Here is a 56,918-nt window from a genome sequence, read left to right as displayed (position 1 = left end):
GTGCCTGGTGGCGCCTTCTCACCGTGGCTCGTGCATGAGGTCCGCCCAGGGGACCAGATCGAGGTGCTGCCGCCGACCGGCGACTTCACCCCCGACCTGACGCCCGCCCGGCACGTACTGCTGGCGGCCGGCTCCGGGATCACACCGGTGATGTCGATCGTGTCATCGGTGCTTCAGGACCCGGCGGCGTCGGCGGTGGTCCTCTACGGCAACCGCCGCACCAATACAGTCATGTTCGCCGACGAGCTCGCCGACCTGAAGGATCGCTTCACAGCGCGGATGGAACTGGTGCATGTGCTGTCCCGCGAGCCGCGGGAAGCCGAGCTGTTTACCGGCCGGCTCGACGGCGACAAGCTGCGCACCCTGCTGCCGTTGCTGCTGACGGTCTCCGAAGTGGACCACTGGTGGCTGTGCGGTCCGTTCGGGATGGTCACCGACGCGCGCCAGGTGCTCAAGGACCTGGGCGTACCGCGGGAACGGGTGCACTTCGAGCTGTTCTATGTGGAGGACACGCCCCCAGAGCAGGTTCACCACAAGGACCCGGTGACCGCCGGGCCGAGCGCTGAAGTGACGGTGCGGCTCGACGGGAGGACCACCACGGCGGTCGTGCCCCGGGACACCACTCTCCTGGAAGGCGCTCAGCGCGTGCGCCCGGACCTGCCGTTTGCTTGCAAGGGCGGGGTGTGCGGCACCTGCCGCGCGAAGGTCATCAGCGGGAAGGTGCACATGCGACGCAACTTCGCGCTGGAGGATGCCGAGGTCGAGGCGGGATTCGTCGTCACCTGCCAGACCGTCGCGACCTCCGGCGCGGTCGAAGTGGACTTCGACCAGTGACCCCAGGTGGCGGGCTCAGCGAGGGCGAGCCCGCCACCGCCCTGGTGCATCAGCAGCCGGCCTGGGTCCACTCGTTACCCATGAACCACTCGTTGCCCGCGAACCACTCGTTGCCGGCGAACCACTCGTTGCCGCGCTGAGACCACTCGTTGCCGGCGAACCACTCGTTGCCACGCTGTACCCATTCGTTTCCGAACATGATTGTTCCTCTCTGTACACATCGGATCGGCACAAGACCCCCGACTGGCCGAAAGACAGCGGGTGATGATCCCGATTACCGTTCTGCTGGTGACCCGAGATCGAGAAACGGGCCTGGTGAAGAGTGTGAACCCCAGGCTGAACTGGGTCTCGCCCAGCAAGTGGCGGCTGTGGTCGCTGCCGCGCGCCGCTTTGGCGTATGTGCTGGTCACGGACCTGGCGGCGGCGCTGGTCACAGTCATCGCCGGTCTGCATTCCACCGTTAGTGGCAAGGAATGGGTGTGGTTCGCGGTCCTGACCGTGGCGTCGATTCTGCACCTGGAAGCAGCCCGCAGCATCGAGCGACGGCGGGAACTGGCGGTCGAAGGCGTCCCGTACACCAACCTGAAGTCACTCTGGGTGTTTACCGGAGTACTGCTGCTTCCACTACCGCTTGTAGTCGGTCTTGCCGTGATCGCCTACACGTATTGTTGGTTGCGGGTGTACGGCGAGTTCGTCTGGCACCGCAAGATCTTCTCGGCGGCGACCTTCATCCTGGCCAGTGCCGCGGCGTCGGCCGTGCTCAGGGCAGGTGGCCTCGCTGCGGCGCCACGTGTGCCGGTCGACTTCCTGTCGCTGGTCGTCGTGGTCTCGGCCGCGGCGACGTGGTGGCTCGTCAACTACGCCATGGTCGTCGGCGCGATCCTGCTCTCCAACCCGGAGACCAACGCTCGTGCCGCCCTCGGCGACCTGTCCGAGCAGCTTGTTGTGGCCGCCGCGCTCGGCCTCGGCATCGCGGTCGGCGCCCTCGAGGCCTCCAACCCGTGGGTTGTGCCAGTCCTGATGGTCACCGTGCTGGCTCTCCACAGGGACCTGCTGCTGCCCCAGTACCAGCGCGCGGCCCGCACCGACGACAAGACCGGACTGGCCGCGCCCACTTTCTGGTCCCAGGTGGTGGGCGCCGAACTGCGCCGTGCCCAGCTCGTCGGCGGCAACGTCGGCATCCTGATGATGGACGTCGACAACTTCAGCGAGATCAACAACAAGTACGGCCACCCTGCGGGCGACCAGGCCCTGCAGTCTGTCGTCAGGGTGGTCCGCTCAGAGATCCGCCGCGGCGATCTCGCCGCCCGGTGGGGTGGCGACGAGCTCGCCGTCTTGTTGCCAGGGACAACGCCGTCCGAGCTGGCGATGGTCGGGGAGCGGATCCGTCTCCGGCTCGCGCACACCCCGGTGACCATCACGCACGCCAAGACCGCCAAGTCACTCGTTCTCGACGGCATAACCGTGTCGATGGGCGCTGCGGTCTACCCGGATTCCGGTGTGGACGTCGACCGCCTCGTGCTCGCGGCCGACGCTGCGCTGCTGGCGGCCAAGGAAGCCGGCCGCAACCAGATCCGGCTCGCCACGCCCTGCGCGCCGGTAGAGGAGACCGGCGACCCGGAGGTTCCACCCGCGATCCCGTTCCAGACGCGCCCAGCACGCCGCCGTACGGACATCCCTTCCTGACAATTCGCTTGTCAGAGGTACTGGCCTGTACGCAGCTCCTGCTGGTCGTCCTTGGCCGGCGGCAGATCCTCCGCCAGCAGCAGCCTGATCTCGAGTGATCCGACGCCGCTGGTGATACGGCTCCCCTGGAGAGCCACCGCCCGGTCGAACACGTTGCGGACGAAGCGGCCGTTGCCGAACGACTTGCCGCGTGGTGTGCGCTTGAGCAGCTCACGGACAGCTGGACTGACGTCGGCGTGCAGCTCGTAGCCGGCCTTCCTGGCCATGCCCTCGAAGATCGCGACGAGTTCGTCCTCGGTGTAGTCCGGGAACTGCAGCGTGTTCGGGAACCGCGAGGCCAGGCCCGGGTTCTTGGCCAGGAAACGGGCCATCTCGCCGTCGTAGCCCGCCACGATCACGACCAGGTCCTCGCGGTGCTCCTCCATCAGTTTGACCAGCTCGGCGACCGCTTCCGAACCGTAGTCGTCGTACCACGAGTCCGTGAGCGAGTAGGCCTCGTCGATGAACAGCACGCCGCCCAGCGCCCGGGCCACCGCCGAACGCACCTTGGGCGCGGTCTGACCGAGGTACTCACCGATCAGGTCCCCACGGGAGACCTCCACCAGGTGCCCGGACGAGAGCAGCCCGAGCTTCGCGTACACCGCCGCGAGCAGCCGGGCCATGGTCGTCTTCGCGGTGCCCGGGTTCCCGGTGAACGCCAGGTGCCGGGTCGGCGCCGCCAGCGGGATGCCGGCCTCGCGGCGCAGCCGGTCGGCCTTGGCCTCGGCCACGAGCAGGCGCACTTCCTCCTTGACCACGGCCAGCCCGATGAGGCTCTCGATTTCGGCCACCGGGTCGTTGGGCAGCTCGACCCAGGACGTCGTGGCCAGGGTGTCGGGCACGTCCTCGACCAGGATCTCGTGCAGGGACTCGTCCTCGCTGACCACGTCGTCGGCCAGCACGCGGCGCGCCTGGCGGGCGATGGCTCGTTCGAGGAGCCCCACCGACAGCCGCGCGTTGCCGGTCGGCGTGGCCTTCACCAGACTGCGCACCTTCTCGACCACGCCGTCCTGCAACGTGAACCCGGCCTCGGCGGCCTTGCTCTGGAAAAGAGCCACAAAACTGTCCTGGGTCAACGCCGGGAACCGGAGCACCGACGGGAAGAACGCCGCCAGTTCCTTCTCGGACTTCAGCAGCCCGTTCACCGCCGCGTCCGGACCCGTCAGCACGACGACCAAGTCCTTCTCGTGGCTCTGCACGGCGCCCACCAAGGCGTTGATGGCCTCCCTGTTGCGCCAGTCCTCCTCGGCCGGCTGCAACTCGTGGACTGCCTCGACGCACAGCACGCCACCGACCGCGCGGTCCACGACGCGGCGTACGCGGGCACCTATCTCCCAGGTTTCGCCGTGGACGAGGTCCCCTCGGTCGACCACCACGATGTGGCCGGACGACAGCACGCCGGTCCCGGCGAACATGCGGCCCAGAATTCGAGCCACCATGGTCTTGCCGCTGCCGGCCGGGCCGGTGAAGACCATGTGCCGGGGGCGCCGGTCGACGACCATGCCCGCTTCAAGGCGCATCCGGTGCGCCTTCTCCTCAGCGACCAGCAGCGCGAGTTCCTGCTTGATCTTCTCCAGGCCCACGCACGAGTCCAGCTCGGCCTGCGGGTCGGTGCCCGCGACGCCACCCGGCACCAGCTGGCGCGGCAGGTCCGCGGCGGTCACGCTGACCGACCGCGACCTGCCGACCTTGGCACGTTTGCGCGCGGCCACGACGCACTGTTCGGCGAGGTAGTCGACCAGCCTGGCGCCACGCAAGTTCAACAGCGGGGGAGTGCGCGACAGCAACACCCCGGCAGTGAGGCTGACCGCCCGGCTGATCGTGGCGCCCCGGCGCGCGACAGCCCTTTTAAGCAAATCTGCATAGTGCTTGTCGGTGAACTCGTCCGTCCTGGCCACCCGGAACTGCTGGTACAAGGCCGGGTTGGCGTCGAACAACCTGGTGTCGCCGGCGGGCCCGCACACCACCACGACGTGCAGCTCGGCGAACCGCTTGAGGCACCGGCGCAGCTCCTCGATGAGCGCCGCGCCGCACCGGTCGAAACTGAGGATCCGGTCGAGGCCGTCGATCACAAGCAGCTGACGTTCGGCGATGCAGTCGGCGATGTCCCGGTTCAGCTGATGCACCGCCCCGGTCGCGTCCATGCTCGCGTACAGCTGCTCGGACACCCACTTGACGGTCGAGACGGTGCCTTTGGCGACCAGCTCCTTGAGCAACGCGGTGGCACCTGTACGGCGCCCTGTGCCGTCCGGCCCGGCGATCATCAGCCGGATCGGCGACTGCTGGTCCTCTGGAAGAGCCACCAGCATGTCGCGTAGCGCCGCGGTCAACGCGGGCTGGCCGATCAGCGGAATGTCCGGTTCACCGGCCGCGGGCTTGGCAGGCTCCTCCCGGGGCATGGCCGCCAGCGTGCGGACCAACGGATTGAGCACGGGACGACGGGTGAAGATCTGGCGCAGCGTGCGCTGGAAACCGGTGACCGGCACGTCCGTGGTCGCCGACACTGGCTCCCCAGGAAGGCCATGCACCGCCGCACCGAACCGGGCAGCCATATCGAGCCACGCGCGGCACGCGTCCGCCTCGCCCGCGACCAAGGCCCGAGCCAGCCACGCCCGGGCCTCGCCCGCCCAGGAATCGGTGAAGGTCTCCCGCATGTACCTGCTCACACGGTCGTACAAGGCGTCGTCGGCGAACACCGCGAACTCAGCCGGCACCTCCCAGACGCCGGTCTGGTGCAGCAAACTGGCCACCATGCCGTACGGGTCCCCGCCAGGGACCACCGAGCTGAGTCGTTCATGCGCCGCGACGAATCCCGTCACCACCCACTCGAGGTGGTTCGTCGGGCCGGCCAGCTCCGGCAACTCGGCCAGAATCTCGGTGGTCGCCGCGCGGGACCAGATGTCGGTGAGGTTGCCGTACGGCGTGCTGTCGGTTTCTTCCGCTTTGGGCAACTCATGCAGCGCGATCACAGCTTGCCGACGGTGCTCGAACGGCTCCAGCCCTGCGAAGACGTCGAGGCATTCGCGCGCAAGCTCGTAGGCGAGCCGTCGTTTGCCGGGATCGTTGCCGGCTGCGGAAGTGAGCCAGTCACCAGGCGGCCGGAAGTTGTTGGCTCGTGCGCAGGAGTACGTCGCGCTCCGGTTGGGCGGCTCCGGCTCTGCGCGGAAGCCACCAAGCAGCTCGGTCTCGATGTCGGCGCGGTTGCCGCCACGCACCGCCGAGATACCGGTCAAGTACTGCAGCAGGCACCACAGCTCGGCGCCGACGACCGTCGTGTTCTCGCCGTAGAAATCGCTCAGCTGATACGGCAGTTCCTTGGCGCGGGGGTCGTTGTTGAGCGCCTCGGCGCGGGCGGTGATCTCCTCGAACAGGCCGTCAGGCACCCGCCAGGGACCATAGGCGTACACGTCGATGACCGGCTCATCGGTCAACAGGATCGCCAGGTGGTCAGGTAGCCGTGGCTGTCCCATCGTGAGCCCCCTCTCGTCGGTTCGGACACCCTAATGCGGCCGACATAGGGTTGAAGACATGACCACACATTTCGATGTCGTCGTCCTCGGGGCCGGAGTCGGGGGCTACGTCGCCGCGATCCGATCGGCGCAGCTGGGCCTGAAGACAGCGGTCGTCGAGGAGCGCTACTGGGGCGGCGTGTGCCTCAACGTCGGCTGTATCCCGTCGAAGGCGTTGCTGCGTAACGCCGAACTGGCACACATCTTCACCAAGGAAGCCAAGTCGTACGGAATCCAGGTCGACGGCACGATCAGCCTGGACTACGGCGAGGCGTACCGGCGCAGCCGCAAGGTCGCCGACGGCCGCGTCAAAGGCGTGCACTTCCTGATGAAGAAGAATGGCATCACCGAGGTGCACGGGCGCGGCACGTTCGTCGACGCCAACACTATCGAGGTCGACGGCGAGCGGATCACATTCGACCACTGCATCATCGCAGCCGGTGCGAAGCCTCGTCTGCTGCCCGGCACCGCCAAGAGCGACCGCGTGGTCACCTACGAGGAGCAGATCCTCGCGGAAGACGTGCCGCAGAGCATCGTGATCGCCGGCGCGGGCGCGATCGGCGTCGAGTTCGCGTACGTGCTGCACAACTACGGCGTGAAGGTCACCATCGTCGAGTTCCTCGACCGGATGGTCCCGCTGGAGGACGAGGAGGTGTCCGCCGAGCTGTTCAAGCGCTACCGCCGGCTGGGCATCGACGTGCTGACGTCCACACGCGTGGAGGGCATTGAGGAGACGTCGTCCGGTGTGCAGGTGACGGTCTCGAAAAACGGCCAGCAGCAGGTGCTGGAAGCCGACAAGGTGCTGCAGGCCATCGGATTCCAGCCGAACATCGCCGGATACGGCCTGGAGAACACCGGCGTGCAGGTGTCCGATCGCGGCGCGATCGAGATCGACGCACGCGGCCGCACCAACGTGCCGCACATCTTCGCGATCGGTGACGTCACCGCGAAACTGATGCTGGCGCACGCCTCCGAATCGATGGGAATCGTGGCGGCCGAGACAATCGCCGGTGCGGAGACCATGGAACTCGACTTCGTGATGATCCCGCGCGCAACATACTGCCAGCCGCAGATCGCCAGCTTCGGCTGGACCGAGGCGCAGGCCCGCGAACGGGGCCACGACGTGAAGGTCGCCAAGTTCCCGTTCACCGCCAACGGAAAGGCCCACGGCCTCGGCGACACAGCCGGGTTCGTGAAAATCCTGTCGGACGCGAAGTACGGCGAACTGCTCGGCGCCCACCTGATCGGCCCAGACGTGACAGAGTTGCTGCCGGAACTGACCCTGGCCCAGCAATGGGACCTGACCGTGACCGAGGTCGCCCGCAACGTCCACGCCCACCCGACCCTCGGCGAGGCCGTCAAGGAAGCCATCCACGGCCTCGCCGGCCACATGATCAATTTCTGACCCCGATGGCGCACCCTCAGTAGCCGCAATCGCTGAACCTGGTGGCGCAACAGAGTGAACCCGGTGCGAACGGTCCATTCGCACCGGTTCGCCCTTCCAAACCCCCTGCTCATCCACCATCCCCTGTAGACTGGAGCAGGGACGCCCCCCGGGTTGGGCGGGGGACTGTCTATCTCTTGTGGTTGGGGCGTCTGGGTTTGCTGGATCGGTTGCCGGTTTGCCGGCGCGTTCGCGGCGGGGACTTGGGTTGTGCTGTGGTTTCCGTTGAGCGCAGGTTGGGTTGGTGCTGGTGATTGTTTGCCTCGCCGGCGGGCAGACCGCCAGGAGGAGGGGTGGGGGATCGCCGTCGTGGGACAGGTGGGTTGCGTCGGGTCCCCTCGTTCCAGCATGGCCTGCCCAAGGGTGAGCACGCATGTCCAGGACACCGCAATCGTGCGCTCGCCGGCGCCCCGTTACGGGTTGCTGTCGGTTGGGGAGCGCCGAGCTTGGGTTGCTCGCCGCTGTGTTGCGGCGCCCTGGACATGTGTGAACAGGCTTCGCCCAGGCCATACTGGAGCGAGGGAACCCACGAAGCAGCCCTCTATTGCGCTAAACGCGCCAAAGGGCAAAGACACTCGGGTGGTCGCCAACGGGGGTTTGTTTGCGGCCGGGGGTGCTAACCGTGACCGCCGGCATTGGTCTCTGGCGCGTTAGGGGGTGATGGCGCCGGCTTTGTAGCCGAGGCGGTAGACGGATCGGACTACTCCCTGGCCGAGTTTGCGGCGCAGGTAGTAGACGTATGTGTCCACGGTGGACTCACTGGCGTCTGTGCCGAAGACTCGGGTGCGTAGTTCGGATTTCGGGTATATCACTGTCGGTCGGGCGACCAGGGTTCTCAGGAGGTCGAATTCGCGGACTGAGAGGGATATGCGTTTGCCTCGGGGCAGGACTACCTCGTATCTGCGGACGTCCAGCTGGGCGGGGCCGAATGGGATTGTCTCGGCGTTGTCGATGTGGCGGCGGAGCAGGCCGCGGATCTTTCCGAGCAGTTTCGCGGGCAGGAAGGGTTTGGTCAGGTAGTCGTCGGCTCCGGCGGCCATGGCCGCTTTCTGGTCTTGGTCTGAGCCGATGGATGAGAGGACCAATGCGCGGGCGGTCACGGCTTTGCGGCGCATCGCGGCGAGCAGTTCCAGTGTTTCCGGGGTGCGGTCCACGATCATGACCTCGTAATGGGTCGTGAGCGACTTGTTCATCGCCGGGTCGACGTCGAAGGTGTATCCGGCTTCGGCCAGCAATTCGCCCAGTCGGGAGATGAGCAGTTCGTCGTCGGCCACGATCAACAGCCGCGGCGCCGCTTTCGGGGTCACTCTGTCATCCTGCCTGTATCGTGCCCGGTTCGCCTCTCCGGCAACCGGAACCGGTAATTCAAAACCAGCCGTTCGGGCCATCGCGCGTCCTTTTCGGACGCTGCCCAGTCCGCCATCGGCACCTCCTTGCAACCCGACGAGCTTAGCGGGCGTGCACGGCGAGTACTCGTTCGGCAACCGGACGTGTTGGACTGCGGCGGCTCGCCGGTGCATAGTGATCGGGGAGGTGGAGATGTCACCACAAGGCTTGTCTCGCCGTGAACTTCTGTTGCGTAGCGGTTACGTCGCCGCTGGTCTGACCGCCGCGGGCGCTGTGGGCGCCGCCGACGTGGCCGCGGAGCAGGGCGGCGTCGAACTGCGTGAGGGCACGAACATGTCGGCCGCTCTTTCGCCTGATGGCAGGCGGATCGTGGTGGATCTGGTAACCGGGATCTGGGTGCTGCCGTCCAGCGGTGGCCGCGCCCGGCGGCTGACCGATGATTTACAGGACGCGACCCTGCCGGTCTGGTCGCCCGACGGGAGGCGGATCGCGTTCCAGTCATACCGCGACGGGAACTTCCATCTGTACGTGATCGATGCCGACGGCGGTACGCCCCGGCAGTTGACCAGCGGCCGTTTCGACCACCGCGAACCGGCGTTCTCGCCGGACGGCCGCAGGCTCGCGTTCAGCAGCGACCGGGACGGCAGTTACGGGATCTGGTTGCTGGACTTGGCTTCCAGCGCGCTGACAGCAGTGACCTCGACGCCGGACGAAGAGGCTGCGCCCCGCTGGTCGCCGGATGGGAACCGGCTTGTTTTCACGGTCAACGATGTGGCGATTGACGCTGTTACGGTTGCGACCGGCGAGCGGCAGCGGTTGATTTCGGTGACCGGCACCGACCGGGTCTTCGGTCCCGCGTTCGGGCCCGGCGGGCAGCCGAGCTACATGTTGCTGCGCGGTGCGGACGCGGACCTGATGCTCGGTTCGCAGCAGGTCACGCGGGGTGAGGACGTCTTCGGGTTCGCGGCTTCGTGGTCGGGGCGTGACGTTCTCTACGTCGCCGACGGCCGGATCCGGCGGCGTTCCGGCGATATCGTCAAAGATGTTCCGCTTGAGGCGAGTGTTTCCGTGGCGCGTCGCGACTATCGCCACCGGGTCCGTGACCTCGATTGGGGCGGGCCGTTGCCGGTTCGGGGGATCGCCAGCCCGGTTGTTTCGCGTGACGGCGGGCAGATCGCATTCCGTGCACTGAATTCAGTGTTCATTGTTCCGAGTTCAGGTGGGTCGCCCCGACGGGTGATCGACGACAAGTATTTCAACTCCGACCCGGATTTCTCGCCGGACGGCAAGACGCTGCTGTACGCCAGCGACCGGCTGGGCACAGCCGATCTGTGGGTCCGGGACCTGGCCTCCGGCAAGGACACCGTGCTCACGTCGCTGCCCGGCGCGCAGACCGCGCCGCGATGGTCACCGGACGGGCGCAAAGTCGCCTACATCGACCATGACGGCGCATTGTGGACGCTCGAGGTGGCGTCCGGAAACGTCCAGCAGTTCACTCCCGCGCTGTTCATGCCAGGCCGGCCGAGCTGGTCGCCTGACGGCAACGTGATCGCGTTGGCCGCGGTCAAGCCGTTCTCCCGCAGGTTCCGCGAGGGGACAAGCCAGATTCTCACGGTCGACCTGCGCACCGGCGAACTGCGTTACGCCGAGCCGATGCCGTTCCGATCCCTGGCTACCCGCGGCGACGACGGTCCACTGTGGTCACCTGACGGAAAGTACCTCGCGTTCGTGGTGGAGAGCGTTGCCTGGATCGCGCCGGTGGACGCGTCGGGCAAGCTGATCGGCGACCCGCGCCAGGTGACCGACGAGGTGACGGACTCCCTTGCCTGGCAAGGATCCGACGCCTTGGTCTACCTGTCGAAAGGACGATTGCGAGTACAGGGGATCAAGGGCGGTCCGGCCCGGACGATCCGGCTGAATTTCAGCTGGCGGCGCCCGCGTCCGCCGGAGCGGTCGATCGTTCACGCCGGTGCGATGTGGGACGGCGAATCCGGACGGCTGCGCAACGACATCGATATCGTGATGGAAGGCGGCCGGATCGCGGAAATCCGTCCGCATGGCAACGGTTCCGACGTAGTGGACGCCCGCGGTCTGGTCGCGATGCCGGGATTGATAGACGCCCATGTGCATTGGCATCTGCGCGGCAGGCAATGGGGTGACCGGCAGGGCAGGTTGTGGCTCGCCTATGGCATCACCACGACCCGCTCCCCAGGTGATCCGGTTTACCAAATGCTGGAGACGCGAGAGGCGCTCGAATCCGGAAACCGGGTCGGGCCGAGATTCCTGGCCACCGGCGAGGCGATCGACGGGTCTCGCGTCTACTACAACTTCATGCGGCCGACGCTGTCGCGCAGGCAACTCGACCTGGAACTGGCCCGCGCGGCCGAACTCGACTACGACATGATCAAGACGTATGTCCGGTTGCCGGTGGAATACCAGCAGGCGGTCATCCGCGCGGCGCACACCGCCGGGCTTCCACTGTCGTCGCACTACCTTTACCCGGCCGCGAACATCGGCATGGACGGGATGGAACACACCGGTGCGACAAACCGGCTCGGCTATTCGCACACCGTCAGCCGGACCGGCCACGCGTATCAGGACGCCGTCACGCTGTTCACCCGATCGGGCATGTCACTCACGCCGACTTTGTTCAATTCCAAGGCGCTTTACGCCGATGACAAGTCGCTCGTGCAGGACGAACGGACCAAGATCCTGTTCCCGCAATGGGAGTACGACCGGTTCGTGACCGACGCGAACAATGCCGGCACACCGGCCGGGGCAATGATGCGCAGAGTGCTCGCGGCGAATGTCGACATGGTGCTCCGGGTGCACCGCGGAGGTGGCCTGGTCATCTGTGGCACTGACGCGCCGCTGGACAATGTGGCTGTGTCGTTGCATCAGAACCTCAGGGCAATGGTGACGTTCGGGTTCACACCGCGCGAGGCGTTGACCACCGCGACCCGTAACCCGGCGCGGTGGCTCGGCCTTGAGAACCGGATCGGTGTGCTCAAGCCAGGCGCGTACGCAGACCTCGCGCTTGTCGACGGCAACCCGCTCGCCGACATCCGAGCGGCCGCAGCCGTGCGCCGGACGGTGGTCGGCGGCGTGCACCGGACCGTGAGCGAGCTGCTGGCTCCTTTCCAGAGCCAGCCGGTCACCAGGGCAGCGGTCAACCAGGTACTGCCGGCCGGGCCGTCGGCCGAGTCGCGGCACTGGTGGCATGAACCCGAATGGACGACACATGTCTGCTGTGATCATTAAGGGGCCGTTGAGGCCACGCGCAGGTCAGGGTGTCTAACTGGCTAGCTTGTGGAGCTGCGCTAACAAGCGATTTCAGAAAGTCCTGATGGACTGCACTCCAGGCCCGGGTCCACACTGCCCGCATGAAGGCACTCGTCAAGGTGGTCGAGGGTCCGGGCCTGGAGTTCACCGAGGTCCCCGACCCCCAGCCCGGCCCCGGTGACGTGGTGGTTCGCGTCCTGCGCACCGGCATCTGCGGGACGGACCTGCACATCGACGCCTGGGACGACTGGGCTGCCAAGACCATCCGGACACCGTTGGTACTTGGGCACGAGTTCGTCGGCGAAGTGGTCGAGATCGGCGCCGCCGTCACCGGGGTGAAGGTCGGCGACCTGGTCAGCGGTGAGGGCCACCTCGTCTGCGGGACGTGCCGGAACTGCAAGGCCGGACGGCGCCATTTGTGCGCCAACACGCGTGGCCTCGGCGTGCACAGCAACGGCGCGTTCGCGCAGTACGCCGTGCTGCCTGAGCAGAACGCGTGGGTGCACCGCAATCCGGTCGACCTGGACGTGGCCGCGATCTTCGACCCGTTCGGCAACGCCGTGCACACCGCGCTGTCGTTTCCGGTCATCGGCGAGGACGTGCTCATCACCGGCGCCGGACCCATCGGGATCATGGCCGCTGCCGTGGCGCGCCATGCTGGCGCCCGCAACATTGCCATCACCGACGTCAGTGACCACCGCCTTGAGCTGGCGCGCAAGGTCGGCGTGGACCTTGCTCTGAATGTGCGCCACTCGTCCATCGCCGATGCGCAGGCTGTGCTCGGCATGTCCGAGGGCTTCGACGTGGGCATGGAGATGTCCGGGCAGCCCAGTGCGCTGCAGGGCATGATCGCGAACATGTCGCACGGCGGCCGGATCGCGATGCTGGGCCTGCCCGCGGCGGAGTTCGCGGTCGACTTCGGCAGTGTGGTCCTCAAAATGCTCCACCTCAAGGGCATCTACGGCCGGGAGATGTTCGAGAGCTGGTACTCGATGTCCGTGCTGCTGCAGGCCGGACTGGATCTCTCGCCGGTGATCACCCACCGGTTCAAGGCGACCGAACACGACCTCGCGTTCGCCACCGCGCGCGAAGGCCAGTGCGGCAAGATCATCATGGATTGGACGGAGAGCTGATGTACGGCGCTATGCGCGATGACCTGCGGGCCGGGCTGGACGAGATCCGCGCGGCGGGCCTGTACAAGGCGGAGCGGGTGATCGGCACCCCGCAGCGTGCGGCAGTGCGCGTGGGATCCGGCGGAGACGTGCTCAACTTCTGTGCCAACAACTACCTCGGACTGGCCGACCACCCCGCGCTGGTCGCCGCCGCGCACGACGCGCTGGACAAGTGGGGCTTCGGGATGGCCTCGGTCCGGTTCATCTGCGGGACCCAGGAACCGCACAAGCAGCTGGAAGCAAAGCTGTCGGAGTTCCTCGGCACCGACGACACGATCCTGTACAGCTCCTGCTTCGACGCCAACGGCGGCTTGTTCGAGACGCTGCTCACCGACCAGGACGCGGTGATCTCCGACGAGCTCAACCACGCGTCGATCATCGACGGCGTGCGGCTGTGCAAGGCGCGCCGGTACCGCTACAAGAACCGTGACATGGACGATCTGGAGCGCCAGCTCAAGGACGCCGCCGACGCCCGGTACCGGCTGATCGCGACTGACGGCGTGTTCTCCATGGACGGCTACCTCGCGCCGCTGGATCAGATTTGTGACCTCGCCGAGCGGTACGACGCCCTGGTCATGGTCGACGACTCGCACGCCGTCGGCTTCACCGGCCCGACCGGTCGCGGCACCCCAGAGTTGTTCGGCGTGACCGACCGGGTCGACGTCGTAACCGGCACTCTGGGCAAGGCCCTCGGCGGAGCCAGTGGTGGTTACGTCTCCGGGCGTGCTGAGATCGTGGAGATGCTGCGGCAGCGGTCGCGGCCGTACCTGTTCTCGAACTCGCTCGCGCCTTCCATCACCGCGGCCTCGTTGGCGGCGCTGGAATTGCTGAGCTCATCAGGGGAGTTGCTGGAGCGGCTCCGTGAGAACACCACCTTGTTCCGCACCAGGATGACCGAGGAAGGCTTCGATCTGCTGCCTGGCGAGCACCCGATCATCCCGGTGATGATCGGTGATGCCGCGCTGGCGGGGCGGCTCGCGGACCTGCTGCTGGACCAGGGAATCTACGTAATCGGCTTCTCGTATCCGGTGGTCCCGCACGGCAAGGCCCGGATCCGGACCCAGATGTCGGCCGCGCACTCCACTGAGGACGTCAACCGGGCGGTCGACGCTTTCGTCGCCGCACGGGCCAAACTGGACAGTTGAGAGTCGTCGCTTTGACGGAGAACTTGACAAGCTGCGACTCTGACCATTGAGGACGTTGACGCGGCGGGTCAGCGCTGGCTCAGGATCGCGCCCAGCACAGTCTTGATCAGCGGGTGGTCTTCGCTGCCGCGACGGATGGCTGCGAAAACGCGCCGTTGTGGTGGTTCGCCGTGGACTGGCACCGCTACGGCGCCAGGTGTCTCCGTCAGCGCGTTGCGGGGTACGAGTGCGACGCCGGCACCCGACGCGACCAACGCGACGATGGCGCGGAAGTCGTCAGATGTGTGCGTGATGTGGGGGTTGTCGACGACTGCTTCGACGACGTCACGGCATGGGTTGCCGGGCAGGGGAGCGATCCAGTCCTCGCCTGCCAGGTCGGCCAGCCGCAGCGTGCCGTGTCCGGCCAGGGGGTGGCTCTCCGGGAGAACCACGTCGAACGGCTCGGTGTAGAGCGGGAACATGATCAGCCGCTGGTCGTCGGTGCGCGGCGCGAGCCGGTGCTGCTCGGTGATCGCGACGTCGATCTCCCCGTCCAGCAACAGTGGCACGCTCGTGTGGCCTTCGGCGTCGCGCACGAGCACAGTCAAGTCCGGCGCGAAGAGCCGGATCGCCCGGATCGCGGGAGCGACCACCTGTGTGATCGCCGAGGCGAAGCTGGCCACTTCGACGCGCCCCAAGGCTCCCGAGGCGAACGACGCGAGCGTGGCCTGCGCGCGTTCCAACTCAGCCGCGACCGCGTTGGCGTGCCCGACCAGAAGCTCGCCGGCGGCGGTCAACGAGACGCGCCGCCCGCGGCGCCGTAGCAGCTCCTGCCCGGTCTCCGACTCGAGCGCGGCGAGTTGCTGCGACACCGCGGACGGCGTCAGGTGCAGTGCCTCGCCTGCTGCTGTCACTGTGCCGTGGTCCGCAAGGGCCCGCAGCACACGCAGCCGTCGAGGGTCGATCACAGTACTTATTCTGCATCGTTGTGCCGGTGACCTCGCCGTTGGCCCGGATCCCGCTGGGCCAGGCGGAACACGATCACAGCAGGGAAATTTCTCGCGTTCCCGGCGCGTCAGTGCCGGACGGATCGGAAATCCAGCCATTCCTGGCCGGCTGTGGCACGCATGCGACCTCCGCTCGCAGTATGTCGGGCCTGGGGCCGCAGTGCGCGGCCCGTTCGGTGCTCAGTGGCGCGATTCTCGACCAAAGCAGGAAAGGGAGCATTTCATAGCCAGGCCGTGCACCCTGTCAACCACCAACCAGGTTGGTTCTCTCAGGGGTCGCGCGTCGCGGCGAAGGCCCGGACCGCCACCCATGTGTCCTCATTGGACGGTGTGTACGTGGTCAGCCTGGTCCGGCTGCGGGGGCCGAACCAGAGATTGGTGAAGTCGAACTCGAGCCGGCCGGCGGGATGCTCGAAGCGCTTGGTCAGGTTCTCGATCCAGCGAACGTCGTGGCGGCTCCACAGCGAATCGAACTCCGCCGACTCGGCGCGGAGCTTGCGTACCAGGCACTTCCAGCGCTTGTCGGCGACATGCTCCGCCATGGACGCCCGGAACTGCGCTACGACGCGAGGAAGGTTCTCGGCGCGATCCAGCAGTCGTTCGTGCCACAGAGGATGCGTGAACGCCAGGACCATCGTGTTGCGGTCTTCGAACGGGACGTCGTCGAGGTCTAGCAGCCAGGCGTAGACACTGTTGTAGCCGAGGATGTCCATCCGCGAGTTCAGTACCACCGCAGGCAGTGGCTCCAGTTGGCGCAGAACTATGTGCATCTGCGGAGCAAGCGCGCTGCACTCGCTCTCGTCGACCGGTTGTGGCGACCCGGCGAGGGTGAACATGTGTGCGCGTTCGTGCGGGTCGAGCCGGAGCGTGCTGGCGATGGCCGCCAGCACCTGGTCGGACGCCTTGATGTCGCGGCCCTGTTCGAGCCAGGTGTACCAGGTGACGCCGACGCCCGCGAGCTGCGCGACCTCCTCGCGTCGCAGGCCTGGTGTCCGGCGGCGGCCGCCGGGCGGCAGGCCGACCTCGTCCGGGCTGATTCGCTCGCGGCGGCTGCGCAGGAACGCCGCCAACTCGTGACGCCGCACGTCATCGTGGGTCGCGGGCTGCAGCGTGGTGGTCATATCACCAGGGTGACACGCCGATGATCCTGTTACCAGGTAGTGCTGGTACCCGGATAAACACACTCTGGTACCAGGTTATGCAGCGGCTCATCGTGGGAGCCATGACAACCCCCACTCTCCGGCAGCCGGTCACCGCCGTGCGGCCAGGACAGGCAGGCGGGCTGACAGCGGCAGGTCTGATCACGATTCTGCTCGGCGCGGCCTTGCCGATTCTCGACTTCTTCATCGTCAACGTGGCATTGCCGACGATCGACCGCACGCTGAACGCGTCAGCCTCGATGCTGGAACTTGTTGTCGCAGGTTACGGCATCGCGTACGGCGTCCTGCTGGTACTTGGCGGGCGCCTCGGTGACGCCTTCGGCCGCAGGCGCCTGTTCATGATCGGGCTCGCGGCGTTCACGATCACCTCGCTGGCCTGCGGGCTCGCGCCGAACGTGGGCGTACTGGTGGGCGCCCGGATCGCGCAGGGAGCCGCTGCCGCGCTGATGCTGCCGCAGGTCCTCTCCACGATCCAGGCCACGACCACCGGCGAGCGGCGATCGCGTGCCCTGGGTATGTACGGCGCCAACGCGGGGATGGCCATGGTTCTGGGCCAGTTGCTCGGCGGCCTGCTGGTCGCGGCCGACATTGCCGGCAGCAGCTGGCGGCCGATCTTCCTGGTGAACGTCCCGATCGGGGTGCTCGGCCTGCTGCTGGCCCGCCGCAACATCCCCGAGACCCGGTCGCCCAGCCCGGCCGACGCCGACCTGGCGGGCACGTTGCTGCTGGGTGCCGGGCTGTTCGCGCTGCTGGTCCCGCTGACCGAGGGCCGGGCGATGGGCTGGCCGCTGTGGACGTGGCTCCTCCTGGGAGCCAGCCCGGTCGCGTTCGCCACGCTTGTGTTCGTCGAGCGTCGTATGGACCGTGCGGGACGCGTCGCGTTGCTGCCGCTGTCGGTCCTACGGATGCCGAGCATGCGGCGCGGTCTCTCGCTGAGCGCGCCGTTCTTCCTCGGGTTCGGTGCCTACATGTTCGTCGCGGCGGTGACCCTGCAGGACGGACTGCACCTGGGGCCGTTCGAGGCCGGCCTCGCCCTGGCGCCGATGGCGGTCGCGTTCCTGGTCGCGTCGCTGGTTTCAAGTCGGTTGGTATCCAGATACGGCCGGTATGTGATCACGGTGGGCGCGGCGATCCAGGGAACGGGCGTGACGGTGGCCATCCTGACGGTCCTGTCGGCGTGGCCCGAGATCACTGTGCTGAACCTCGCGCCGGCGATGGCGATCGCCGGATTCGGCCAGGGCCTGATGATGACCACGCTGTTCCGGGTGATCCTGTCGCGGGTCCCGGCCGAAAGCGCGGGCGTCGGCAGCGGATCGCTGGTCACGGTCCAGCAGGTGTGCCTCGCGCTGGGGGTGGCCACAATCGGGAGCCTCTTCCTGTGGCTCAGCGAACCGGACGTGCTGGGGATGCGCGACGCGTTCGCGATCGTGATGGCCATCCAGTCCGTCGTGGCCGTGGTGGTCTGTATTTTCAGCCGGCGGCTGCCTGACCCCCGTTAGTGGAAGGCAGTTCGATGAGGGCCGTGTTCGGGATGCTCTGGCTGATCGACCACGGCTCGCCCGTCCGCCGGGACAGCGCCAGCCGCATGACCATGCCGTGGCTCACCACGAGAGCCGGTCGCGGGCCCTGCTCGATGTCAGCGATCGCGGCCATCACGCGGTCGCCTTGCTCGGCGTAGGTCTCGCCGCCCTCGAATCCGAAATCCTCGTGTGCCCCGACGAACCCCTGGTACGCGTGCGGATCCTCGGCAGCCATCTCGTCGTAGAGCCGGTCGGTCCAGATTCCGGTGTCGGTCTCCTTGAGCCGGTCGTCGAATCGCACCGGCAGCCCGATGTGGGCCGAGACCGCCTCCGCCGTCTGCCGGGCCCTGGCCAGGGGGCTCGCCCAGAGCACCACCAGGCCGAGGCCGGCGACTCGGACCGCGAGGTCCTTGGCCTGCTGCCGGCCGGTCTCGTCGAGGGGGACGTCCATCTGGCCCTGGAACCTGCGGGTGTGGTTGTAGGCGGTCTGGCCGTGCCTGGCGAGGAAGATGGTCACGTCCTCCGACCGTAGTGCCTGCGCTTTGCCGCACGACGGCTTAGTGGTGCCCGTCATGGCAGGACGGTCTGTCGATTCGTACCTTGGACTTCATGATCCGGACTGTCACTGACTGGGCCGTCGGGCTGATGGACACGCTCGGCGGCCTGGGCGCGGCGATCGTGGTCGGGATGGACAACCTGTTCCCGCCCATCCCGTCGGAGATCGTTCTGCCGCTCGCCGGGTTCAGCGCCAGCCGCGGATCACTGACCCTGGCCGAGGCGCTGATCTGGACGACGCTCGGATCCGTGGCAGGCGCGTTGATCGTCTACTGGGTGGGAGCGGCACTGGGCCGGGAGCGGACCCGCAGGCTGATCACGAGGATCCCGCTGATCATCGAGTCCGATATGGACCGTTCGGAGAAGTGGTTCGCCCGGCACGGCGGCAAGGCTGTCCTGTTCGGACGGATGATTCCGCTGTTCCGCAGTTTCATCTCGCTGCCTGCCGGCGTCGAACGGATGCCGTTGCCGAAGTTCGTGCTGTACACCGCCTTGGGCAGCGCGATCTGGAACACGATATTCGTGCTCGCCGGTTACTTCCTCGGCGAGAACTGGCACGTGGTGGAGCGGTACGCGGGCGTGCTGCAGTGGGTCGTGCTCGCTGCGGCGGTGGTCGCGGTGGGGTGGTTCGTGGCATCGAGGGTGGCTCGTAAGAAGGCCCAGCGGTGATCAGACCGGCAGCAGCCGGGTGATCAGTTCGGAGAGCTGGTGCACGGTCCGGCATTCGTGCATCTCGATCACGCGTGCATAGTCGTGGGCCACGGAGTCCCCGGTGGACCACAGCCGCTCCGGTTCCGGATTGAGCCAGTATGCGCGGCGGGCATTTCCGATGATCTTGCGAAGCGCCGCCAGGTTCGGGTCACCGCCGTTGTTGCGGGCGTCGCCGAGGATGAGCACAGACGTCTTCGGCCCGACCGCGTCGAGCCATTCGTCGACGAACACCTGCAGCGCGTGCGTGTAGTCGCTGTGGCCGTCCCATCGGGTCAGCCTGGCCTCCTGGTGGATCCGCGCAGCCAGCCCGGCCGGGTCCTCGGCGCCCGCTTTGACCAGGTGGGTGACCTCGTCGGTGGTCTCCACGAACGCGAACGCCCGGACCTTGCTGAACTGGTCTCGCAACGCCTGGGTGAGCAGCAGTGTGAAGTTGGCGAACCCGGCCACCGATCCGGACATGTCACACAGCAGCACCAGCTCCGGCCGGCTCGGCCGGCGGTGCCGGAATACCGGCTTGATCGGGATACCGCCGGTATTCATCGAACGCCGCAACGTACGGCGTACGTCGATCTCGCCACGCCTCGCCCGGCGGCGTCGTGCCGCCAAACGGGTGGCTAATTTTCGTGACAGCGGATAGATCGCGCGACGCATATCCGCGAGCTGCGAACGGCCCGCGGTGAGGAAATCGACGCGGTCCGCCGGGGGAGCCACCGCGTTGCGGGACACCGTCTCACGCCCACGCAGTTCTGCGGTCCGTCGCCGGGCCTCGGTCTCGACCATCGCGCGGAACCCCGCGATCTGCCTGCGGACCTCGTCGCGGCGTACGTCCGCCAGGAACCCCGGGTCGTCGGTCGCCTGCAACGCCGCCAAGATCCTGACCAGCAGCGTCTCCGGCCGCAGCCGCTGCAAAGTCTGATACGCCGACCAGCCGCCACCGGCCCCACGGCCGCCCTCGCCGAAACGGCCGAACGCGTCCACCGCGAGCTGCGCAAGCGCTTGCTGGTCGCGTGCCGTGCCCGTCGCCAGCGCCTGAGCCAGCTGTTCCCGCAGCTGCTCCAGGTCCTGTGGCTCCGTTTCGGGGCCACCCACCGCTGACGGGAAGTACAGGTCGAAGACCTGGTCGAACACGGCCCGCTGGCCCGAGCGGCGCAGCAACGCGGCCGCCAGGCCCTCCCGGACCTGTTCGCGCTGGTCCATCCCGAGCACCGCCAGCACCCGCGCCGCGTCGATCGTCTCGCCTGGTCCGGTCAGGATCGAATGCTCCCGCAGCGCCTCGACGAACGAGACGAGACGCTCCGGCACGCTCATCCCAGGACCTCGTCGAGCTTCAGCTCGGCGGACGCCCGGCGCTTGTCGGCCTCGTACTTGAGCACCACCCCGAGCGTCGTCTGCACGATCGCCTCGTCGAGGTGGTCCGCGCCGAGCGCCAGCAGGGTCCGGGCCCAGTCGATGGTCTCCGCGATCGACGGGGATTTACGCAGCTCAAGCGCTCGCAACGCACCGACGACCCGGACCAGGGAATCAGCCAGCGCACCCTGGACCTCGGGCACCTTCAGGCGCACGATCTCCAGCTCCCGTTCGGCGTCCGGGAAGTCCAGGTGCAGGAACAGGCAACGGCGCTTCAACGCCTCCGACAGCTCACGGGTCGCGTTGGACGTCAGCACCACGAACGGCTTGCGCGTCGCGGTGATCGTGCCGAGCTCAGGCACGGTGACCTGGAAGTCGCCGAGCACCTCCAGCAGCAGGCCCTCGACCTCGACGTCGGCCTTGTCGGTCTCGTCGATCAGCAGCACTGTCGGATCCGGATTGCGGATCGCGGTCAGCAATGGCCGCGGGAGCAGGAACTCCTCAGTGAAGATGTCCGCGCGAGCCTCGTGCCAGCCCTCGTCACGACCCGCGGTGATGCGTAGCAGCTGCTTGGCGTGGTTCCACTCGTACAGCGCGCGGGCCTCGTCGATGCCCTCGTAGCACTGCAGGCGGACCAGCTGGGACCCCGTCGCCTGGCTCACCGCACGCGCCAGCTCAGTCTTGCCGACCCCGGCCGGGCCCTCCACCAGCAGCGGCTTGCCGAGCCGGTCGGCCAGGAACACCGTGGTCGCGATCGCCGTGGAGGTCAGGTAGCCCGCGCCGGCCAGCCGCCGCGCCACATCGTCAACAGAGTCGAACAACACCAGCTGCCTCCTCAAGGGCGCGATCACCGTCGAGGTTAGCTGGTCAGCCCCGTCATCCGTTCAATGACAGCAGCACCTGTCCGGCGTCGTCGCGGACCTCGAGCCGGGTGATGTCGCCAGGCTGGAACGATGTCCCGCCGCTGAGCTTCAACGGCTCGTTGCGGCCGCCTTTCGGCACCGTCCAGTTGGTGACGGTCTCGGTCTGCCCGCGGTTGGAGACGGCCACCAGTTCGCACGTGCGAGGACCGACGGCTCCGCGCAGGTCGACGTTGATCTGCGTGCCCCATTCCTGGGCCAGCATCGTGACGTTGGCGTCCAGTTCGCCGCCGACGCCGTTGAGCACATGCGGCTCTTCGCTGGGCGGCGGTGCGTCTGTGGGCTCGAGCTTGACGTTCACCGGCGGACTGGCGGTCACCGGCGACGGATCACCGCTGGTCACCACGATCGTGACCGCGGGGGCGGCGACGATCAGGAAGGCCGCGGCGGCGGCGCCGAACCACTGCCTGCGCCGACGGCGCAGCCTGGATTTGGAGGCCTCCTCCAACAGGGAGGTGAGCACCTGAGGGCCGGGGACGGGCACCAGCAGCGCGGGCGCGTCGTGTTTGACCGCGTCGAGCAGGTCAGGCACGTCCTGTAACTCGACCAGATCCAGTTGACATCGTGGACAGTCGAGCAGGTGCTCCTCGAACGCTGCGTTATCCGGCTCGTCGAGCGCGCCGAGAATGTACGCGGCGATGTCTACGTGCCCGGACGCGTGGACCATTCTCGACTTCACCCCCGATCGCGCAGCGCGCGCCTCAGTGCACGGACCGCGTGGTACAGCCTCGACTTGACCGTACCCGGCGGAACGCCAAGTGTCTCGGCCACATCGTTAACCGTGCGATCACGTAGATAGGTCTGCATGATTGCCTCGCGCTGGTCGTCGGACAACACCCGTAGTGCGTCGTAGACGACCATCGCGCTGAGTGTCCTGTCTGATTCGTCGGGTACGCCCACCGAGTTCGCGTCCGGCTCCTCGACCTCCTGGGGACGTGCCTTCCTGCTGCGCCTGCCGTCGATGACGATGCGCCGGGCGACCGTGTAGAGCCAGGCCCGCAGCATGTCCGGGCTGCGGTCGAGCTTCTCGGCATTGCGCCAGGCCCTGATCAGGGTTTCTTGCACGACGTCCTCCGCCCAGTGCCGGTCGTTGCCGGTCAGCTTGAGCGCGAAGGCCATCAATGGAGTCCCGAAGTCCCGGTACAAGGCTGTAGCCAGGTCTTCCTCGGTGTGTCCATGACGGGGGAGCTCGTCACCCAGAAGAGCTCTTGCAGAATGGCTGTGGCGTCCCACGCCTGACATCCTGGTGTGACCGCCGGTGGGAGTCCAGTCTCAAATCGTTGCGGAATTTTTGTTTGAACCGAGCAACCCCCGGCTCCGTATCCATCGATGAAGGCGCAATCCAGGTGCCCCGAGAAGGACGCACCGGATCCACTGTGGCGGACGAAGTCCCAGGAAACGTCCACAGTGGATTCAACACGGCCTTTTCCAGCAACGTCGCCACGCGTGTCCGTCAGCCACGGACGCCCCGAGACAGGAAGGATGCCGTGAAACGACTTCTCACGTCGCTGGTGTTCCTGCTGTTGTTCGCCTCGCCGTCCGTCGCCTGGGCGCAGCCGAACGGCGATCTCAGGACGCTCGACGGCGATCTGCTCACCAAGGTCCGGCTGGCCGGGCTCTGGGAGATGCCCGCGGGCGAGATGGCCACCGAACGCTCCGACGACCCCAGGGTCCAGGAGGTCGGCCGCACGCTGATGACCGACCACGCGGTACTCGACCAGGAGGTCCGCCGGGTCGCGGCGCTGTACAACAAGGCCCTGCCGGCCGAGCCGAACGACGCCCAGAAGAGCTGGCTCACCGAGATGGCCACCTCCACCGGCGCGCAGTTTGACTCCGTATGGGCGATGCGCCTTCGCTCCGCCCACGGGATGATCTTTCCGCTGATCGCCCAGGTTCGTGCCACCACAACGGACCCGGAGATCCGCAAGTTCGCCACGACCGCGAACACCATCGTGATGAAGCACATGACGATCCTGGAGAGCACGAACAACGTCGCGTACGACGCTCTCGCGGACCCGACACCGCTGAAGCTGGCGTCGGACTCGGAAGGCACTGACATGGTGGTCGCGGTGGCACTGGTGCCGCTGATGGTCGCCCTCACGATCTTCGTGCTGTGGCTGGCGACCAGTCGCAACCGGCGCCGTTACCGGCAATCCGACGGCCCGGTCTCCGACGAACCACGTGTTCGGACGTATGTAGACAAGGAATACGCACGTTGAACGACATCATGATCCTCGCCGTCGGTGGCGCGGCTGATGAGGGCCTTCGCGGCGTCGCTGCTGTCGCCGCGCGCGTCTCCTATTCGTTGATGTGCCTGACGATCTGCTGGGGCGTGCTGACCAAGACCGGCTGGGCCCGAAGACTGGGTGAACGCAAGACCTTGCGTTCGCTGCATATGGTCCTGGCCACACTGACCATCGCTTTCGGAATCGTGCACGCGATGGGCTTCCTGTTCTTCCAGGACGGGAAGTTCTCCATCGCGGAGATCACCATCCCGATCGGCATGGACTTCCGGTACGCCATTGCTATCGTCGGCCTGGAACTGATGATCGCCATCGCGATCACAGCCACGATGTACAACTGGACGTCCTACCGCCGGTGGCAGTGGATTCACCGGTCGGCGTACCTCGCGTTGCCGCTCCTGGCGATCCACTCGCTGCTCGGCGCGATGGCCAACAGCCATCTGTCATTGGTGTGGCTCGTGGGGCTGACATTGCTCATCCCAACCGTTACCTTGTCGATCCTGCGGTTCGTGCCCACGCGAATGCTGGTGCAGATCGGACTCGTGGAGGAGCAGGTATGAAAGGCCAGAGGGTTCGCCTCAAAGTGGACAACGACCGCTGCGAGCGGTTCGCGATCTGTGAAATGGAAGCCCCGGACTTGTTCCAGCTGAGCCACGACGGTCGGCTGCTGTACACGAAGAGACCGGTGGAGGACCAGGTCGAGCAGGCGATAGCAGCCGCGCGCTGCTGTCCCCAGCAGGCCATCAAGGTGAACAGGGTTTAGATGACCGACTTCGAACGCATCGTCATCGTCGGCGCGGGTGTCGGCGGCTTACGGGCCGCGGAACGCCTGCGCGAGATGGACTATGACGGTGAGCTGGTGATCATCGGTGACGAGCCCCGATGGCCGTACCACCGACCGCTGGTGTCGAAGAATCTGCTGGCCGGCACCGATCGGGCGGCGGACCTGACGCTGCAGAGGTATGTCGACACCGGCGCTCGCTGGCGGCTGGGTACCCGGGCGGAACGGCTTGAAACGCAACGAAAGGTCGTGCACCTGCCGGGTGGCGAGGAGATCAAGTACGACGGCCTGATCATCGCCACCGGCGTGGAACCCCGGCACCTCAAGGGAGTTCCCCGGCACAGCCCGCGCGTGCACACCATGCGCACAGTCGACGAAGCGATGGCCGCCAAGCGCACCATCCAGGAGTGCGACCTGCCGATCGTCGTGCTCGGCACCGGATACATCGGCTGTGACGTGGCCGCCAGCGCCCGCAAGATGGGCCGTGACGTGACCATGGTCGGCCGGTCGAAGTTCCCGCTGCGAAACCTCGGCAACGAGGTCGCGTCCGCAGTGGACACGTTGCACCGCAAGCACCATGCCCGGATGGCGATGGGCACGGACATCCGCAACTGGGTGGTCTCCGACGACTCCATCGCCATGCACACCACCGATGGCCAGCTGCTCGTGGCCGGCTGCGTGATCATGGCTGTCGGCTCGATCCCCGCGGTCGAGTGGATGCGCGGATCCGGCCTGGTGCTTGAGGACGGCGTGCTCTGCGACGCCACGCTGTTCGCTGCAGGTGCTGAAGACGTTGTGGCAGTCGGCGACTGCGCGCGTTTCCCGAACCTGCGGTACGACGACACGCCGCGCCGCATCGAGCACTGGATCAACGCGGTCGAGATGGGCCGCCACGCGGCGGAGAACCTGCTTCTGGGGCGCGAGAAGGCGACTCCGTTCACGCCGATCCCGCGCGTCTGGTCCGGCCAGTACGACGTCCGGCTGCAGATCGCCGGCGTTCCCTCGCTGGGCAAGGACACCGTCCACCTCGCCGACGGAACCCCGGGCACACCAGGCGTCACCGGCTATGTCCGGGACGGCAAGCTGGTCGGTGTGTGCGGCTGGGACACCCCGCGCGCGATGATCAAGTGGACCGAGGAACTGCACAAGCTGCTGCCGGTTCCCGAGACCCCGGCCAAGCGTCCGGTCGCCCCGGCCCCGAAGGCCGCGCCCGCGGTCCAGCAGCGGCCATCGATCCCCGCGCTGGGCATGGCCCCGCCGGTGCCGATGTCCGAGATGCCGACCCAGGTCCCGGCCATGGCCGCGCTCCAGTCGGCACCGCAGGCCGCTCCCAACACGGCACCTTTCTCCATGCCAGTGGCCCGGCCGGCGATGCCGTCCGGTCCATACCAGCGGCCGATGATGCCGGCGGCGGCGGTCAACCGCCCGGTCCAGCATTCCCGGCCGATGCCGTCCATGCCGATGGCGACGCCGTCGATGCGGGCGATGGCCCCGGTACAGCGCCCTCCCATGAACTCCATGCCGATGTCGGCACCCCCTATGTCGACACCGTCCATGCGTGCGATGTCGCCTGTGCCAAGGCCTTCGGAGCCCCGCACCCCGATGCCGCCGCCGATGAACTCCGGCCCCTGGCACTCCGGGCAGATGCCCCGTCCCGACATGGCGGTGACCGAGATGATGCCGGCCATCACCTCCGAGCCGAGCATGCCGGAGACGTCGGCCATCCCGAACCTGTCCGCGCCCAACCTGTCGTTGTCAAACCTGTCGGTGCCGAACATTCCGGTGCCGGACACGCCGGCGGCGGCGATGAGACCGGCGCCGCCGCCGGCGAGACAACGCCGGGCGGACCGCAGGATCGACCGGGAGCGTCGCGTCGAGCGCGAGCGCCGCTCGGAGCGGGCACCGATGGACCTGGACCAGATGGACTCGTCGGAGCGCATGCCGCTACCGCCGATGCCGCCCATTCCGCCCAGCCAGCATCCGTCCTTTCCGAACATGCGGCCGGTCGCGCGTCCTGCGGCCGACGCGCCGAGGATGGAGCATCCGTCATTCCCGTCGATGCGTCCGGTTCAGCGGCCTCCCATGCCGATGATGGAGCACCCATCGTTCCCGTCGATGCAGCCCGTCGCGCGGCCTGACGCACGAGAAGACGTTCGCTTGCCCGTTGGGCGAGCGACCAGAGGGTTCGGCTAGAGACACGGCTGGCCGAGCAACGCCGCGGCGGCCGGGCCCTCGGCCGTCGCGGTGCGCCCCTCGCGTGTGAGCAAACCCGACCGCTCACCGCGAGGGGCATTTTTGTTGCCCTAACGCCATTCCGTGCGGTACGCCGCCCAATCTTGTGCGGTGGCTTCGAAATCTATGTAGACCGCGACGCCGAACGGCCGCTCCGGCTTCCCGCCGTCCAAGGCCAGCCGGACGCCGCGAAGTGCCGCTGGGACTGTCTCCGCGTCGGTGTGCCCTGGGCCTGCGGAGTGGTAGGCGGGGATTCCGATGAACAAAGCCACTGTTGACGGTACGGCTTCCAGGGCTTTCTTTGTCTGGGCCCGCACGTAGCCGCTGTATCCGGTCTCGAACGGCACTCCGGTGTCGTAGGCCATGATCGCGACCTGATCCACACGCTCAGCCACATTCCGTAGGTATCCGGTTGTCCACCAGTGCGGCTTGCCGATCATCAACTGTCCGAGGCGGCGCATGCCTGGGACCACTTCCACCTGGTGAGCGGCCACGGACAGGACCGCGTCGCGGGCGCGTGTCAGCTCGCGCGTGCTTTCCAGCAGTCGCAGGAAACCTGTTGTCCCGTCAGCCATTGGCTCCAGGTCGTAGTGCACGCCGTCGAACCCGTCGTCGAGCACCTGGGCCGCGCTGGCGACCATCAGTTTCCGGATACCATCGTTATCTGGATTCAGCCGGTCTTTGGCGACGACCGCGCCGAGCCAGGCCTGCACGCGGACTCCCGGCATCGCCCGGTGCATTGCCGCGACCAGCCACTTGGCCTGTGGCCGTAGTGACGGGTCCAGCGAGCCGTCCGGCGAAAGCGGGCCACTATGGACGAACAGGTCCCGGATCTCGGTCTGTTTCAGGTGTTCGGTCAGAGCGTCCACATCGGACTGCGTTTTGCGACCGTCGACCCAGGCGTGCCCCAGCCACATGGCGTCCGACCCGTTGCCGCGGGCGTCGGCGGGGACGTGCCCGGAGCCTTGCGTCCACAACCAGGTCACGATCACTGTGAGCGCGAGCAGCGGCACCATCATCAAGGCACCCAGCGTGGTCAGTGAATGGCGGACCCACGGGCGCTTCATCACGCTGAGGAGGACGTCGGAAGATCGACTTGGTTGCGTCAGTCCAGCAGGCCCCGCCGGTAGGCCTCCCCGACGGCGGCGGCTCGGTCCCGGACGTCGAGCTTGGCGTAGATGTGCAGCAGGTGCGTCTTGATGCTGGCTTCGCTGATGAACAGCTTCGACGCGGCTTCGCGGTTCGTGGCACCGGCTGCGACCAGCCGTAGGACTTCAAGCTCACGCGGGCTCAGCGTGCCGCGTTGTGGCTTACGCACCTGACCGACGAGACGGTTCGCGACCGACGGCGACAGCACAGACTGGCCCTGGTGCGCTGCGCGGACCGCCCGCAGCAGTTCCTCGGTCGACGCGTCCTTGAGCAAGTAGCCCGTCGCCCCCGCCTCGATCGCGGGCAGCACATCGCTGTCGGTGTCGAACGTTGTCAGCACCAGGACGCGGGTGTCCGGCGCGGACTCCCGCAGCCGGCGGATCGCGCGCACCCCGTCGAGCTCCGGCATCCGCAGATCCATCAGCACCACGTTGGCCTGGTTCGCGGACACCATCTCGATGGCCTGCAGGCCGTTGCCCGCCTCACCGACCACCTCGATGTCCGGCTCGCCGGTGAACGCGGCCCGCAGCCCGTCCCGGACGACCGGGTGGTCGTCCACGATCAGCAGCCGGATCATCACGCGTCTCCCTCTGCCCGGATCGCCGGGACGCTGGCTCCGATGGCGGTCCCCTCACCCGGCCCGCTCTCGATCTCCAGGGTCCCACCCACGCCGAGCAGCCGCTGACGCATGGTGCTCAGGCCGTACCCATGGTCCCCGCCGGGCGCCACCTTGCCTGGCTCGAATCCGGCGCCGTCGTCCCGGACATCCAACAGGACCAGGTCGTCCAGGTAGGACAGCGTGATGCCGACGCGTGACGCACCCGCGTGCTTGGCGACGTTGGCCAAGGCCTCCTGCGCGACCCGGAACAGCGCGACCTCGATACCTGGGATCATCGGCGCCGGTGTGCCGTTGGTGCCGAACGTCAACGCCACCCGCGAAGTCTGGCTCCACGCGTGCGCCATCTCCTCGATCGCGTCCGGCAGCCTGGAACGCACCAGCGGTTCCGGCCGCAGCGCCTGAACCGACCGGCGCGCCTCCGACAGGCTGCGGCGGGCCAGCATCTGGACCTGGTCCATGTGGTGCTGCCATTGGGCCGGTTGTTCCCGGACCCGGTCGGCGGCCTGCAGCTGCCTGATCATCGCCGCGAGTTCCTGCGCCAGGGTGTCGTGGATCTCGCGCGCCATCCGCTGACGCTCGTCGAGGACGCCCGCCTCGCGCGCCTGCGCCATGAGCTGCGCGTGCAGCCCGGCGTTCTCCTCCATGGCGCTCGCCAGGCGCCGGTTGGTGTCCGTCAGCTGCGCGATCGCCTTCTTGCGTTTCTCACTCTCGACGCCCGCGTACCAGCCCGCGAAGATCACCGGCCCGGCGATCGCGATCATCACGGTGTACGGCGAGCTCTGCTGCAGGGCCCCGCTCTGCGCCACGAACGTGCAGAACGCGTTCGCGGTCACTGCGAAGACGGCCCACCGGGCCGGGAAGATCGCGAAGGCGAACGGGTAGCCGACCCACACGAACGCGGTGAACGTCTCACTGCTGGCCATCAACGTGGCGTTGAGCGCGAGCAGACCCAGATATCCGATCACTGCCCAGACCCGGCGCCGCGGCCAGGCCGGCCACCAGACGGCGAACCCGGTGAGCCACACCGCGGCCGCCGCGCTCAACGCGAGCGTGCGGCCCGGCCGCGGCGTGAGCTCCGGCTGGACCAGCGTCCAGGTGACCGCGAACGCCAGGGCGAGGTACGCGATCCCGATGTAGATCCACCTCGCCGTGCGCGCCGCACGGTCCTGGTCCTGCTCAGTGACCTGCAGCATCGCTCCTCATTCCCAGCGGAAGAGTTTGGCCGCCGCCAGTCCGGCCACGATCGTGTAGCCACCGAGCACCGCCAGATGCAGTGGCTCCGGCATGGTGCCACCCCAGCTGTCCCGCAGCGACTGCATGGTGGCGCCCAACGGGGTGAAGTCGCCGATCCGCACCAGGAACGGCGGCAGGGTCTCGGCCGGCATGAACACCCCGCCGAACACCAGGCTCACGAAGAACAGCCCGACACCCACCCCCGTCGCGACCCGCGCGCTCGGCGCGACGGCCGCGACGAGGAGCCCCATCGAGAACAGTGCGGCGCACCCGAGCCCGAACGCGGCCAGGAAACCCGGCACATGCTGGGGGAGCTCGAACTGGAAGCCGAGGTGGCCCACCAGAGTGACCAGGACCGCGGCGACCACCGCCAGCCCGACGCTGATCGCCAGCTGGGCGGTGAGCATCTTCGCCGGATGCACCGGCGTGGTCGACATCCGGCGCAAGATCCCCTTCTCCCGGTATCCGGCCAACGTCGTCGGCGTCAGGTTGAGTGCCAGCTGCGCCAGGCCCAACGCGAGAGCCATGGTCGGGAAGTAGGTCATGATCGGATCGGCGTCGCCGGCCGGCTGCGCGATCACGCCGAACACGACCACGATCGCGACCGGCAGCGCGACCGTGGCGATGGTCGACGCCGGGTCTCGCAGGAAAAGCTTCAGCTCCGTGAATGTGAGCGTGCCGCCACCAGACATGGGAGTTCTCCAGGATGAATTCGAGTGAAAGGACGATGGCCCCGTGCGAGGGCCAGCGGATGGCCCGTTGGTAGGACGGTCAGAAACGCTTGCCGGTCAACGCGACGAACGCGTCGTCCAGGCTGGCCTGTTCGACACGCAGGTCCGCTGCCACGATCTGGTTGCGCGCCAGGACCGACGTGACCGCGTAGAGCAGGTCGCCCCGGCCGGTCACCACGAGGTGGCTCCCCTCGTGCGCCACCTCGCTGACCTCGGGAATCCCGGTCAGCAGCCGCTCGTCGAACTGGCCCGCGACGCGGAATCGGATCCGCTGCCGGTTGTCCACCTTCGACACCAGCCCGGCGGGTGTGTCGAGCGCGACGACCTGGCCGTCGTCGATGACCGCGAGCCGGTCGCAGAGCCGCTCGGCCTCTTCCATGAAGTGGGTGACCAGCACGACGGTCACGCCAGTGCGCCGCAGCTTCTCGATCAGCTCCCACGTCTCACGGCGCGCCTGCGGATCCAGGCCGGTGGTCAGCTCGTCGAGGAACACCACCTTGGGATTGCCGACCAGTGCGAGGGTGATGAACAGCCGCTGCTTCTGGCCGCCGGACAGCTTCGCGTACGGCGTAGCGCGTTTCTCGGCCAGGCCCCAGTCGACGATCAGCTGCTCCCAGTCCAGCGGATCGGGGTAGAAGGAGGCGTACAGGTGCAGCGCTTCCCACACCTTCAGCCGCTCCGGCAGCTGGCTCTCCTGGAGTTGCACCCCGACCTGGGTGTGCAGTTTCGTGGCGTCGCGGCGGGGATCGAGGCCGAGAACGCGGATCATCCCACCGTCCGGCACGCGCAGCCCGGCGACGCATTCGACCGTGGTCGTCTTGCCCGCACCGTTGGGGCCGAGGATGCCGAAGATCTCACCCTCGGCCACGGCGAACGAAACTTCCTGTACCGCGACCTTGCCGCGGTACGCCTTGTGCAAGTTGGACACCTCTATCACTGACATACCGGCAGCATGCGCCGGTCAGGTGCCCGTGCGGATCGCCTTACCAGCCACCATGTCGGTGGATGGCCACATCAGCCGATCGGTCGATGCGCCCCGATCCGCTTGCGCAGCCGGTACAGCGCCGAGTGCGCGCCCTGGGTCGTGGTGCCGAGTTCACGCGCGATCTCGCTGTGCGGCATTCCGTCGGCGAGCATGTCTACCAGTACCTGGTCACGGCGCGGCAGCGCCAGAATCCGGACCGCCAGCCAGCGTGCTTCGGCCTTGTCGCACGCGAATTCGGCGGGATCGTCGGCGGTCGGCGGCACCAGCCTCGGGTGGTTGGCCATCCGGGTGGCCACTGTGCGGCGCCTGGCCTCGTCGGCGCACAGCCGGGTGACTGTGGCGACCAGGAATTGCTCCAGCCTGCTCATATCAAGGTCGCCGAACTCGGCCCCGCGGATGAGGGCCTCGCCGACGATGTCATCGGGGTCCACCGGTGCCGCACAACGCCGGGCGGCGATCCGGACCAGCGTCGGCCGGATCCTGATGCACTCCTGCCAGTAGTCGTCGGTACGCGTACGTGCGTCCGGGACCGGCATTACCACACCCCCGATCGGCCTACGCGACTCGCCGCGCGGCCGTCTCGATGTCGAGTAGTTGTTATTTGAACATATTTCTTCCGTGTTTCCAGAAGAGCTTCTACCGTGTGACACGGGTGTGGGAGGGCCATTCGGCCCGTGTCTCATGTGGTGAGAATCTCAACCTATATCAGCGGTTTCACTGTAACGGCGGTACGGCGGTCACTAACTTCCGCCATTCGAGTGAACCTCGGTCAGAGGCGAGCTTCTCAAACGAATTACCTAGCGTGGGAGACGTTGCGGCTCGGTCCGGATCAACTGGCGAGGAATTGTTTCCAGGTTATTGTGATCGACAGAATTCCGTCACCTCGGAGTTGCGGTGTAGTACCACGCGGTGGAGTACCTCAAGGAGCCACCGGTGCTGAACGCACCGGCGGCCGAGCGACGCGGGGCAGGGCCGCGTCGCTCGGCCGGGCGCGGGTGTGCCGCGCGACGCGCCTGATCGCGTTGCGCGGCACACCGTGAACACCAGCGTTTTCATCGTCGACGACCATGAGCTCGTCCGGCGTGGGCTGGCCGCGTTACTCGCCGACGAGCAGGACATGCACGTCGTCGGGCAGGCCGGCACCGTCGTCGAAGCCTTGGCGTTGGTCCCCGAACAGCTCCCGGACGTGGCCGTCCTGGATGTCCGCCTGCCCGACGGCGACGGCGTCCAGTTGTGCCGTGACCTGCAACTACGTTGCCCGGAGGTGCGGTGCCTGATGCTGACTCCGTTCGTCGACCACGACGCCGTCGCCCCCGACATCGTCGATGCCGCGATCGCCGCGGGAGCCGCCGGTGTCGTGCCCAAACACGTCGCCGGGTCCGAGCTGACCAGCGCCATCCGCATAGTCGGCGCAGGCGGGAGGCTCCCTCAGGAGGCCAAGCCCGAGCAGCCGCGCGACCCGCTGCACACGTTGACCACGCGTGAACGATCCGTGCTGCGCCTGATCGGCGAAGGCCTGACAAATCGGCAGATCGCCGAACGCCTCAATCTCGCCGAGAAGACAGTGAAGAACTACGTCTCAAGCGTGCTGGGCAAACTGGGCCTGCGCCGTCGCACGCAGGCCGCGGTACTGGCTGCGGAAGTGCGCCACCGCCTCTAGGAACTTGTGCTGTTCAGATACGCCAGCACCGCGAGCACCCGCCTGTTGGTGTCATCCGACGGCGCCAGCTGCAGCTTCGAGAAGATGTTCGCGGTGTGTTTGCCGACCGCACCTTCACTGACGAAAAGCTGTGCGGCGATCGCGGCATTGGACCGGCCACCGGCCATCAGCTCCAGGACCTCACGCTCCCGCGGGCTGAGCGCGGCGAGTGGCTCATGGCGTGCGTTGCTGGCCAGCAGCTTGGAGATGACCTCTGGATCCATCGCGGTGCCACCTTCGGCGACCCGGCGGACGGCGTCGATGAACTGGTCCGAATTGAGCACCCGGTCCTTGAGCAGATAGCCGATCGACCCGGCGCCGTCTGCCAGCAGCTCCCGTGCGTAGAGCTGCTCGACATGCTGGGACAGCACGAGCACCGGCAGGCCAGGCACCTTGCGGCGCGCCTCGAGAGCCGCCTGCAGGCCTTCGTCGGTGAACGTCGGCGGCAGCCGTACATCCACGATCGCCACGTCCGGCCGCTGTTCGTCGAGGGCTTTGACCAGCTCAGGGCCGCTGGAGACGGCCGCGACCACGTCGAAGCCGTGCGCGGTCAGCAGATGAGTCAGGCCGTCTCGGAGGAGGTAGAGGTCCTCGGCGAGGACAACACGCACGGGACCTCCAAGGTCGCGGTGGTCGGTCCGCCCAACGGGCTGGTGAGGGTGCAGACGCCGTCGAATGTAGCGAGTCGTCGCCGCAGCCCTTGCAGGCCGCTGCCACCTGCGGGATCCGCGCCGCCCCGGCCGTCATCGCTGACCGTGACCCGGAGCTTGCCATGCACGTGCCGGATGTCCACGCTGACCCGTTCGGCCTCGGCGTGCTTGGCCACATTCGTGAGCAACTCGGTGATCGCGAAGTACACCGCCGCCTCGACTGGCGCCTCCACGCGACCAGGCAGTTCCACGACGACATGCACGTCCAACGGGCTGTCCAGGGCCAGTGCACGAACCGCGTCGCCGAGACCACGTTCGGCCAGGACCGGCGGCATGATCCCGCGCACCAGCTGACGGAGCTCCACGAGTGCCTCCGCCGACGCGTTCCGGGCGCTGGCCAGGAGTTTCTTGGCCGCTTCCGGGTTCTGGTCGATCAGCCGCTCGACCGCGCCGAGGTTCAATCCCATGGCCACCCAGCGAGCCTGGGCGCCGTCGTGCAGGTCGCGTTCGATCCGGCGCAGCTCGGCGGCCTGCGTGTCCGTCGCTTCGGTGCGGGTCTCGGTCAGGTGGTCCACCCGCAGAGCCAGCTCCGCCGACCTGGTCGGCGCCAGCAGGAACCTGCTCCAGTGGCCGTGTGCCTTGAGCAGGGCATGGCTCGCTGGGAGGACCAGCACCGTCACGACCAGCCCGGCCACCGGAGTGAGCCACGGCCCGGTGTTCTCCAGGCCCGGGATGTAGTCGGTGACGTACGCCCAGCCCTTGCGGAGATCGAAGTCGGTGAAGACGGCCAACGGGAGGGACCACACCCAGGACCAGAAGTAGACGAAGAAGCCGAACACCACGAGAAGCACCGGCACCGCCGCGAGCACGAGGGTGAGCAGCGGATCGAGGATCAGCCAGAGCAGGTCCCGCCAGGTGGCCGGGTCCTTTGCCAGGGCCACTGTGTTCTGCGTGGCGATGATGACCGTGGGGGAGTCGTACAACATACGGCCGCGCTGGTACTTGCCGTCCGGGCGCGGCGTGGGCGGCGGTGGGAGCGGCAAGTAGGGCTCGGTGATCTCGACCCCGGACCATCTGGTGATCTGGGCGCGCCGGGCGTTGACGAAGCGCCGCGCCGGGCGGCGCGTGAGCTCCAAAGGTCCGAGGAATCGGGGGAAGACCGACCCGGCGAGCACCAGGGCGAGGGGGGATCCCGCAGAGCGCCAGCCCGAACGTGGCCGCGAGTTTGAGCTGGGCGAACACCCTGTCCATGACCCAGCCCCACACGCGGCTGCGCCCGGTCCGGCCGGGTGGCCCCAGAAGTGCGCCAGTCCACCCGGCGTAGACCCGCAGCATCGCCGGCGCGCTCATGGCACCGGCGATGGCCAGCGGGATCGCGGCCAGCGGGTGGAGCAGAAAACCGGCCACCGGCAGCAGGAGCGGCAGCGCCGCCGCGAACCCGCCGGTCATCGGGGTCAGCAGCGCCCAGAGGTGGTCCCGGTGAGTGGCCGGGTCCTTGAGCAGCCACTGGAACCGCTGCATCCGCTGCACCGCGCGCCGGCCGCGGTAGAGCTGATTGCCGATCTTGTACCGGCCGTCCGGCTCCGGCTTGGGCAACGGCGGCATGGGCCGATACGGCGTGGGGATGTCCAGGCCGAGCCAGCGGTGGCTCAACCGCCGGACCAGGTTCGGCAGCCACCGCTCCAGCTCGAACTGCCGCACCAGGCCCGTGAAAGAGACCACCAGCGCCACCACGGCCTGCACGAGGCCGACGATCGACAGGCCGAACAGCGCCAGCCCGCGAACCGGGGCGAGGACGTATCGGCGCAGCACGCGACCAGTTTCGCTGATCGGCACCACCCCATGCACTGCGCGCAGGTACAGCAGGAGGGTATGGCTAGCCCCACCTCAGGTCTGGCCTCAGACGGATTCGCAACGGCCGCCGAACTCAATAACGTTCTCGGCACCAACAGGAAACGTTCGAGGGAGGCGGGGAATGGCGGTCATCGAGGTCGCGAACCTGCATAAGCGATATGGACGGCAAGTAGCGGTCGACGATGTTTCCTTCACCGTCGAGCGGGGCGAGATATTCGGCATTCTCGGACCCAACGGTGCCGGAAAGACGACCACAGTGGAATGTGTCGAAGGATTGCGTACCGCGGACAGCGGAAGCATTTCCGTGCTCGGGCTCGACCCACGCCGCGATGAATCGGAATTGCGCCGGCGAGTCGGCGTCCAGCTGCAGAAGAGCGAACTGCCCGAGAAGATGCGGGTCGGCGAGGCGATGGAGCTGTTCGCCTCCTTCTACCCCGGCCCGGCCGACGGCGACAAGCTGCTGGACGACCTCGGCCTGACCGGCAAGCGCGGCACGGCGTTCAACAAGCTGTCCGGCGGCCAGCAGCAGCGCCTGGCCATCGCGCTGGCCCTGATCGGCAACCCGGAGATCGCCTTCCTGGACGAGCTGACCACCGGCCTGGACCCGCAGGCGCGCCGGGACACCTGGGAGCTGATCGAGGGCATCCGCAACCGCGGCGTGACGGTTGTCCTGGTGACCCACTTCATGGAGGAGGCCGAGCGGCTGTGCGACCGGCTGGCCCTGGTCGACGAGGGGCGCGTGGTCGCCATCGACACGCCGGCCGGCCTGGTGGCCCGGGTGGACGGCGGCGGCCAGCGGCTGCGATTTCGGCCGTCGGTCCCGTTTCCCGACCAGCTGCTGACCGACTTGCCCGAGGTCACCGAGGTGGCTCACACAGCGAGCCAGGTGGTCGTGACCGGCCAGGGCAACCTCCTGCAAGCGGTCAGCGCGGCCCTGGCCCGCCATGACGTGGTCGCCCTGGACCTGCGGGTCGAGCAGACGAACCTCGAAGACGCCTTCGTGGCCCTCACCGGCCGCCAGTTGGGAGACGAATCATGAAACCCCAGACCTCGGTATCAGGCCAGGTGCTTCCCAACCGCACCTCAGGGGAACGTGACGCAACTCAGCCACCGGTACGCACCGAACTGAGCCATGCAAACCCAACGCGACCAAGCGTTGAAATCCCGGGGAGGCGGAACCGCGCGATGACTGGGCTTGGCAAGCTGATCCGGGCGGAGTTCCGCCTGTTACGGCGGGATCCGAGTATCGCGTTCGTCGTGATCATCCCGGTTCTGCTGGTGACGATCTTCGGCCTGCTGCCGTCCACCGGCCAGCCGAGTGAGGACTTCGGCGGCGGCCGCTTCATCGACTACTACGTCCCGCCGATCATCACCCTGATCATCGGGATGATGGCGCTCAACGCGCTCTCCAGCGCCCTGGCCACCTACCGGGAACGCGGGGTGCTGCGCAAAATGGCGGTCACGCCGGTCCGGCCGGTGGCTCTCATGGTGGCCCAGGGCATCGTGAACCTGGCTCTCCTGACGGGCGTCACCGTGCTCGTGCTGGCCATCGGCGGTATCGCCTTCGACGTGGTCATCCCGCGTCAGCTCGGCGGGTTCGCGCTGGCCTTCGTGCTGTGCGTGTCCGCGATGTTCTCGATCGGCCTGCTGATCTCGGCCCTCGCGCCGAACGGGAAGGCGGCCAACGGCATCGGCACGGTCGCGTTCTTCCCACTGGCCTTCCTGGCGGGCCTGTGGACGCCTGGGCCGATGATGCCGGATGTCGTCCGGCGCATCTCGGACTTCTCCCCGCTGGGCGCCGGCTCCCAGGCGATGCAACGTGCATGGGAAGGCTCGTTCCCGGAGCCACTGCACCTCGTGGTGCTGCTGGCGTTCACCTTGGGCGTCGGGTTTACCGCGGCCCGTCTGTTCCGGTGGCAGTGATATCAGGCCGGCACGTCGCGGACTGCGCCGAGGGGGCGCAGTCCGCGTCCTGCTGTTTGCGTGCTTCCACCAGCCGGCGCGGGCCGGGGCCGTGCGTTGCCAGCTGGTCGTCCTTGTTGGCCAGGGAGCACTTGTCCAGCGACAGGCAGCCGCACCCGACGCAGTCGGTGAAGTCGTCCCGCAGCTGGAGTAACTGCTCGATCCTGGTGTCCAGCTCGGCCCGCCACGTCTCGGACACCGCGGCCCAGTCCGACCGCGTCGGCACCCGTCCTTCGGGCAGCTGTCCCAGAACGTCGGCAATCGTGTTCAACGGGACGCCGACCCGCTGACCGATCCGGATGAACGCGATCCGGCGCAGCGTGTCCCGCCGGAACCGTCGCTGGTTGCCCGCAGTCCGACGGCTGGTGATCAGCCCCTTGGCCTCGTAGAAGTGCAAGGTCGACACGGCGACACCGGCGCGTCTGGCCAGCTCACCGACAGTGAGCTCGGTACTGGTGACGGACATGTCGCGATCGTACGGTCAGTGGCGGCCGGCGGGGTCAGATCGCCAGGTTCCAGCCGGTCAGCGAGTAGGCGCTGAACCAGCTGCCGAACAGCACGAACGCCACCGCGGCTGTGGCCATGGTGCTCGTCTTGCGGTTGGCCAGCCCATGCGCCACCGGGATGAGCAGCGGGAACGCCGGGATGAGGAACCGGGACTTCGAGTACGTGATCCCCGCTGTGACCACCACCATGAACACGGTCCCCGCGCCGTACCCCCACAACGGCCACGGAATCCGCGACCGTACGACCAGCACCGCCAGCACGACGGCCGCGAACACCATCAGCATGGTGACGGTCTCCATCACGGAATTGCCGGAATCCAGGATCTCGCCGAAGAATTTCAGGGTCTGCTGCCCGCCGTCGAAGAAGCTGAACCAGCCCTGGCGCTGAATGTCGAACCACCCGGTCAGGCTTCCGGTCTCGTTGGCGACATAACCCCACCAGCCGAACAGCCCGATCGGGCACAACACCGCGCACACGACGGCCCGCCAGGTCCGGTGCTCCCGGAACACCGCCACGAGCGCGGCCAGCGCGACCACTCCGACCAGCACCGACGCCGACGGCCGGACCAATCCCGCGGCCGCGGTGCAGAGCCCGGCGAGGATCCACTTGCGTTCCAGCACCCCGACCAGAGCCCACGCGGCCAGCGCGGTGAAAAGGGCCTCGGTGTAGGCCATCGACAACGTGATGGCCATTGGCGCGCCGCCCCACAATGCGACCAGCAACAGCCCGGTCTTCGGCCGCGGGTCGATGATCTGGGCGATCCGGAAGATGCCGGCTGCCGCGACACACCCGGCGATGAGGCTGATGACCAATGCGGCAGCCAATGCGTCGCCGCCTGTCACATATGCCAGCCCGCGAATGAGCATTGGATATAGCGGGAAGAACGCGAGCGGCGTCGTACGCGTTCGGTGACCGGCGGCGTCGACGAACCGGGCCGGAACGTTGTCGTAGCCGTTCTCCGCGATTGACAGGTACCAGTCGCCGTCCCAGGACTTCAACACGTCGAACAGCTCGCGGTCGCGGTTGTCGGCGAGTATTGCGAGCACGACGACACCCGTTAGCCGAACCAGCACGAAAACGCCGATGGCTAGCAGGTACGGCCTGGTACGCACGGCCGTCATCGCCATGTTTCGTCCTTTGCGGGTCAGTGTGAGCATGGTGTTGACCATTCTGGGGTGCGGTCGGCGGCGCCCGCCGTCTGTATGCGCGACTTTTCGGGCAGCCCGCTCGCAGGGTGCCACGACGGTCCACCAGCGGGGCCACCGGGACTGAGCAGGGGCTTACCGGCCACAAACACCAGGTGTGGTTGGGTTTCGCGGTGGATTTCTGGGACGAGCTCGTCGGCACACAGCCGGACCCGCCCGTGGTAGTGATCTTGGTTACGGGCGGGGCGGCGCTGCTGCTGGTCCTGTCGGGCCAGCCGTGGCTGCTGGCGCGCAACGTTGTGACGATCGTGCACGAAGCTGGACACGCCTTGGCGGCCGTTTTGGTTGGCCGCAGGCTCGCCGGAATCCGACTGCACTCGGACACATCGGGCGTCACCGTCTCCCGTGGCAAGCCCAGAGGGCCAGGCATGGTCCTCACCGCGCTCGCCGGTTACGTGGCGCCTTCCCTGGTCGGACTCGGTCTGGCAGGTCTGATGGCCGGCGGGAGGATCACCCTGCTGCTGTGGGTGCTGACGGCGCTGATGCTCGCCGTCCTGGTGATGATCCGAAACGTGTACGGCGTCGTGTCAGTGCTGGCCACCGGCGCCGTGCTGGTCGTGGTCTCGCTTGTGACCTCGCCGGAGGTCCAGGCCGCGTTCGCGTCCCTGATCACGTGGTTCCTCCTGTTCGGCGGCGTCCGACCGGTATGGGAGCTGCAGTCCAAACGGCGCCGTGGCCGCGCCCGCGACTCAGACGCCGATCAGCTGGCGCGTTTGACCGGCGCGCCGGGGCTCTTCTGGGTGGCCATGTTCTTCCTGATCTCGCTCGGCGCGACCTTCCTCGGCGGCATGTGGCTGCTCACGCCCATGCTGACCGGATGAGGGCTTTTGCCAGCGGCGCAAACGGGATCTCGTTGGGGTGGACCTTGGCGCGGTCTGAGTGGATTCGTCGCGGTTCGTCCCTAGGTTGGGCGGATGAGCGTTTACGGATCCACGGCCATGAGCCGGGAACTGGGCCACGAGATGCGCCGCCGCCGCGAGGCCACCGGTCTGACGCTCGCCGAACTGTCGCACACCCTGGGCTGGTCGGTGAGCCGGATGTCGCGCATCGAGAACGGAACGGCGCCGGTCACCGACGTCGAGCTGACGCACTTCCTGGCACACGCCGGGTTGTCCTTGGCGGAGACCTTGGAGCTGGTGCGGTTCCGCAACGACAGCGGACACGGCTACTGGCTCAACTCACATGGCATCGGGCTGGAGGATTCGCTGAGTTCTCTTGCCTTCCACGAATCGACCGCCATCGCCACGACCACCTATCAGCCGATAGTGGTGCCAGGACTGCTGCAGACCGAAGACTACGCCCGCGCCATGATCAGCCGCGAGACCTGGCGGAATCCGGACAACATCGAGAACTGCGTCCGTGCTCGGATGGACCGGCAACTGGTGCTCAACCGGGCACGACACGTGTTCTATGTACACGAGCAGGCGCTCAGAGTCCAGGTCCGGAGTGCCGAGGTGATGCACGAGCAATTGCTCAAGCTGGTGCTCCTCGCTGAGTCGAAGCGGACCAAGATTCGAGTAGTTCCGCTCTGCGCGGGAGAGCGATCGGTGTTCGGCGGCTCGTTCACCCTGCAGGACTACGACGGTGGCAGACCGTTGCTATGCCTGCACAACCACGCTACGAGCCTCTTCTTCGAAGAACCGGACTATGTCGACCCGTTTTTCCTCCTGATTCCCAGTATTGCGCGAGTCGCGTTGGATGCGCGGCAATCACAGGAGTTGCTTACGAGCATCGCGAGTGGCTACGAGCGTTCAGTAGCTCCTCATGCGGGCGTGCGGAAGGCAGCGGGCGGTTAGTCGCCTCAACGGGAGCTACGCGCGAAGCCACCGCTGCCGCACGCGACATCGGCCATCATGCCGCCTCATAGGACCTGGGATCGAAGTCCTTGATCCGCCTGCTCAACGTCCCTGTGGACCACGGCCAGCTGAAACTGTTGCGCCCGTTGGCATCCAGGTAGTAGCTCGAACATCCGCCCACGTTGTAGACGGTCGTGCGCAGTGCTTGTTGCACGTCTGCGTTGTATGCGTCCTGGACGTCCTTGCGCACGTCGATGCTGGACCAGCCGTTGCGGCGGATCGCCTTGACTGCGTCAAGTACGTACGCCAGTTGCGACTCCAGGATGGAGAATGCCGACGAATGGCCAGTGCCCAGATTGGGCCCCAGCAGGAGGAACAGGTTCGGGAACCCGCTCACCGATGTGCCCAGGTAGGCCTGTGGGCTGCCCTGCCAGATGTCAGCCAGTGTGCGGCCTTGCGCGTCGCGGACGTGCGAGGCGACCGGCATGTCAAGGATGTGGAACCCGGTCCCGAAAACGATCGCGTCCACTTCGGATTCGGAGCCGTCCGCGCCGACGACCACATTGCCCCGGACCTCCCGCACGGCAGTGCTGTGGACTTCGACGTTCGGCTTCGTGAGCGACCTGTAGTACGTGTTGGACATCAGTAAACGCTTGCAGCCCAACGTGTAGTCCGGCGTCAGTGCGCGACGCAGCTCGGGGTCCCGGACGGAACGCCGCAGGTGCAGCAGGCCGATCTGCTGGACCAGCCGAAGGATCTGCGGATGCCGGAAGCCGACGCCCAGTGCCTCCATCGCGGCGTATTCGAACGCCCTTAGCGCGCGTTGCGCCGACGGGAAGTTGTGCAGCAGCCAGCGTTCCACCTTGGGTACGTAGTGGTCGGGTTTGGGCAGCACCCACTGGGCTGTGCGCTGGAACAGGTGCAGGCGGCCGGCTTGCGGCTGTATGGCCGGTACGAACTGGACAGCGGAAGCGCCCGTGCCGATCACCGCGATCCGCTTGCCTGTCAGGTCGTAGTCGTGATTCCAGCGTGCCGAGTGGAACATCTCGCCGGGAAAGTCCGAGAGTCCTTTGAGGTCGGGGATCAGCGGCTGGTGCCAAGGGCCGGTACCCGCGATCAGGATCTGAGCCGAGTAGTGGCCCTTCGTGGTGTCCAGTTGCCAACGGCTCGCCTCGGCGTCCCAGCGTGCGTCGAGGACCTCAACGCCGTACCGCACGTGTTTGCGCACGTCGAACGAGTCGGCCGTGTTTTCCAGATACCGTCGGATTTCGGGCTGCTGTGCGAACGCTCGTGTCCATTCCGGATTGGGCGCGAACGAGTAGGAGTACAGCGCGGACGGCACATCGCAGGCGCAGCCCGGGTAGGTGTTGTCGCGCCATGTGCCGCCGAGTTCGGCGGCCTTCTCCAGCACCACGAAGTCGTCGATGCCCGCCTGCCGGAGCTTGATGGCCGCACCGATGCCGGACGCGCCGGCGCCGATCACCACGACTGGAACCCGCACGCCGCACCTCCGAGTTCGAAATACCATCGGTATTTGGAAGCTAGCAGTATTCAGCTACTGGCGGTAGGTCCATAGGCTGGGCTGATGCCCCGACTGACCCGCGCCGAGAGTCAGGCCCGCACCAGGGACCTGCTCATCGCCACGGCCCGTACGTTGTTCCTGCGCGACGGCTACCACGGCACCTCGCTCGAGAAGGTCGCCGATGCCGCCGGCTTCTCCAAAGGCGCGGTCTACTCGAACTTCCGAAACAAGGACGAGCTCTGCCTGGCGGTCCTCGACGCGATCCACGCCGACGAACTCAACGCGGCGCTCGCCGAGGTCAGCCGCGCCCGCACCTTCGACGAAGGTGTCGCGGGCTTCCAGCGCTGGGCCGAACGAATGATCGGCGACGAAGGCTGGACCACCCTCGAAGTCGAGTTCGCCATCCAGGCCCGCCGCGACCCCGACCTCCGCGAGGAACTGGCCGCACGAGATCAGATCATCCGCGGGACCATCGCCTCGGTGCTCGCCACCAAACTCGACGCCAACGCGGCCATGGACGCCGAGGACATGGCCACAGCCCTGCTCAGCCTCGGCATCGGCCTGGGCATGCAACGCGTGATCGACCCGAGCATCCCCGTCAACGTCCTGATCAAGACCCTGCGCGCCCTCACGAAATAGCACGGCTCACCCAGTGAGCCACCCGGATCTGCCTGCGGAACCAGCGTTTCGAGGGCGTCGATCGAGATGTGCCGGCGGTCGCCTGACCGGTCAAAGTCCTGGGCCAGACCGTGGAGCCGTCGGTCCGTTGGTTGGTCAGCCTGAACTGGGTGGGGTGCGGTCCTGCCAGTGCTCCTCGTTCTGCAGTTGCGCTGCCAGCGAGATGAGGGTCGGTTCGCTGTTCTCGACGCCGATGATCTGGGCTCCGATCGGCAGCCCGGACGAGGTCAGGCCGGCGGGCACGTTGATCCCGGGCAACCCGAGGATGTTCCACGGCCACGCGTAGGGGCAGGTCGCGATCATGGCGCGGGTCGTGGCGAAGTCGGACAGGCCGTCGTAGTGCCCGATCGGGGTCGGGGCAGTGGCCGTTGTCGGCGCGAGGACGACGTCGGCTGTGTCGAAGATGCGCCCCAGGCGGCGCCGTTCGAAACGTTCGTGCAGGTGCGCCAGCTTCACAAATGGCGCTCCCAGAGCGCCCATCCGGGCGTTGAGCTGGGTGCGCTTGTCCAGCAGCCGCAGGTCCGGCACGTGACTGGCCGCCTCCCGCAGGCCGCCGAGCGAACGTGGGAACACCCCGAGCCCGACGATGCCGTACTTCGGACTCGCCAGCTTCACCTCGTGCCCGAGCCGGGCCAGCACTCGCCCGAGCCGGACGACGCCCCGGCGCACTTCCGGATCCAGCTTGGTCGGCGCGAGCGAGAAGGGGACTCGCAGCGCCAGCGCGATGCGCAGCCGCCCTGGCTCACGCCGGGCACTGTCCTGCATGCGGGTACCGGTCGCCGCGATGACGTCCAGCAGCAGGGCCGCGTCCTGGACTGTCCTGGCCAGCGGGCCGTGCGTGGCGAGGCCGTTCCACAAGTCCGGCTGCGGGGCGCCGGTCACCAGCCCGCGCGTCGGCTTGATCCCCACCAGCCCGGTCCACGCAGCTGGGATCCGGATCGAGCCCAGCCCGTCCGAACCGGTCGCGGCCGGTATCAGGCCCGCGGCGACTGCGGCGGCTGAACCTCCAGAAGAGCCACCTGGCGTGTAGCCGACGTCCCACGGGTTGCGGGTGGCTCCAAAAGCGTGCCCCTCGGTGAACGGCCACTGGCCGAACTCCGGGGTGTTGGTCTTGCCGACGATCACCGCACCGGCCTGGCGCAGCCGGCGGACCAGTTCGGCGTCTTCGGTCTTGATCGGGAAGTCACCCGCGCAGCCGAACGCGCTCGGCTCACCGGCGATGTCCGTGTCGTCCTTCACTGCGAGCGGCACGCCCAGCAACGGCGCCCGCTCACCCGCCGCGAGCCGTTCGTCGGCCCGCGCGGCTTCCTCAAGCGCAGCCTCGCGGCGCAGCCTACGGAAGGCGTTGAGACTTGGCTGAGCCTTCTCGATACGGTCCAGTGCCTCGGTGACGAGGTCGACTGAGCTCGTATCGCCCGCAGCGACCAGCTCAACGGTCCGCTGCAAGCCGACGAACTCCGTCACGACACCTCCTGCTGATTCAGGCACGTCACCCAGTGCGGCAGACTAGTCACCTCACTGCAGAGGAGATTACGGTGGTTGACCAGGTTGTCGAGGCCTGCGCACGCGCGGCCAAGCAGGCAGCGCCATCTCTAGCCACGGCGTCCGAGCAAGCCATCGACGCCGCGCTCACCGGGATGGCTGAACGGCTGCGCGCGAGTGCCGCAGCGGTGCTTGAGGCGAATGCCGAGGATGTGCGGGCCGCGCAGGCCGACGGAATGAGTTCCGGCCTGCTCGATCGGCTGACCATCACCGAGGATCGGCTCACCGCGATGGCCGATGCCTTGCTGCTGCTCGCGGGCGTGCCGCACCCGGTACGGGAGACCCCGATCCGTGACCTGCCCGACGGCCTGCGCCTGGTCGAGCGCCGCCGCCCGGTCGGCGTGATCGGCGCCAACTACGAGGCCAGGCCCAACGTCACGGTCGACGTCGCGTCCCAGCTGATCAAGTCGCGCAACGCGGGCGTGCTGCGGACCGGCTCGGCCGCGCTCGGTTCGGCGACGGCCCTGGTGCGTGACGTCATCGTGCCCGCGCTGGCCGATGCCAGGATCGACCCCGCGGTGATTCAGCTCGTGCCCAGCGCGGACCGGGCCGCCGCGGCCGCCCTGGTCCGTTTTCCGGACCTGGTCCCGCTGGTGATCCTGCGCGGAAGCGGCGACAGCACCCGGGAACTGGGTTTCGAGGCAGCCAAGCACGGCGTCCGCACGCTGGCGCACGCCGACGGCGGCGGCGTCCTCTATGTGGATGCGACGGCGGACCTCCCCAAGGCGCACGACCTGATCGCGCGCAGCCTGGACCGGCTCGGCGTGTGCAACCGCCTCAACCTGCTGCTTATCGACTCCGCGATCTACGCCGACGTGCTCCCCGCTGTCCTGGAGACGCTGGACAAGGCCGGTGTGAAGCCGTCGCTGCCCCCGCACGAGCACGCGATCGGTTACGAATGGGCTCTCGATTCGGACCAGGAGGCGACCGTGACCGTGTCGCCGGTCGACGACGCCGTCCAAGCGGCGCAGCTCGCGAACGCGAAGACGTCGGGGCTGGCCGCCGGCATTGTGACCGAAGACGCGGCCGTGGCCGACACCTTCATGTCCACCTACACCGGAACAGGTGTTTTCTGGAACGCCACGACGCGTCTGCTTGACGGGTTCAAACTGCTCGCCGTGCCCGAGACCGGCATAAACATCGACAAAGTGCCCGGCCCGCGGGGTCCTGTGACCTACACCGACCTGTCCCTGCGCCAGTACGCGGTCATCCCCGCTCACAGATGATCTGACCTGCGCGGATGTTGTTGGACGCCCTCGCGTGCTCACATATGTAGCGGGGGATAGTATCCAGACGTCGCCCGGACAGCTGTCTTGGCGCGGCCCCGAACGAGTACCACCACTGGAGGCACGGAGTGACGGCGGTAGCCCCCAAGCCGATCGCGACCCGACCGTTCCCGGCGGGTAAGACGGTCAAGGGTTCGTACCTCCTGCGGTTGTTCCGCACGACGGACCACAAGCAGATCGGGATCATGTACCTGGTCACCGCGTTCGCCTTCTTCATGGTGGGCGGCGCGATGGCGATGCTGATCCGTACCGAGCTCGCCGTGCCGGGACAGCAGTTCCTGTCCCAGGAGCAGTACAACCAGCTGTTCACCATGCACGGCACGATCATGCTGCTGCTGTACGCGACGCCGATCCTGTTCGGGTTTGCGAACTTCGTGCTGCCGCTGCAGATCGGCTCGCCGGACGTGGCGTTCCCGAGGCTGAACGCGTTCTCGTACTGGCTGTACCTGTTCGGCGGCATCATCGTGCTGACCGGCTTCCTGACCCCGGGTGGCGCCGCCGACTTCGGCTGGTTCGCCTACACCCCGCTGTCGGACAAGATCCACTCACCGGGCGTCGGCGCGGACCTGTGGATCTCCGGCCTGGTGGTCTCCGGTCTCGGCACGATCCTCGGCGCGGTCAACATGATCACCACCGTGATCTGCCTGCGCGGACCGGGTATGACGATGTTCCGGATGCCGATCTTCACCTGGAACATCCTGATCACCGCGATCCTCGTACTGATCGCGTTCCCGATCCTGACCGCGGCCCTGCTCGGACTACTCGCCGATCGCCATATCGGGGCACACGTCTTCGATCCGGCCACCGGTGGCGTGATCCTCTGGCAGCACCTGTTCTGGTTCTTCGGCCATCCCGAGGTCTATATCGTCGCGCTGCCGTTCTTCGGGATCATCTCCGAGATCATCCCGGTGTTCAGCCGCAAGCCGCTGTTCGGCTACAAGCCGCTGGTCTACGCGACGCTGTCGATCGCCGCGCTGTCGGTGGCCGTCTGGGCGCACCACATGTACGCGACCGGCGCCGTGCTGTTGCCGTTCTTCTCGTTCATGACGTTCCTGATCGCGGTGCCCACCGGCGTGAAGTTCTTCAACTGGATCCTGACCATGTGGAAGGGCCAGCTGACGTTCGAGACGCCGATGATGTTCTCGATCGGCTTCCTCGTCACGTTCCTCTTCGGCGGCCTGACCGGCATCCTGCTGGCCGCGCCTGCGATCGACTTCCACGTGTCGGACACGTACTTCGTGGTGGCGCACTTCCACTACGTGCTCTACGGCACGATCGTGTTCGCGACCTTCGCCGGGATCTACTTCTGGTTCCCGAAGATCACCGGCCGGTTCATGGACGAGCCGCTGGGCAAGCTGCACTTCTGGACCACGTTCATCGGCTTCCACGGCACGTTCCTGGTCCAGCACTGGGTCGGCAACGAGGGCATGCCCCGCCGGTACGTCGACTACCTGGCCAGCGACGGGTTCACGACGCTGAACACGATCTCCACGATCGGTGCGTACATTCTTGGTGCGTCCACGTTGCCGTTCATCTGGAACGTGTTCAAGAGCTACCGGTACGGGCAGATCGCGGACGCGGACGACCCATGGGGCTACGGCAACTCGCTTGAGTGGGCGACCTCGTCCCCGCCGCCGCGGCACAACTTCAAGGAACTGCCGCGTATCCGCTCCGAGCGGCCCGCGTTCGAGTTGCATTACCCACACATGGTGGATCGGTTCCGGTCCGAGGCGTACACAGGGGTTGGCCACAAGGTGCCGCCTTCAGGTGTGATCGCCGAGAAGACGCAGCCGGACGAGATCACCGGGGGCGACCCTAAGCAGCGGTAGGCCGCGCGCTCGCATCAGCCGAGGAGGGGAACCCTTGCCCGGTCCGACAAGCACGCCCGTACTCATCACGGTTACCGGACCTGACAAGCCAGGCGTGTCGTCGGTCCTGTTCGCCGTGCTCACCCGGCACGGAGTCGAGGTGCTGGATGTCGAACAGGTCGTCATCCGGGGCCAGCTCGTGCTCGGTGTCCTGGTCGGCACCGACCGGGACGCCGAAGGCCTGCAGGAAGCCGTCGAACAGGCGATGGCCAGCGTGACCATGCGGGTCGAAGTCGAGGTGGGCGCCGACCCCCTCACTCCGGCCCGGGTCGGCTCCACGCACGCGGTCGTCGTGCTGGGCCGCCCGGTCAGCGCCAGGTCGTTCACCGAGGTGGCCCGTCGGATGGCCGCGCTGGGCGTCAACATCGACGCGATCCGGCGCGTGGCCGACTACCCGGTGACAGGCCTGGAGCTGCACGTCTCGGTCGCCGAGGACACGCCGGAAGCCGACGCCGGGCTGCGCAACGCGCTCGTCGAGGTGGCTTCACGGGTGGGCCTGGACGTCGCGGTCGAACGCGAAGGCCTGACCAGGCGCGCCAAACGACTGATCGTCTTCGACGTGGACTCCACCCTGATCCAGGGTGAGGTGATCGAGATGCTGGCCGCGCGGGCCGGGTTCGAGCCTCAGGTCAAGGAGATCACCGACGCCGCGATGGCCGGCGAGATCGACTTCACCGAGTCGCTGCACCGCCGGGTGGCTCTGCTCAAGGGACTGCCCGCGTCGGTGCTGGCCGAGGTCGGCGACGAGCTCGAACTCACGGCGGGCGCCCGCACGACGATCCGGACCCTCAAGCGGCTCGGATTCCGGTGCGGTGTGGTGTCCGGCGGGTTCACCCAGGTGATCCAGAACCTGGTCGACGAGCTTGGGTTCGATTTCTGCGCCGCCAACGAGCTCGAGGTCGTCGACGGCGCACTGACCGGCCGGGTGGTCGGTGACATCGTCGACCGGCCCGGCAAGGCGGTCGCCCTACGGCGATTCGCCGACATGTACGAGGTATCGCTCGCACAGTGCGTGGCCGTAGGCGATGGCGCGAACGACATCGACATGCTGTCGGCAGCCGGACTGGGTGTCGCGTTCAACGCCAAGCCCGCGCTCCGCGAGGTGGCCGACACGGCGTTGTCGCACCCCTACCTCGATGTGGTGCTTTTCGTTCTCGGCGTGACGCGGGCCGAAGTCGAGGCCGCCGACGCCGCTGACGGGATCGACCGCGCCCGACTGTGAACACTTCGATTCTCGCTCCGCTGGCCGCTCGCTACGCCTCGTGGCTGGCTCTCCCAGCGGACCAGACCAACCGCGTCGAAACCGAACCTGAGCTGGTCCGCGCGATGCCCATGATCCTGCGCATCGAACGTGACCCCGTGCCAGGCCGTACCGCGTTGCTCGAAGCAGCTGCCTCGGCGGCTCTCGCCGTGTGCCTCGACCCGCGTGCGGAGCCCGAAGGCGAGTGGCACGACGCCGTGTCCGCGTGGGTTGCCGGGCACATCCGTAAGGTCTCCCGTCGAGCGCGCGGTGCTCACTGGCAGACCGCTCAGGGGGTGCCCGGCGTCACCGTTGAGGTCGATGGTGCCGAAGTGCGGGCGCTTGTGCCGGGCCTGGTCGTCGAAACGCCCAAGGAGATCAGCCGCCTGCAGATCTCCGGCAGCGACCTGCCTGAGGACGAGCCAGGCTCGATTCCTGACGATGTGCCGGTGCTCTGGCTGAACCCGGACGTCCCGCTGACCGCGGGCAAGGCGGCCGCACAGGTGGGCCACGCCAGCATGCTGCTCGCCGCGTTGCTCGATGCCGACGACCTCAAAGCATGGGCCGAGACCGGCTACCGGTGTGTGGTCCGGATGCCGAGCCAGGCCCAGTGGGCCGAGCTGCACCCCGGCCAGGACCCAGGAGGCGCCTGGCAGGACCGCCGGGTCATCGCCGTCCGCGACGCCGGATTCACCGAGGTCGATCCGGGCACGGTCACCGTCATCGCCCAGTGGCGCTTCTAGGGAGCCACTGGGCGATCGAGCCGGGTGTCAGCCGACGACGATGCTCACGCCGAGCTTGGTCGTGGCCTCGTTGATCGGCTGGAAGAAGGTGGTCCCGTTGTTGGTGCAGTCACCGATGCCGCCGGACGCCACCCCCTGCGCCTGAGTCCCGCTCAGGAACGGCCCACCGGAATCGCCGGGCTCGCCGCAGATCGAGGTCCGGGTCAAGCCACGGACGATCTTGCCGTCGCCGTAGTTGACGGTCTCGTCGATCGCCGTGACCTCGCCGCACGCGAAGCCGGACGTCTGCCCTGACCGGCACACCGAAGCGCCGATCGGCGCCTGCTCGGTGCCAGTGACCGTGATGGGACCGCCATCGCGGGTGTCCACCGACGCAGTCGTCACCGCGACCGGGTCCGTGATGTCGATCAGGCCGAAGTCGCCGTCGGTGTCGAAGATGCCGGCGTTGACCCGGCCGAGCTCGACGCCATCAGCGAGCACCAACCCGCCTGACGCTGTGCAGTGGCCGGCCGTGACGATGTGCTTGGTACCGCTGGCCCCGTTCGCCGAGAACCCGATGGAGCACCGCGAGCCGCCGATGGTGTAGCCGCGCCCGCCGATGACGTCGGCGAACGTCTGGGCTCCCTTGGTGGTCCACGAGACGCGCACGAGATCGCCGTTGCCCTTGGCGCGCTCGATGAACGAGTCCGCGGCCGGGTCCTTTTTGGCCTCGATCACGACGGTGTTGGTCGGCGGGTCCACGTACCAGGCCACGATCGCCGAGGGAGCGCTTGCACCCATCCGGTCGATCCGCGCTTTGGCGCCCGTCAGGCCCACCAGGTTGTTCTTCAGCAGCCGAGGCTCCGCCCCAGCCTGCCGGACCGCGCCCACGTAGGTCCGGTCGATGATGCCGACCATCAGCTTGCGCTTCGAAGCGTCGTACCAGGCACCCGCGTACGCGTTGCCAAGGTCGCGCCGAAGCTTCGAGACTGTCTTGCTGAGAGCCGCCTCTTCCCGGGCGCGGTTCTTTGCCTCCTGCGCCGTGAGTTTCACGTCCTGGCGCATGGGCGGGTCGAGCGGCGTGGCGGCGCCGACCTCGACTGTTTGTTGGTCCACAGGGTCCCGGTTGGTCGCGGCGACCGCTGAGAGCGACGCCGCCAAAGTCACACCGATCACCAGCCCCAAGAGGATCTTGCGGTTGATCGGGCGTGCCTCGTTCACCCGGTGCGACCCCATACGAATGTCTCCCGCCTTCCGATGCCTCCATAGGGTGGTACGGAAGCATTGGTGCGACGGTTCAACTATTGAGTCTGGCCAATGCGCCGCGTACAACCTGTGGGTCGTACGTAGTCCAGAACGGCGGCAACGAAGCGCGCAGGAATCCGCCGTATCTCGCGGTCGCGAGCCGCGAGTCAAGAATCGCGACAACGCCCTTGTCGTCGTTCGAACGCAGCAACCGTCCGGCGCCCTGGGCGAGCAACAGCGCGGCGTGCGTCGCGGCGACCGTCAGGAACCCGTTGCCACCACGCGCCTCAACCGCGCGCTGCCGCGCAGACGCCAGCGGATCGTCCGGCCGCGGGAACGGGATCCGGTCCATGACCACCAGTTGCAACGACGGCCCCGGCACGTCGACGCCCTGCCACAGCGACAACGTCCCGAACAAACACGTCGCCTCATCCTCGGCGAACTTGCTGACCAGCAGCGACGTCGAGTCCTCGCCCTGGCACAGGATCGGGTTGTCGATGCGGTCCCGCAGCTCGTCGGCTGCCTGCCGCGCCGCCCGCATCGACGAGAACAGCCCCAGCGTGCGACCACCGGCCGCCTTCACCAAGCCTTCGAGCTCATCGAAGAACGCCGGCTGCAGCCCGTCCCGCCCAGGCGGTGGCAAATGCCGCGCCACATACAGAATGCCGCTCTTCTCATGGGTGAACGGCGAGCCGACGTCGATCCCGGACCAGCTGGGGACGTCGTTGTCGGCGGGCGGCGCGATGTCTGTGGCTGTGCCCTCGGCTTTCTGCGACGGCCGCGCCTCCACGGGCAGGCCCCACTGGCGAGCCAGTGCGTCGAACGAGCCACCAAGCGTCAGCGTCGCGGACGTCAGAACCGTGGTGCACTCACCAAAGAGCCGTTCCCGCAGCAGACCCGCGACCCCGAGCGGAGCCACGCGCAGCGCGGGCGGCCGTACGTTTCCGCCGATGACGTCCGAACTGAGCCATACGACGTCCCTGCGTTGCGAGGTGTCGCCGTCGAACGCCTCAAGCATCCGGACGGAGGTGTCGTGGATTTCCTCCAGCAACGCCATTGCTTGCCGTCGCGCGGTTGTGCTGTCGAGATCGCCGGACCGTTCTGGGCCGAGCGCGGTGATGCACGCACGTGCGGCGTCGCGCGTCACCTGCAGCACGGCGTCGAGCGGCTTTGGCAGGTCGTCCAGCCGGCCCTGGGGAATGTCCTCGAAGATCTCCCGGATGCCCTCGGTCGCTTCTTCGAGCCGGTCCACAATGTCCTCGGAGATCTGCCGCCCGCACCGCTTCACGGCCGCCGACACCATGCCCGCGGTCAGTTCCGCGGTGGCCGCGGAGGTGACCCGGTCGACCAGTTCGTGCGCCTCGTCGATGATCACGACGTCGTGCTCGGGCAGCACCTGGTAGCCGCCCAACGCGTCGATCGCGAGCAATGCGTGGTTGGTGACGACCAGGTCCGCACGCCCCGCCTCGGCCCGTGCCAGCTCGGCGAAGCAGTCCGTGCCGGACGGGCACTTGTCCTTGCCGAGGCATTCCTTGGCGGACACCGAGACCTGCCGCCACGCCTGGTCGGTCACGCCGGGCACGAGTTCGTCGCGGTCACCGGTCTCGGTCTCGGAGGACCATTCGAAGAGCCGCTTCACATGCCGGCCCAGCGCGGAGACCGCGAACGGGTCGAACAGCGCGTTGTCGTCCGGCTCCTCAGGTGCGCCGGTGTCCAATCGGTGCAGGCAGAGATAGTTGCGGCGGCCCTTGAGGATCGCGAACGTCGGTTCGCGGCCCAGCGACTTCTTCAACGTCTTGGCCAACCGGGGGAGGTCACGGTCGACGAGCTGGCGCTGCAGGGCGATGGTCGCGGTCGAGACGACCACGGTCTTGCCCTTCTCGATCGCATGGCGCAACGCGGGGACCAGATAGGCCAGCGACTTGCCGGTACCCGTGCCAGCCTGGACCGCGAGATGCTCCCCGGTACGGATCGATTTCTGGACCGCCTCGGCCATGGTCACCTGGCCGGGCCGCTCGGTCCCGCCCACGGCGTCGACAGCTGTGGCGAGAAGGTCCTGCAGGGAGGGGAGAAGCGAGGAGGCGGAGTCGGGCACGGATCGAAGGTACCGGCAGGCACCGTCAAAACACTCAGGCCCTCGAGCGCGTCGCCTCGATCAAGGCGGTAACGGCGGGGTGCCACGGCCCCGTCAGCGGCCCGGTCAGGACCAGCTTCCTTGTTAAGTTTTGCTTCAAAGGCACGAGCACCAGCCGGTGGTCCATCATCGCGGTCATCAGCCCGGGCACGATCGACACACCGATCCCCGCCTGGACCATGGCGATCAACGTGCCGCATTCCCGGACCCGGTGCGTGGGCCGCAGGCGACAGCCGGCCTGCCGGAACAACTCGCGGACGTGCCGTTCGCAGCCGCCGTCGGACAGCAGGAACGGGTCGTCCTCCAGGTCCGCGACGTCGACGGCCTGCTCGTCGGCCAGCGGATGGTCCCGGGGCAGCATCGCGGCGAACGCGTCCGCGCCGATCCGGACGCCGTCGTGGCTCTCCGGGGAGACCAGGACGGCCGCGTCGACGGTCCGTTCGGCGAGCCACTCCACGATCTCGTGGTCCTCGCCTTCGAACAGGCGAACCGTCACGCCCGGGAAGTCGCCCCGCCACCGCGTCAGCAGATCCGGCAACAGGCCCTGGCACACCGTCGCCGGGGCAGCGAGCCGGATCGTGCCGGTCGGCTGGCTCGAATTCTGCGCCGCCAGGTCCGCGATGGCTGCTGTCGCGCCGACCGCAACCCGCGCGTGCTCGATCAACCGGCTGCCGAACGAGGTCAGCTGAGGCTGTTTCGTGCGGTGCAGCACCGGGCTGCCGACCGCTCGCTCGAGCGCCGCGATCGAGTGGGACACGGCTGACTGGCTCACGCCGAGGGCCGGGGCGGCCGCGCTGAACCCACCCTCATCGACGACGGCGAGCAGGGCCCGTAGTTGAGCCAGGTTGACAGTCATGAGCAACTCTCATGGATCACGGTGCTGGACTTGTTTGACTCATTCTGCCTCACCCGGCGAACCTCATGTCCGATCGCCGCCGGACTTGGCCGCGAGACAGGGGAAGGGTGCTGAAGGTGAGCAGAGCAGACGCTGGTCAGCCGGGATGGTCCCGTACGGGAGCCGGTCGTTCGTGGGTGCCGGCGTTCGTGTTGCTGGCGATGCTGTGGGGCTCGTCGTTCCTGCTCATCAAGATCGCGGTGAACGCCGGCGTGGCGCCGATGTGGGTTGGGCTGTGGCGGTGCTTTTTCGGGGCCATCGCCCTCTGGCTGCTGGTTCTCCTCACGCGTCAGCGGATGCCCCGCGACCTGGCGGTCTGGGGGCACGGCGCGGTGGTGGCTCTTCTGCTGAACGCCATCCCGTTCCCGCTGTTCGCCTTCGGCGAGACCAAGATCAGCTCGGTGCTGGCCGGCGTCTGGAACGCGACGGTCCCGCTGATGACCCTCATGTTCGTGCTGGTGCTGCTGCCCGACGAACGGCCGAACGCGCGACGGCTCGCCGGGATGGCCACCGGCTTCGTCGGTGTTCTCGTGGTCCTCGGCATCTGGCATGGCGTCGAAACCGGACCACTGATCGGCACGCTCGCCTGCCTCGGCGCGACGTTCTGCTACGGCGGCGCCTTCGCGTACTCACGCCGCTTCCTGACCGGACGGCCCGAGTCGGCGACGGCGCTCGCCACGGTCCAGGTCACCTGCGGCACGCTGCAACTGGCCCTGGTCACACCGTTGACCGCAGACGCGCCCCAGTGGCCCGGTTTTGGAGCCACCGCGGCGCTGGTCGTGTTGGGGGCGCTCGGTACCGGCGTGGCCTACCAGTTGAACTTCATCGTGATTCGCGCAGCGGGCTCGACGGTGGCGTCGACCGTCACCTACATCACGCCGCTGTTCTCCACCGCACTCGGCGCGGTGTTCCTGGCCGAACCTGTCGGCTTGAACACCGTCGCCGGCGCGGGGCTGATCATCCTGGGTGTCCTGCTGAGCCGGTCAGGCCCGGCTCCTGGCCAGCGCCCACGCGCCCGGCAGGAGCCCGGCCGCCAGCAGGACCTTGATCCCATCGCCGACTAGGAACGGCACCACACCCCGCTCGAACGCGGTCGCCAGGTCGAATCCGGTCGCGGCCATCAGCCACGGCACGCCGATCGCGTAGATCACCAAGCTGCCCAGCACCATCGTGCCGATCGTGCGCAGGACGGTCCGGTCGCCGCCGCGTCCGGCCAGGGCACCGACAAGCACCGCGGCCACCGCGAAGCCGATCAGGTAGCCACCGGTCGCGCCGAGCCAGCCGGAGGTCCCGCCCTGGAACCATGGCACCCCAGCGACGCCGGCCACCACGTAGAGCAGCATCGACAGCGCACCCCGGCGCCAGCCGAGCCCGGCGCCGACCAGCAGCGCGCCGAACGTCTGCCCGGTGATCGGCACCGGGCTGCCTGGCACCGGCAGCACGATCTGCGCCGCGAGACCGGTCAGCGCCGCGCCCCCGACGACCAGTGCGGCATCCCGGACGAGCGCGCCCGGCACGAGGTCCGCGAGCACGGACGGACGGGCCGAAACCGGCACAACTGACACGACAACCTCCCGAATTGATCTCCTTCGGGCAGGCTAGTTCGCCAATCCGGTACTTCAGCTGTGGCGATGCCAACACCCGCGACATCACTGCAGGTAGCGGGGCTCACCAGAACGGGTGGTTGGGCCTCTGCCGGGTCGTGGGACCGGCCCGGGGGACTGATCATGAGGTCATGAAGAGGCAGATGGCTGTCGTGCTGGCGGCTGCCGTCCTGGTGGTGAACGCGGCGCCGGCTACCGCGGCCACGGGCAGCGGCACCGCCTCTGTCGGCTCGGTCGACGTGGTGCTCGAAGGCAAGAAACGGGTGATCCAGCCGCCGGTCGGGCAGTGCTTGACCTCCGGCGGGACCATCAGCAACGCCAGCAAACGCATCCGGCTGCGCGGGGTCGCCGAGTTCGGCGACGGTACGACCAAATGCACGGCCAACCCAGCCAACGGGCGGATCACCGTTGAGGCCACCGGGCAGCGCTTCGAGCTGAACGCGCTACCCGAGTACGGCGGCCCTCGGATCCGTATCAACGACTACCTGGCCACATGCGCCACCACGCTCAACGGCAGCGTGGCCCGGATGCAGTTCTCGGGCCTGGTCGGGATCGAAGCCCCGAAGGAGCTGACGCCCAACTACACGGTGGTCGTCCCAGGGGACCACCCCACGGATCCGCCGCTGGCCAAGGTGATCCTCAACGAGGTCATCGTGCCGTCCCCACCGGACGGCAGCATCACCCTGAACCTGATGCACGTGATCTTCGCGCCGAACGGTGGCGGCCCGATCACCGGTGAGCTCGTTGTGGGCGGCGTTTACTGCACGCCCCTGGTGTGACCTGGGTGGCTCCACGAGGGAGCCACCCAATCAGCCAACCCGTGGCTCCCCGACAAGGTCAGCGCCAGCGCCGCGCAACTGCTCGAGCGCGGAGGCCACA

The 56,918-nt window shown here is 67.5% G+C and carries 51 protein-coding genes (2 of these 51 only partly in view); 24 read left to right on the top strand and 27 right to left on the bottom strand.

What is annotated here, in order from left to right; genetic code table 11:
* Positions 1 to 834, top strand: partial view of a 1,2-phenylacetyl-CoA epoxidase subunit PaaE gene (paaE, locus tag JOF56_RS02955; RefSeq protein ID WP_209634127.1) — the 3' portion only. 240 nt of this gene lie to the left of the window's left edge; 834 of the gene's 1,074 nt are visible here — the last part of the coding sequence; its start codon lies off the left edge, out of view; the stop codon is at positions 832 to 834.
* A 49-nt stretch (positions 835 to 883) separates the two neighbouring features.
* Here the strand turns inward: paaE and JOF56_RS02950 are convergent, their stop codons facing one another.
* Complete coding sequence (locus JOF56_RS02950) at positions 884 to 1,033, bottom strand: hypothetical protein (protein WP_209634126.1); 150 nt, start codon at positions 1,031 to 1,033, stop codon at positions 884 to 886.
* A gap of 89 nt (positions 1,034 to 1,122) precedes the next feature.
* Here JOF56_RS02950 and JOF56_RS59960 point away from each other — a divergent pair, with 89 nt between their 5' ends.
* Positions 1,123 to 2,520: a GGDEF domain-containing protein gene (locus JOF56_RS59960; RefSeq protein WP_209634124.1), complete on the top strand. Its 1,398-nt coding sequence runs from the start codon at positions 1,123 to 1,125 to the stop codon at positions 2,518 to 2,520.
* Positions 2,521 to 2,531: 11 nt separating this feature from the next.
* Here JOF56_RS59960 and JOF56_RS02940 read toward each other — a convergent pair whose 3' ends face one another.
* On the bottom strand, positions 2,532 to 6,029 hold the full coding sequence (locus JOF56_RS02940) for an AAA family ATPase (protein ID WP_209634122.1): 3,498 nt from the start codon (positions 6,027 to 6,029) through the stop codon (positions 2,532 to 2,534).
* 58 nt (positions 6,030 to 6,087) lie between these two features.
* Between JOF56_RS02940 and lpdA the strand changes: the two genes are divergently transcribed.
* Positions 6,088 to 7,473 carry a dihydrolipoyl dehydrogenase gene (lpdA, locus tag JOF56_RS02935; RefSeq protein ID WP_209634121.1) on the top strand — a complete coding sequence of 462 codons (1,386 nt, stop codon included), beginning with the start codon at positions 6,088 to 6,090 and terminating at the stop codon, positions 7,471 to 7,473.
* Positions 7,474 to 8,162: 689 nt separating this feature from the next.
* On the opposite strand, the gene JOF56_RS02930 is transcribed toward lpdA, so the two are convergent.
* Positions 8,163 to 8,819 (bottom strand): response regulator transcription factor, encoded by a 657-nt coding sequence (locus JOF56_RS02930; protein WP_307854895.1) that lies wholly within the window; start codon positions 8,817 to 8,819, stop codon positions 8,163 to 8,165.
* 232 nt (positions 8,820 to 9,051) lie between these two features.
* Between JOF56_RS02930 and JOF56_RS02925 the strand changes: the two genes are divergently transcribed.
* From JOF56_RS02925 to JOF56_RS02915, 3 genes are all read left to right on the top strand, one after another.
* The gene (locus JOF56_RS02925; protein ID WP_209634119.1) at positions 9,052 to 12,120 is read left to right on the top strand and encodes an amidohydrolase family protein; all 3,069 of its coding nucleotides are present in this window, start codon (positions 9,052 to 9,054) and stop codon (positions 12,118 to 12,120) included.
* Positions 12,121 to 12,242: 122 nt separating this feature from the next.
* On the top strand, positions 12,243 to 13,274 hold the full coding sequence (gene tdh, locus JOF56_RS02920) for an L-threonine 3-dehydrogenase (RefSeq protein ID WP_209634117.1): 1,032 nt from the start codon (positions 12,243 to 12,245) through the stop codon (positions 13,272 to 13,274).
* Complete coding sequence (locus tag JOF56_RS02915) at positions 13,274 to 14,458, top strand: glycine C-acetyltransferase (RefSeq protein ID WP_209634115.1); 1,185 nt, start codon at positions 13,274 to 13,276, stop codon at positions 14,456 to 14,458. The genes tdh and JOF56_RS02915 overlap by 1 nt, the downstream gene beginning before the upstream one ends.
* A 68-nt stretch (positions 14,459 to 14,526) precedes the next feature.
* Here the strand turns inward: JOF56_RS02915 and JOF56_RS02910 are convergent, their stop codons facing one another.
* Together JOF56_RS02910 and JOF56_RS02905 are read right to left on the bottom strand one after the other, a co-directional pair.
* The gene (locus JOF56_RS02910) at positions 14,527 to 15,405 is read right to left on the bottom strand and encodes a LysR family transcriptional regulator (protein ID WP_209634113.1); all 879 of its coding nucleotides are present in this window, start codon (positions 15,403 to 15,405) and stop codon (positions 14,527 to 14,529) included.
* A gap of 308 nt (positions 15,406 to 15,713) precedes the next feature.
* Positions 15,714 to 16,565, bottom strand: a complete 852-nt coding sequence (locus JOF56_RS02905; RefSeq protein WP_209634111.1) for a helix-turn-helix transcriptional regulator — start codon at positions 16,563 to 16,565, stop codon at positions 15,714 to 15,716.
* A gap of 101 nt (positions 16,566 to 16,666) precedes the next feature.
* Between JOF56_RS02905 and JOF56_RS02900 the strand changes: the two genes are divergently transcribed.
* Positions 16,667 to 18,103, top strand: coding sequence for an MFS transporter (locus JOF56_RS02900; protein WP_209634109.1), 1,437 nt, complete (start codon positions 16,667 to 16,669; stop codon positions 18,101 to 18,103).
* On the opposite strand, the gene JOF56_RS02895 is transcribed toward JOF56_RS02900, so the two are convergent.
* Positions 18,075 to 18,698, bottom strand: coding sequence for a histidine phosphatase family protein (locus JOF56_RS02895; protein ID WP_209634107.1), 624 nt, complete (start codon positions 18,696 to 18,698; stop codon positions 18,075 to 18,077). The genes JOF56_RS02900 and JOF56_RS02895 overlap by 29 nt on opposite strands.
* A gap of 35 nt (positions 18,699 to 18,733) precedes the next feature.
* Here JOF56_RS02895 and JOF56_RS02890 point away from each other — a divergent pair, with 35 nt between their 5' ends.
* Positions 18,734 to 19,348 carry a DedA family protein gene (locus tag JOF56_RS02890; RefSeq protein ID WP_209634105.1) on the top strand — a complete coding sequence of 205 codons (615 nt, stop codon included), beginning with the start codon at positions 18,734 to 18,736 and terminating at the stop codon, positions 19,346 to 19,348.
* On the opposite strand, the gene JOF56_RS02885 is transcribed toward JOF56_RS02890, so the two are convergent.
* The 4 genes from JOF56_RS02885 to JOF56_RS02870 are packed head-to-tail and all read right to left on the bottom strand — an operon-like array spanning position 19,349 to position 22,899.
* The gene (locus JOF56_RS02885; protein WP_209634103.1) at positions 19,349 to 20,698 is read right to left on the bottom strand and encodes a vWA domain-containing protein; all 1,350 of its coding nucleotides are present in this window, start codon (positions 20,696 to 20,698) and stop codon (positions 19,349 to 19,351) included.
* Positions 20,695 to 21,564 carry an AAA family ATPase gene (locus tag JOF56_RS02880; protein WP_443667640.1) on the bottom strand — a complete coding sequence of 290 codons (870 nt, stop codon included), beginning with the start codon at positions 21,562 to 21,564 and terminating at the stop codon, positions 20,695 to 20,697. The genes JOF56_RS02885 and JOF56_RS02880 overlap by 4 nt, the downstream gene beginning before the upstream one ends.
* A gap of 49 nt (positions 21,565 to 21,613) precedes the next feature.
* Entirely contained in the window at positions 21,614 to 22,324 is a 711-nt protein-coding gene (locus tag JOF56_RS02875) for an anti-sigma factor family protein (RefSeq protein ID WP_209634099.1), read from the bottom strand.
* Between the two features lie 8 nt (positions 22,325 to 22,332).
* Positions 22,333 to 22,899, bottom strand: coding sequence for a sigma-70 family RNA polymerase sigma factor (locus JOF56_RS02870; protein ID WP_209634097.1), 567 nt, complete (start codon positions 22,897 to 22,899; stop codon positions 22,333 to 22,335).
* A gap of 245 nt (positions 22,900 to 23,144) precedes the next feature.
* On the opposite strand from JOF56_RS02870, the gene JOF56_RS02865 reads away from it, so the two are divergent.
* Genes JOF56_RS02865 through JOF56_RS02850 form a run of 4 tightly spaced genes read left to right on the top strand, consistent with a single transcriptional unit; the run spans position 23,145 to position 26,874 of the window.
* Positions 23,145 to 23,876 (top strand): DUF4142 domain-containing protein, encoded by a 732-nt coding sequence (locus tag JOF56_RS02865; protein WP_209634095.1) that lies wholly within the window; start codon positions 23,145 to 23,147, stop codon positions 23,874 to 23,876.
* Positions 23,873 to 24,460: a ferric reductase-like transmembrane domain-containing protein gene (locus tag JOF56_RS02860; protein WP_245378125.1), complete on the top strand. Its 588-nt coding sequence runs from the start codon at positions 23,873 to 23,875 to the stop codon at positions 24,458 to 24,460. The genes JOF56_RS02865 and JOF56_RS02860 overlap by 4 nt, the downstream gene beginning before the upstream one ends.
* Positions 24,457 to 24,663 (top strand): ferredoxin, encoded by a 207-nt coding sequence (locus JOF56_RS02855; RefSeq protein ID WP_209634093.1) that lies wholly within the window; start codon positions 24,457 to 24,459, stop codon positions 24,661 to 24,663. Before JOF56_RS02860 ends, JOF56_RS02855 begins: the two co-directional genes overlap by 4 nt.
* The gene (locus JOF56_RS02850; protein ID WP_209634091.1) at positions 24,664 to 26,874 is read left to right on the top strand and encodes an NAD(P)/FAD-dependent oxidoreductase; all 2,211 of its coding nucleotides are present in this window, start codon (positions 24,664 to 24,666) and stop codon (positions 26,872 to 26,874) included.
* 110 nt (positions 26,875 to 26,984) lie between these two features.
* Here the strand turns inward: JOF56_RS02850 and JOF56_RS02845 are convergent, their stop codons facing one another.
* The 6 genes from JOF56_RS02845 to JOF56_RS02820 all read right to left on the bottom strand — a co-directional run bounded on the left by JOF56_RS02845 (position 26,985) and on the right by JOF56_RS02820 (position 32,166).
* Positions 26,985 to 27,980: a glycoside hydrolase family 18 protein gene (locus JOF56_RS02845; RefSeq protein ID WP_209634089.1), complete on the bottom strand. Its 996-nt coding sequence runs from the start codon at positions 27,978 to 27,980 to the stop codon at positions 26,985 to 26,987.
* A gap of 38 nt (positions 27,981 to 28,018) precedes the next feature.
* On the bottom strand, positions 28,019 to 28,639 hold the full coding sequence (locus JOF56_RS02840; RefSeq protein ID WP_209634086.1) for a response regulator: 621 nt from the start codon (positions 28,637 to 28,639) through the stop codon (positions 28,019 to 28,021).
* Entirely contained in the window at positions 28,639 to 29,874 is a 1,236-nt protein-coding gene (locus tag JOF56_RS02835; RefSeq protein WP_209634085.1) for a sensor histidine kinase, read from the bottom strand. The genes JOF56_RS02840 and JOF56_RS02835 overlap by 1 nt, the downstream gene beginning before the upstream one ends.
* Positions 29,875 to 29,880: 6 nt before the next feature.
* On the bottom strand, positions 29,881 to 30,606 hold the full coding sequence (locus JOF56_RS02830) for an ABC transporter permease (RefSeq protein ID WP_209634083.1): 726 nt from the start codon (positions 30,604 to 30,606) through the stop codon (positions 29,881 to 29,883).
* Between the two features lie 79 nt (positions 30,607 to 30,685).
* Positions 30,686 to 31,588, bottom strand: coding sequence for an ABC transporter ATP-binding protein (locus JOF56_RS02825; RefSeq protein WP_209634081.1), 903 nt, complete (start codon positions 31,586 to 31,588; stop codon positions 30,686 to 30,688).
* A 71-nt stretch (positions 31,589 to 31,659) separates the two neighbouring features.
* Entirely contained in the window at positions 31,660 to 32,166 is a 507-nt protein-coding gene (locus tag JOF56_RS02820; protein WP_209634079.1) for an RNA polymerase sigma factor, read from the bottom strand.
* 500 nt (positions 32,167 to 32,666) lie between these two features.
* Here JOF56_RS02820 and JOF56_RS02815 point away from each other — a divergent pair, with 500 nt between their 5' ends.
* Complete coding sequence (locus JOF56_RS02815) at positions 32,667 to 33,290, top strand: response regulator transcription factor (protein ID WP_209634077.1); 624 nt, start codon at positions 32,667 to 32,669, stop codon at positions 33,288 to 33,290.
* Here JOF56_RS02815 and JOF56_RS02810 read toward each other — a convergent pair.
* Positions 33,287 to 33,940, bottom strand: a complete 654-nt coding sequence (locus JOF56_RS02810) for a response regulator transcription factor (RefSeq protein ID WP_209634075.1) — start codon at positions 33,938 to 33,940, stop codon at positions 33,287 to 33,289. The two genes, JOF56_RS02815 and JOF56_RS02810, sit on opposite strands and share 4 nt — an antisense overlap.
* The gene (locus tag JOF56_RS59390) at positions 33,892 to 35,154 is read right to left on the bottom strand and encodes a sensor histidine kinase (protein WP_307854893.1); all 1,263 of its coding nucleotides are present in this window, start codon (positions 35,152 to 35,154) and stop codon (positions 33,892 to 33,894) included. The genes JOF56_RS02810 and JOF56_RS59390 overlap by 49 nt, the downstream gene beginning before the upstream one ends.
* An 800-nt stretch (positions 35,155 to 35,954) precedes the next feature.
* Between JOF56_RS59390 and JOF56_RS02795 the strand changes: the two genes are divergently transcribed.
* Both JOF56_RS02795 and JOF56_RS02790 read left to right on the top strand, forming a co-directional pair.
* Positions 35,955 to 36,872: an ABC transporter ATP-binding protein gene (locus JOF56_RS02795; RefSeq protein ID WP_209634073.1), complete on the top strand. Its 918-nt coding sequence runs from the start codon at positions 35,955 to 35,957 to the stop codon at positions 36,870 to 36,872.
* Positions 36,873 to 37,018: 146 nt separating this feature from the next.
* On the top strand, positions 37,019 to 37,756 hold the full coding sequence (locus JOF56_RS02790) for an ABC transporter permease (protein ID WP_209634071.1): 738 nt from the start codon (positions 37,019 to 37,021) through the stop codon (positions 37,754 to 37,756).
* Here JOF56_RS02790 and soxR read toward each other — a convergent pair.
* Both soxR and JOF56_RS02780 read right to left on the bottom strand, forming a co-directional pair.
* A complete protein-coding gene (gene soxR, locus JOF56_RS02785) occupies positions 37,725 to 38,261 on the bottom strand; it encodes a redox-sensitive transcriptional activator SoxR (RefSeq protein ID WP_209634069.1) in 537 nt (178 codons plus the stop codon). The genes JOF56_RS02790 and soxR overlap by 32 nt on opposite strands.
* A gap of 34 nt (positions 38,262 to 38,295) precedes the next feature.
* Positions 38,296 to 39,459 (bottom strand): putative hexosyltransferase, encoded by a 1,164-nt coding sequence (locus tag JOF56_RS02780; RefSeq protein WP_245378124.1) that lies wholly within the window; start codon positions 39,457 to 39,459, stop codon positions 38,296 to 38,298.
* 161 nt (positions 39,460 to 39,620) lie between these two features.
* On the opposite strand from JOF56_RS02780, the gene JOF56_RS02775 reads away from it, so the two are divergent.
* Complete coding sequence (locus tag JOF56_RS02775; protein ID WP_209647968.1) at positions 39,621 to 40,328, top strand: M50 family metallopeptidase; 708 nt, start codon at positions 39,621 to 39,623, stop codon at positions 40,326 to 40,328.
* Positions 40,329 to 40,421: 93 nt separating this feature from the next.
* On the top strand, positions 40,422 to 41,303 hold the full coding sequence (locus JOF56_RS02770; protein WP_209634067.1) for a helix-turn-helix domain-containing protein: 882 nt from the start codon (positions 40,422 to 40,424) through the stop codon (positions 41,301 to 41,303).
* Between the two features lie 55 nt (positions 41,304 to 41,358).
* On the opposite strand, the gene JOF56_RS02765 is transcribed toward JOF56_RS02770, so the two are convergent.
* Entirely contained in the window at positions 41,359 to 42,804 is a 1,446-nt protein-coding gene (locus JOF56_RS02765) for a flavin-containing monooxygenase (RefSeq protein WP_307854892.1), read from the bottom strand.
* An 84-nt stretch (positions 42,805 to 42,888) separates the two neighbouring features.
* Here JOF56_RS02765 and JOF56_RS02760 point away from each other — a divergent pair, with 84 nt between their 5' ends.
* The gene (locus JOF56_RS02760) at positions 42,889 to 43,464 is read left to right on the top strand and encodes a TetR/AcrR family transcriptional regulator (protein WP_209634063.1); all 576 of its coding nucleotides are present in this window, start codon (positions 42,889 to 42,891) and stop codon (positions 43,462 to 43,464) included.
* Positions 43,465 to 43,599: 135 nt separating this feature from the next.
* On the opposite strand, the gene JOF56_RS02755 is transcribed toward JOF56_RS02760, so the two are convergent.
* Positions 43,600 to 44,967, bottom strand: coding sequence for an amidase (locus JOF56_RS02755; protein WP_209634061.1), 1,368 nt, complete (start codon positions 44,965 to 44,967; stop codon positions 43,600 to 43,602).
* 32 nt (positions 44,968 to 44,999) lie between these two features.
* Here JOF56_RS02755 and JOF56_RS02750 point away from each other — a divergent pair, with 32 nt between their 5' ends.
* From JOF56_RS02750 to JOF56_RS02735, 4 genes are all read left to right on the top strand, one after another.
* Positions 45,000 to 46,271, top strand: a complete 1,272-nt coding sequence (locus tag JOF56_RS02750) for an aldehyde dehydrogenase family protein (protein WP_209634059.1) — start codon at positions 45,000 to 45,002, stop codon at positions 46,269 to 46,271.
* 128 nt (positions 46,272 to 46,399) lie between these two features.
* Positions 46,400 to 48,160: an aa3-type cytochrome oxidase subunit I gene (gene ctaD / locus JOF56_RS02745; protein WP_209634057.1), complete on the top strand. Its 1,761-nt coding sequence runs from the start codon at positions 46,400 to 46,402 to the stop codon at positions 48,158 to 48,160.
* Between the two features lie 34 nt (positions 48,161 to 48,194).
* The gene (gene serB, locus JOF56_RS02740; RefSeq protein WP_209634055.1) at positions 48,195 to 49,421 is read left to right on the top strand and encodes a phosphoserine phosphatase SerB; all 1,227 of its coding nucleotides are present in this window, start codon (positions 48,195 to 48,197) and stop codon (positions 49,419 to 49,421) included.
* Positions 49,418 to 50,182 (top strand): peptidyl-tRNA hydrolase, encoded by a 765-nt coding sequence (locus JOF56_RS02735; protein ID WP_209634053.1) that lies wholly within the window; start codon positions 49,418 to 49,420, stop codon positions 50,180 to 50,182. Before serB ends, JOF56_RS02735 begins: the two co-directional genes overlap by 4 nt.
* Before the next feature lie 27 nt (positions 50,183 to 50,209).
* Here JOF56_RS02735 and JOF56_RS57590 read toward each other — a convergent pair whose 3' ends face one another.
* From JOF56_RS57590 to JOF56_RS02720, 3 genes are all read right to left on the bottom strand, one after another.
* Positions 50,210 to 51,382 carry a S1 family peptidase gene (locus JOF56_RS57590; protein ID WP_209634051.1) on the bottom strand — a complete coding sequence of 391 codons (1,173 nt, stop codon included), beginning with the start codon at positions 51,380 to 51,382 and terminating at the stop codon, positions 50,210 to 50,212.
* Positions 51,383 to 51,458: 76 nt separating this feature from the next.
* Positions 51,459 to 53,501, bottom strand: coding sequence for an ATP-dependent DNA helicase (locus tag JOF56_RS02725; protein WP_307854891.1), 2,043 nt, complete (start codon positions 53,499 to 53,501; stop codon positions 51,459 to 51,461).
* Between the two features lie 34 nt (positions 53,502 to 53,535).
* Positions 53,536 to 54,396: a LysR family transcriptional regulator gene (locus JOF56_RS02720; protein WP_209634049.1), complete on the bottom strand. Its 861-nt coding sequence runs from the start codon at positions 54,394 to 54,396 to the stop codon at positions 53,536 to 53,538.
* A gap of 116 nt (positions 54,397 to 54,512) precedes the next feature.
* Here JOF56_RS02720 and JOF56_RS02715 point away from each other — a divergent pair, with 116 nt between their 5' ends.
* The gene (locus tag JOF56_RS02715) at positions 54,513 to 55,499 is read left to right on the top strand and encodes a DMT family transporter (protein ID WP_307854890.1); all 987 of its coding nucleotides are present in this window, start codon (positions 54,513 to 54,515) and stop codon (positions 55,497 to 55,499) included.
* Here JOF56_RS02715 and JOF56_RS02710 read toward each other — a convergent pair.
* Complete coding sequence (locus JOF56_RS02710) at positions 55,419 to 56,000, bottom strand: biotin transporter BioY (RefSeq protein ID WP_307854889.1); 582 nt, start codon at positions 55,998 to 56,000, stop codon at positions 55,419 to 55,421. The two genes, JOF56_RS02715 and JOF56_RS02710, sit on opposite strands and share 81 nt — an antisense overlap.
* A 170-nt stretch (positions 56,001 to 56,170) precedes the next feature.
* Here JOF56_RS02710 and JOF56_RS02705 point away from each other — a divergent pair, with 170 nt between their 5' ends.
* Positions 56,171 to 56,818, top strand: coding sequence for a choice-of-anchor P family protein (locus JOF56_RS02705; protein WP_209634045.1), 648 nt, complete (start codon positions 56,171 to 56,173; stop codon positions 56,816 to 56,818).
* 30 nt (positions 56,819 to 56,848) lie between these two features.
* Here the strand turns inward: JOF56_RS02705 and JOF56_RS02700 are convergent, their stop codons facing one another.
* Positions 56,849 to 56,918: the final stretch of an isochorismatase family protein gene (locus JOF56_RS02700; protein ID WP_209634043.1), read on the bottom strand. The gene runs 500 nt beyond the window's last position; the window shows 70 of its 570 coding nt (coding positions 501-570); the start codon falls outside the window, past its right edge — the gene reads right to left on this strand; its stop codon occupies positions 56,849 to 56,851.

It is taken from the genome of Kibdelosporangium banguiense, assembly GCF_017876405.1.
Lineage (GTDB): Bacteria > Actinomycetota > Actinomycetes > Mycobacteriales > Pseudonocardiaceae > Kibdelosporangium > Kibdelosporangium banguiense.
This window is presented reverse-complemented; position numbering and strand designations above follow the sequence as displayed.

What these genes read in the sequence shown, in the direction of transcription:
- JOF56_RS02950 (WP_209634126.1), bottom strand. Translation starts at nt 1,033, where the DNA reads ATGTTCGGAAACGAATGGGTACAGCGTGGCAACGAGTGGTTCGCCGGC.
- JOF56_RS02940 (WP_209634122.1), bottom strand. Translation starts at nt 6,029, where the DNA reads ATGGGACAGCCACGGCTACCTGACCACCTGGCGATCCTGTTGACCGAT.
- lpdA (WP_209634121.1), top strand. Translation starts at nt 6,088, where the DNA reads ATGACCACACATTTCGATGTCGTCGTCCTCGGGGCCGGAGTCGGGGGC.
- JOF56_RS02925 (WP_209634119.1), top strand. Translation starts at nt 9,052, where the DNA reads ATGTCACCACAAGGCTTGTCTCGCCGTGAACTTCTGTTGCGTAGCGGT.
- tdh (WP_209634117.1), top strand. Translation starts at nt 12,243, where the DNA reads ATGAAGGCACTCGTCAAGGTGGTCGAGGGTCCGGGCCTGGAGTTCACC.
- JOF56_RS02915 (WP_209634115.1), top strand. Translation starts at nt 13,274, where the DNA reads ATGTACGGCGCTATGCGCGATGACCTGCGGGCCGGGCTGGACGAGATC.
- JOF56_RS02905 (WP_209634111.1), bottom strand. Translation starts at nt 16,565, where the DNA reads ATGACCACCACGCTGCAGCCCGCGACCCACGATGACGTGCGGCGTCAC.
- JOF56_RS02900 (WP_209634109.1), top strand. Translation starts at nt 16,667, where the DNA reads ATGACAACCCCCACTCTCCGGCAGCCGGTCACCGCCGTGCGGCCAGGA.
- JOF56_RS02895 (WP_209634107.1), bottom strand. Translation starts at nt 18,698, where the DNA reads ATGACGGGCACCACTAAGCCGTCGTGCGGCAAAGCGCAGGCACTACGG.
- JOF56_RS02890 (WP_209634105.1), top strand. Translation starts at nt 18,734, where the DNA reads ATGATCCGGACTGTCACTGACTGGGCCGTCGGGCTGATGGACACGCTC.
- JOF56_RS02885 (WP_209634103.1), bottom strand. Translation starts at nt 20,698, where the DNA reads ATGAGCGTGCCGGAGCGTCTCGTCTCGTTCGTCGAGGCGCTGCGGGAG.
- JOF56_RS02875 (WP_209634099.1), bottom strand. Translation starts at nt 22,324, where the DNA reads ATGGTCCACGCGTCCGGGCACGTAGACATCGCCGCGTACATTCTCGGC.
- JOF56_RS02870 (WP_209634097.1), bottom strand. Translation starts at nt 22,899, where the DNA reads ATGTCAGGCGTGGGACGCCACAGCCATTCTGCAAGAGCTCTTCTGGGT.
- JOF56_RS02855 (WP_209634093.1), top strand. Translation starts at nt 24,457, where the DNA reads ATGAAAGGCCAGAGGGTTCGCCTCAAAGTGGACAACGACCGCTGCGAG.
- JOF56_RS02850 (WP_209634091.1), top strand. Translation starts at nt 24,664, where the DNA reads ATGACCGACTTCGAACGCATCGTCATCGTCGGCGCGGGTGTCGGCGGC.
- JOF56_RS02845 (WP_209634089.1), bottom strand. Translation starts at nt 27,980, where the DNA reads ATGAAGCGCCCGTGGGTCCGCCATTCACTGACCACGCTGGGTGCCTTG.
- JOF56_RS02840 (WP_209634086.1), bottom strand. Translation starts at nt 28,639, where the DNA reads ATGATCCGGCTGCTGATCGTGGACGACCACCCGGTCGTCCGGGACGGG.
- JOF56_RS02835 (WP_209634085.1), bottom strand. Translation starts at nt 29,874, where the DNA reads ATGCTGCAGGTCACTGAGCAGGACCAGGACCGTGCGGCGCGCACGGCG.
- JOF56_RS02830 (WP_209634083.1), bottom strand. Translation starts at nt 30,606, where the DNA reads ATGTCTGGTGGCGGCACGCTCACATTCACGGAGCTGAAGCTTTTCCTG.
- JOF56_RS02825 (WP_209634081.1), bottom strand. Translation starts at nt 31,588, where the DNA reads ATGTCAGTGATAGAGGTGTCCAACTTGCACAAGGCGTACCGCGGCAAG.
- JOF56_RS02820 (WP_209634079.1), bottom strand. Translation starts at nt 32,166, where the DNA reads ATGCCGGTCCCGGACGCACGTACGCGTACCGACGACTACTGGCAGGAG.
- JOF56_RS02795 (WP_209634073.1), top strand. Translation starts at nt 35,955, where the DNA reads ATGGCGGTCATCGAGGTCGCGAACCTGCATAAGCGATATGGACGGCAA.
- JOF56_RS02790 (WP_209634071.1), top strand. Translation starts at nt 37,019, where the DNA reads ATGACTGGGCTTGGCAAGCTGATCCGGGCGGAGTTCCGCCTGTTACGG.
- soxR (WP_209634069.1), bottom strand. Translation starts at nt 38,261, where the DNA reads ATGTCCGTCACCAGTACCGAGCTCACTGTCGGTGAGCTGGCCAGACGC.
- JOF56_RS02780 (WP_245378124.1), bottom strand. Translation starts at nt 39,459, where the DNA reads ATGCTCACACTGACCCGCAAAGGACGAAACATGGCGATGACGGCCGTG.
- JOF56_RS02770 (WP_209634067.1), top strand. Translation starts at nt 40,422, where the DNA reads ATGAGCGTTTACGGATCCACGGCCATGAGCCGGGAACTGGGCCACGAG.
- JOF56_RS02760 (WP_209634063.1), top strand. Translation starts at nt 42,889, where the DNA reads ATGCCCCGACTGACCCGCGCCGAGAGTCAGGCCCGCACCAGGGACCTG.
- JOF56_RS02720 (WP_209634049.1), bottom strand. Translation starts at nt 54,396, where the DNA reads ATGACTGTCAACCTGGCTCAACTACGGGCCCTGCTCGCCGTCGTCGAT.
- JOF56_RS02705 (WP_209634045.1), top strand. Translation starts at nt 56,171, where the DNA reads ATGAAGAGGCAGATGGCTGTCGTGCTGGCGGCTGCCGTCCTGGTGGTG.